Genomic DNA, 55,177 nt, shown 5'->3' with positions numbered 1-55,177 from the left:
GCCAGACAGAGATCGACTCCGGCTGCGACACCAGCAGAGGTGGCCCGACCGCCGTCACGAACAAGAATCCCGTCTGGCCGGACGTGCGCCCTCGGAAACCGAGCGGCCAGACGATCGACGTGGTGCCAATGGGCGGTGCGCTCCTCTCCATTCAGCAATCCAGCAGGGCCCAGTGGGAAAGCGCCATCGCAGACGGAGCCGAAACGCCGGGAGCACTGCGCCTTCGCGCTCAGCCACTGAAGAAAGCCGGACGTCGGGCGCATCTCTGGATGCTTCGGGCCACCTGCCACGAGGAGCAGGTCAGGCTGGTCCTCATACTGCAAGTACCCGGTCCTCACATTGAGTTCCAATCCATTGGCGCACCGGACGCTCCCGGAGCGCACCCCGACAAGAGTGACCTGATACCGCTGTTCCGGCGGAAGGAATTTGTTGGCCCCAGCGAAGACGTCCATGGGTCCCGCGACGTCCAGCGCGTGCACTCCATCAAATACGACGATGGCGATCTTCATGATCTGACTGTCCAATCGGCCGATCAGAGCAGAAGCAGACGCGTGTTTCCATTGAACCAAGGTATCGCCGCCACCTTGGTGTCAATTCGTTCAACCGAAGGCCGATGAGACGGTCCAATGCCCGCGTTCCACGAATGGGCGTCGCCGCGACCCAATCGCCCGCACAGATCGCGGCGGACGCAGCCGCGCTGCGCAAGCCCGCGCCTCGGGCGACACCATCGTGCAATGGAAAAGCGCGTTGCGTTTTGGTGTGATGGCTCCGTGACCCATACCTCAATCCCGATGGAGGTGATCGTGAGCAATGACTTGACACTGACCCAGCCAGAAATCGGGGCCAGCGCGCATTCTCGGCAATCCGCCCTGGGGCGGACCGACAAGAGGACCGAAGAGGACTTCAACGTGATGACGCGCGCATTCCGGCAGACGGGAGGCATCAGCCGCGCTGACGACATCGCGCGGCGATTGAGCAGGCATTCCGATCAGCCGATCTCCATCGTGGCGCGTTGGATCGTGAACAGGGAGGCGTTGGCCTTTGGATGGAAGGGTCAGACGATGCTGCCGCTTTTCCAGTTCGATCCATGCGGCATGACCCTGCGACCGGGAGTCACGGTGATTTTGAGGGAACTGTCGGATGTGTTCGACAACTGGGGCTGTGCGCTGTGGTTCGCGCAACCCAACGTTTGGCTCGGCGACCGACCGCCTGTCGATCTCATGGAGACTGGCCTGCGGGAAGTTCTTGATGCGGCGCGGGTCGATCGATACATTGCACGCGGCTGAGGATCTCGTCGATGCCCGACCGGCCGCGCCGGCCACTGTCAAGGTGTCGGGCAACACCATCGTCCAATAGACCGGACGCCGGCCGTCTGGTGTGATGCCCTCCTCTCCCAACAATTCGGCTGCAGTTCATGAGGCTCCGGAAACGGAAGTCTCCGGCCCCGTCTCGACTCGAGGAGTTCTCCATGTCAGTCCCATTCAACTTGCCCCGCCGGTCATTCCTTGGAACCGCCGCGATCGGCGTCGCTGCCTCTCAGTTCGTCGCGAGCATGCCCGCCTTCGCGCAGTCCTCCGCTCCGCGCGGCCCGGCCGCGATGGCGAATCCACGCCGGGCATCGCCGCACAAGCGCCTCGAGCCGCTCAAGAGCATCGACGCCGGCGTGCTCGACGTGAGTTACTTCGAAGCGGGCCCCGCCAATGGTCCCCCCGTGATTTTTCTCCACGGCTGGCCCTACGACATTCACACCTATGTCGACGTTGCGCCCATGCTGGCCGCGGCCGGCCACCGGGTGATCGTGCCGCATCTGCGTGGATACGGCACCACCCGATTCCTTTCCAGCGACACGGTCCGCAACGGCCAGCAGGCGGCTATCGCCGTCGACATGATCGACTTGATGGATGCGCTGAAGATCGAGAAGGCCACGGTCGCCGGGTGCGACTGGGGCGCGCGCACGGCGTGCATCATGGCGGCGCTGTGGCCGGCGCGTGTGAACGCGCTGGTGTCCGTCAGCGGCTATCTGATCGGCAGCCAGGAGGCCGGCAAGAAGCCGCTGCCGCCGCAGGCCGAGCTGCAATGGTGGTACCAGTACTACTTCGCGACGGAACGCGGCCGAGCGGGCTACGACCAGAACCGACACGATTTCGCCAAGCTGATCTGGCGGATCGCCTCACCGAAGTGGGCTTTCGATGACGCCACGTTCGATCGCAGCGCGCAGGCCCTCGACAACGCCGATCACGTGAGCATCGTGATTCACAACTACCGCTGGCGGCTCGGGCTGGCGGAGGGCGAGGCGAAGTATTCCGATCTCGAGACGCGGCTGGCGAAGGGCCCCGCCATTGCCGTACCGACCATCACGCTCGAGGGCGATGCCAATGGTGCTCCCCATCCCGAACCCAGCGCCTACGCCGGGAAGTTCTCTGGACCCTATGCGCATCGACTCGTCAAGGGCGGCATCGGGCACAACCTGCCCCAGGAGGCACCCGAGGCCTTCGCGGCAGCCGTGGCGGATGTGGTTCGCCTTTGAATCCGGAAGCCGTGCAGCCCGCGCTTCACGACGAACCCGATGGCCTGGGGTTGGCACCGTCGGGCGTCCGACACCAAGGTATCGGCGACACCATCGTCCAATAGATCGGGATTCACGCTTCTGATCTGATGACTCTCCGCGTTGCCAAGGAGAGTCATCTTGCCCACCCCATCGTCGTCGCACCCCGCCCGCTCCGAGTCTGCCAGCGCCGAGCATCGGTTGAAGGCGCTGGGCCTCCAGCTGCCTTCACCGCCCAAGCCGTTGGGTACCTATGTGGAATCGGTACAGTCCGGCGGCTTGCTCTTTCTGACCGGGATGCTGCCCACGGAGGGCGGCGAGGCCCGATTCCTCGGACGCATCGGCGCGGAGCTGGACGTCGAGGCGGGGCGCCAGGCGGCTGGTCTGGCGGCGCTCAACGGACTCGCCGTGGTTCGACAGCATCTGGGGTCGCTCGACAAGGTGGCGCGGATCGTCCGGCTCGGCGTCTTCATCGCCACGTCGGGTGATGTCCGCGACCATCCGAAAGTCGCGGACGGCGCTTCGCAGGTGCTGCAGGATGTCTTCGGCAAGGACAGGAACCCCTGCCGTCTGGTGCTGGGCGTCGCAAGCCTCCCCCTCGGGACGCCGGTCGAGCTCGAACTCATCTTCGAGGTGGCCGAGTAGGCGGGCGGGCGCACTCCTGATCGGGCGTACGCGCGGGCGCCGACACCTTCGTCCAATGGACTCCCCCCGGCAGCTCTGGTCTGATGCGGCCCCCACCTTGGAGAAAAGAGATGATCACCCTCAACGTCAACGGAAAGAACCGCGCGCTCGATGTTCCCGACGACATGCCGCTGCTGTGGACATTGCGAGACGTGCTGGGCATGACCGGCACCAAGTTCGGGTGCGGCATGGGACTGTGCGGCGCATGCACGATCCACATCGACGGACAGCCGACCCGCAGCTGCCTCACGCCGGTTTCGGCCGCGGTGGCGAAGCGAATCACCACGATCGAAGCGATCGGCGCCACGCCCGCGGGCAAGAAGATCCAGGCGGCGTGGGTTGCATCAAACGTGCCGCAATGCGGCTACTGCCAATCGGGCCAGATCATGTCCGCCTGCGCGCTGCTCGCGGCCCATCCCAAGCCCAGCGACGCGGACATCGACGCCGCGATGGCCGGGAATATCTGCCGCTGCGGCACCTACCCGCGCATTCGCGCGGCCATCCACGAGGCAGCCGGCGCGGCCAGGACCGCGCTGTCCCAACCCGACACCCTGACGGAGGCGTGAGATGAAGCCCGGTATGACCGACACCCCTCGCATCGCAGTGGCCTCGCGCCGCGAATTTCTCGCCGTCACCGCGACAGGCGCGCTGGGCGCGCTCGGCGCAGGAATGCTCCTCGGCTTCAGCCTGCCCGCACGCGGCGACATACGCGACAGCCTCACCACCGACGCGGCATTCGCACCGAATGCCTTTCTTCGCATCGATCGCGCCGGCAAGGTCACGTTCGTGATGCCCGTCATCGAGATGGGGCAAGGCACCTACACCTCGGTCCCGATGCTGATCGCCGAGGAACTCGAGGTCGACGTCGACAAGGTCGCGATCGAGCATTCGCCGCCCGACGACAAGATCTATGTAAATCCGCTGATCGGCGTTCAGATGACAGGGGGGTCGACCGCCATCCGCGGCACCTACGTGCCGCTGCGCCGGGCAGGCGCGACGGCCCGCGTCATGCTCGTGACGGCAGCGGCCACGCGCTGGAACGTCGATCCGTCGACCTGCCATGCAGAGAACGGCGCGGTCGTGCATGGCCCCAGCGGTCGCCGCCTCGGCTACGGCGCGCTCGTCGATGCTGCCGCGAAGCTGCCGGTGCCGGAGAACGTGGTGCTCAAGGAGCCGAGCGACTTCAGGCTGATCGGGACGCCGCATCGGCGTCTGGACAGCGCCATCAAGGTCAACGGCATCGCGAAGTTCGGCATCGACAGCCGGCCTCCCGGCATGAAGTTCGCCGTCGTGGGCGCTTCGCCGACCTTCGGCGGCAAGCTCGTCTCGGTGGATGAAGCGAAGGCGAAGGCCGTACCGGGAGTGAGCCAGGTCGTTCGCCTCGACGATGCGGTTGCGATCGTGGCCCGTCATACGTGGGCCGCCAAGCAAGGCCTGGCGGCCGCCGATCCGCAATGGGACGCAGGCCCGAACGCGAGGCTTTCCACGGCCGACATCGTGGCCCGGCTCGCCTCGGCATCGGAAAAGCCGGGAGTGGTCGCGCGTCACGATGGCGATGCCGCCGCGGCAATGGCGGGAGCTGCCCGGCGGATCGACGCCGTCTACGAGCAGCCTTTTCTCGCGCACGCGACCATGGAGCCGATGAACTGCACCGTGCAGGTGACCAAGGACGGCTGTGACATCTGGGTCGGTACGCAGGTTCCAGGCCTCACGCAGGCCGCCGTGATGACGGTGACGGGGCTCAGGCGCGAACAGGTCCGTGTCCACAACCATCTGCTCGGCGGTGGCTTCGGCCGCCGCCTGGAGTTCGACGGCACGGTGCGGGCCGTGCAGATCGCCCAGCATGTGGAGGGGCCCGTGCAGGTGATCTGGACCCGCGAGGAGGACATCCAGCACGACATGTACCGCCCGTACTACTACGACCGCCTGAGCGCGGGCGTGGATGCGGAGGGCAAGACACTCGCGTGGTCGCATCGCATCGCCGGCTCGTCCATCATTGCCCGCTACTCCCCCGCATGGATCAAGGACGGCATCGATCCCGACGCGGTCGATGGCTCGGCCAACCAGCCCTATGGGATCAGCGACATCCACGTCGACTGGGTCCCGCTGGAGCCCCCCGGAATTCCGACGGCGTTCTGGCGTGGCGTGGGCGTGACGCGCGGGACCTTCGCCGTCGAGAGCTTCGTGGATGAGCTGGCAGCCAACGCGAAACAGGATCCGCTGGCCTATCGCGTGGCCATGCTCGACAAGAATCCGCGCGCGAAGACCGTCCTGCAGCTCGCCGCGGATCAGGCCGGGTGGGGCAAGCCGCTGCCGGCGGGGCAAGCCCGCGGGATCGCGCTCTGCACGGGCTTCGGCAGCTACGTCGCGCAGGTCGTTCAGGTCAGCACCGAGAAGGACGGTACCGTCAAGCCGATGCGTGCGTGGTGCGTCGTCGATTGCGGCATCGTGGTGAATCCCGACACGGTTCGCGCCCAGATGGAAAGCGGCATCGTGTTCGGCCTGTCTGCTGCGCTGTATGGCGAAATCACGATCAAGAACGGCCGCGTGGAGCAGACCAACTTCGGCGACTACCGGGTGCTCCGGATCAACGAGATACCGGAGATCGACGTGCGCATCGTCAAGAGCCTGGAGGCGCCGGGCGGCATCGGGGAGCCCGGCACCTCGTGTGTCATGCCGGCCTTGACCAATGCGATCTTCGCCGCCAGCGGCAAGCGAATCCGCAAGCTGCCAGTCGGGGAGCAGCTGCGAGTGGCGTAGCGGCACTCCGGAATGCCTTTCGAACCAACACCAAAGTGTCATAGACGCCCGGCGCGGCGTGGCCCATCCTCCTGACACGGGGACTGTAACGAAAGGGCCGCAATGGAGAACGAGCTCGATCGCGTCAAACGGTGCGGCATGAACACCGACGTCGAGGACCGACGGCGCGCCGGCGAGGCGCTGGACCAGCTCCGCGCCGAGCTGGCGCACAGGACCCGGATCAGCTGCCTTCGCATGCTGACCGCCTCGATCGCACACGAAATCAACCAGCCGCTGACGGGCGTCGTCACCAACGCCAATACCTGCCTGCGGATGCTGGCCGCCGATCCGCCCCTTGTCGAAGGCGCGCGCGAAGCAGCTCGGCGCATCATTCGCGACGGTCATCGCGCTTCCGACGTCGTCACGCGATCGAACGCCCTCCTTCACACGGCGAGCCCGACGGCCACCCCGGTGGACCTCAACGAATCGACACGAGAAGTGATCGGCCTCTCGTTGAGCGAACTCCATCGCTGCCGCGTGATACCGCGGCTCGACCTGGCGGAGGATCTGCCACGCGTCACGGGAGATCGCGTGCAGCTTCAGCAAGTCATCCTCAACCTGGTGCTGAACGCGTCGGATGCGATGAGCAGCGTCCATGACCGTCCGAGGCACTTGGTCATCAAGACCGGGCTGGATGAAGAAGACCGGGTGCGCCTGACCGTGCGAGACGCAGGGGTCGGATTCGACACGCAGGCCATGGAGCGATTCTTCGATCCGTTCTACACGACGAAGATCGACGCCATGGGAGTCGGGCTGTCCGTCAGCCGCGCCATCATCGAGCACCATCACGGCCGCCTGTGGGCGGCCGCCAACGACGGTCCCGGCGCCACCTTTTCGTTCTCCATTCCCCAGCTGCCGGTCGACGCGTACAGCGCGAGCGCGACGCGCGCATGAGGATGAGGACTCCATGACGGCAGGCGCCACGCTCCTTTCGGTCGTCGACGACGACCCGTCCGTGCGCGAGTCTCTGCCCGAGCTGCTGCGGGCATGCGGCTACATGGTCGAGGCGTTCTCGTCGGCGCAGCAGTTCCTTGAGTCCGGACGCATCGACCGGACCCGCTGCCTCATCCTCGACATCGCCATCCCCGGCATGTCCGGGCCCGAGCTTCAGCGGGAACTGAAGCATCGGGGACACCAGACCCCTATCATCTTCATCACCGCACAATCGGACGACACCCTTCGCCCGCGCCTGCTCGCACAAGGGGCGGTCGAATGCCTGTTCAAGCCTTTCAGCGAAAGCGACCTGCTCGGCGCGCTCGTTGCTGCACTTCCCGACGAGCCGAGCGCACCTGTCCCATGAGCCGAGGTGATCCATGGCACACGCCGCACCCACCGTTTTCGTCGTCGACGACGACATCTCGGTCCGCGAATCGCTGGATCTCCTGATCCGCAGCGCGGGCTGGCAACCGGAAACTTTCGCCTCCGCACAGGAGTTCCTGGCACGCCCACGCACCTTCGCTCCAAGCTGCCTGGTCCTCGACGTGGGCCTTCCGGATCTCAATGGCCTCGACCTTCAGAAAATGGTGGCTGTCGAGCGCATGGACATGCCGATCATCTTCATCACCGGCTACGGGGACGTGCCCATGACGGTACGGGCCATGAAGGCTGGCGCCGTCGAGTTCCTGACGAAGCCATTCGATGACGAAGCGCTGCTGAGGGCCATCCAGCAGGCCGTCGAACGCAGCCACACGACCCTCGATGAGGAGCAAGGCCTGCGCGCGCTTCGGCAGCGCCACGCCTCGCTCAGCCGCCGGGAGCGGGAAGTCATGGCGCTGGTGGTGACCGGCCTGCTGAACAAGCAGGTGGGCGGCGAGCTGGGCATCAGCGAGATCACGGTCAAGGCGCACAGGGGTCAGGTGATGCGCAAGATGGAGGCCGACTCGTTGGCCGACCTGGTGAACATGGCCTCGCGCCTGCGCATCGCCACGGTCCGCCGATGACGGCGTCCGGCGGCCCCGAGCCCTCGCGGCAGCGTCCTTTCCCGACCCTCACCCACCATTCCATGGAGTCCAACAATGAGCAAAGTCCCGACAAGCAATGAACAGGCTGCCCCGGCCGCGAGCGTCGGCGTGGTCGAAATGAAACTCGAAGTCGTCGTCCTGCCGGTGTCCGATGTGGATCGCGCCAAGCGCTTCTATGGCGGCCTGGGATGGCGCCTCGATGCCGACTTCGCCAACGGCGACGACCTGCGCGTCGTGCAACTGACCCCGCCCGGCTCGCCGTGCTCGGTCATCTTCGGCAAGAACGTCACTGCCGCAAGTCCCGGCTCGATCCGGGACCTGATGCTGATCGTCCACGACATCGAGGCGGCCCGCGCTCAGCTCATCGGCCACGGAGTCGAGGTCAGCCCCGTGTTTCATGACGTGGGCGGTGTCTTCCACCACGCCGGAACGCAGGGACGCGTGCCGGGTCCGGACCCTCAGGGGCGCTCCTATTGCAGCTGGGCCTCGTTCAGCGATCCGGACGGCAATGGCTGGATGCTGCAGGAGATCACGACGCGGCTTCCCGGCCGGGTATGACACGGATCAATGACCGAAGGCAACCGCCAGGGACGTCGCAACGCATCGGCGAACGCCGATGTCGCCGCTCACGAAAAAGCCTCGACGGTGTGCAGCGTGAACTGGAACACGGCCCCGCTCGGCGCATTTGGCGCGAACCACAATTCGCCGTGATGCGCCCTGACGATGGCGCGGCAGATCGCGAGACCCATGCCCATTCCGTCGGGCTTGGTGGTGAACATCGGATCGAAGATGTGATCGGCCGGGCAGGAGCTGACCCCCGGCCCGGTGTCCTCGACCGCGATCAGCACCTCGTCGTCGCCGCAAGCGCAGGTCCGCACGCACAGAGCCCTGGGTTCCGGGCTTTCGGCCATCGCTTCGATCGCGTTGGCGATCAGGTTCAGAAGCACCTGCTGCAGCAGGATCCGGTTGCCGCGCACCTTCGGCAGCGGCCGATTCGCCTCCATCCGGACCCGTACCTGGACCCGGTGCAGTTCCAGTTCGCAGCGCTTCAGTGCGATGGCGCCCTCGATGCACTCGCCGATGCTGAACGCGACGGCGGTGCCGTGATCGCGTCTGAAGTTCGCCCGAATGTCCTCGACCACCGCGCCGGCGCGCCGCCCGTCGGCGACGATGCGCCTGAACGCCTCCCTGGCGCGGTCGAGGTCCGGCGGTGAATGATCGAGGAAGCGAGAGCCGGCGGCCGCGCTCACGATGATCGCGGTCAGCGGTTGCCGGACCTCGTGCGCAATCGATGCGGTGACCACGTCGATCATGTGGCCGCCTGGGGTGATCTGGCTGATGGCGTGCATGGCTCACCCCTGGATCGGACTGGGGCGGCGCGGATGCGCAGTCCGTGTCGGCGGCGCATTGTCAGCCGTCGCCGTCGCCGTCGGCATCGCCAGCCCGGCACCCTCCATGGACTTCTTGAACGTCATCTCACGCGAGTCCGAAATCGCCCTGGGATCGAAGTCCGGATCGAGCATGACGCCCCAGATCTTGCGCATCTGCATGCCGATGTTCCCGGCGTCATAGAGAGGGAAGACAGCCGCCTCGCGCAGGAACTTCTCGACGGGATGCCGCCTGTCGAGAGCGTTGACGCCCATCACCTGCATGGCGCGGAACACGCTACTGAACAGCGTTTCGCCGCAAAAGACCTTGGCCATGGCACCGACGGCGTGGCCCTCCGCGTCGTGCAGGTCCAGGTAATGCGCGGCCTTCCACGAGAAGGCGCGGCAGGCCTCGATCTTCATCGCGATCTCCGCCAGCGCATAGCCCACCGCCTGGTGGTGAATGATCGGCACGCTTCCGCCCGCGGTCGTCGATTTCGCCCACCTCAGGACGAACTCGTACGCCGAGCGCGCCACACCCACAGCGGCGATCGCGGCCACCGGCCCCGACCAGGTGAAGGCCTTGCTGACGACCAGGTCGCCGTCTCCGATGGCGAATGCGTTCTCCTGCGGAACCCTGCAGTTCTCGAAGCTGATCGCGTTGTTCTGGCACAGCCGGTGCCCGAGTTTGGAGATCGGCGGCCCATAGCTGACGCCGGGCGTTCCGCGCGGCACCACGATGGCGCTCAACCCGGTCGTGCCGCCCTTTTGGGGGTCCGTCCGGACGATGCACACATTGACGTTGGCACCCTTCAGGTCCCAGCCGCCGGCATTGGCAGGCCAGTACTTTGTCCCGTCGAGGACATATTCCCCTCGACCCTTGTCGAGTTTCGCCATCAGGCTGACGCCCGCCGGATGCGTGCCCGGGTGGTCGAAGTTGGCGGTGCCGCCGGGCGATCCGGCAGCCTCGCTCACGACCCATCCGGCCAGGTACTCGCCCCGCGGGTCGCTGGTTGCCTCGCGCAGCCACTTTTGCTTCTGCGCATTGCTGCCGAACCAGACCAGCGGCATCAGTGCGAGGCCGTTGACCAGCAGCACCGTGGCGAATCCGGGATCGACCGCCGTGATCTCCTCGGCCACGATCTGCAGGTCGACATTGCTCACCCCGCCGCCGCCATACTCCCTGGGCAGGAAGCCCATGGCGAATCCCAGTTTGTGGCACTCGACATAGGCGCCCTTGAGCATCTCGAAGCCACGCTGCGTATCGGGTTCCTCGTCCGCAGCCTTGACCACGGGCTGAAGGATCTCGACCGCGAATTCGCGGGCGTTTCGCTGCAGCTTCTGCTGCGCGCTGGTGAGCGTGAAATCAATGCTCATGTTCACCTCGTCAATGGAGGGGTCGGGGGAGTCAAGCCTTCGGCTTGAAGCGGAATCGGCAGGCGTCCTGGCCGCGCTGCATGCACGCCTGATGCTCGACCTCGGCACCCATCAGCCCGGACAGGAAGCCAATATCGAATCGACAAACTTCGGGATAGTCCCTGGAGAGGTCGTGATAGACGCAACTGGTGCACTGCACGCGTGGCAGCTTGTCGGACGTCTCCGCCGTGATCGTGGCGGCACGAAATCCCGTCTCGTTCATGACGCTCACGATCTCGTTGATGCGTTCGACCCTGTTCTTGCCGATGAGGCGTGGGATGAGGTCGGCGGACGTCTTCACGCCGAGGTCGTACATGCTCCTGCCCAGTTCTTCCTCGCCGAACTGCTCGCGCATCGACTGGAGAAGCAGTCTCGAGAACCAGGCGTACTTCTTCGGAAACAGGTTCACACCCGCTTCGGTCAGCACATACAGGTGGCCGGGGCGTCCACCCGTCTTGCGGGAAGTCGCCGCCCGACCGACGTAGCCCTCGCGCTCGAGCACCATCAGGTGCTGGTTCACGGCGGTCCTGCTCAGGCCGACTTCCGCGATGATCTCGTCGACGGTCGACCCGCCCTTGTGGTCCAGCAAGTGGGCCAGAACCTTCTGCCGACTATCTCCTGCCGCAATCGTCTTCACGAGTGAGCCCCAGGTTCGGGATGCTTCGGGCTGCTTCCCGGATGTTTCGTCTAAATCCATAGTCAGAATAGTCAAAAATATCCGGAAGTCAAACCGGCCCGGGCAATGCGGAGCCGTCCAGAGGCGCCAAAAGGGTGCGCCCGGCCCCGGACATGCGAAGGTGGCCGACCGCGAGGCCGGTGTTCGGCACGCAAGAACGGGGGGAGCGCGGCATGCGGGGAGTGGGACGCAACCGCGGCGCGGCGCGCGCCGAGAGCGTCGAAACGAAGCACTCACGGCGCGGAAGCCGGAGAGCCCGGCAATCGGAACGCGCCCACCACGGGCGCCGCTATGCGGCGCCGCGGACCACCATGGCCGGCTCGCGCGCCACTCGATCGTCGATGAGAGCTGCCTAGTGACCCGCGCTCTGGCCGCCGTCGACGTGCAGGATCTCGCCCGTGACGAAGGGGGCGGATTCCAGGTACAGCACGGCGTCGACGATGTCGCTGATCTCGCCCATGCGGCCCACCGGATGAAGCGCAGACAGCGCGGCGTGGGTCTCCGGGGAATGCATCGGCGTCTTGATGATGCCCGGAGACACCGCGTTGAACCGGATGCCCCGGGCGGCATATTCGATGGCCAGCGACCGGGTCGCCGCATTCAGCCCGCCCTTGGTCAGCGACGCGAGAACCGAAGGCACGTTGGCGCTGGGATTGTCGACCAGGCTTGTCGTGATGCTCACCACGAGCCCGGACCGGCTGCGCTCCATCACCTTGACGGCGGCCTGCGTGATGTGGAAGAAGCCTGCGACGTTGGTGGCGATCTGCGAGAGGAAGTCGGCCTCCGTGTACGCGGTGAAGGGTTTCGCGATGAAGATGCCCGCGTTGTTGACGAGCGTGTCGATGCGTCCGAAGCGTTCGAGGCATTGAGAGACGACGCGCATGGCCGTATCGGCCGCGCCGATGTCACCCGCCACCGCCAGGATGTCGGGATCGTCGGACGCCTGGATGGATCGCGAGGTTGCGACGACGCCGTAGCCGCGTTCGCGAAATGCCTGCACCAGTCCGGCGCCGATGCCCTGGGATGCGCCGGTGACGATGGCTGCTTTCTGGGTCGAGTTCATGGCAAATCCCTTCTCGCGGCGATGCACGCCGCTCGCTTGATGCTGGAAAAAGTCCGTCGCTCAGGTCCGCAACGCCTTGAATCCGGCGCGCAGCTCCGACACGAAGAGCTGCGGCTGCTCCCACGCCGCGAAGTGGCCACCCTTGTCGAGCCTGTTGTAGTGGACGAGCTTGGGATAGGCCTGCTCCGTCCAGCTGCGCGGCGCCGTATAGATCTCGTCCGGAAAGGCGCTCACGGCCACCGGAATGGCGACGTGCTTCGGCGCAAAGAAGGCCAGCTTGCTTTCCCAATAGAGGCGTGCCGAGGAAACGCCGGTCTTCGTCAACCAGTAGAGCGTGATGTTGTCGAGGATGTCGTCCCGCGTCAGCCCCTCGGGCTGGCCGTCGAACACACGTGCGATGAGCGCGTAGCTGCGCGCGTCGTGGTCGAGCATCCATGCGGCGAGGCCGACGGGCGAGTCCTCGATCGCGTACAGCGTCTGGGGCCGGCTGCTCATCTCCTGGGCGTAGGCCAGCCCATGCTTGTAGAAGAAATCGAGCTGATCGTATGCATAGCGCTCGTCGGCCGAGAGACCGGCCGGCGGCGGACCGCCGGCCTGGAGCGCCTTCGCGATGTCGTCGGGAATCGTGGCGGGCATGTTGGTATGAATACCGAGCAATCCCGCGGGTGCCTGCAGGGCCATCTGCTCCGTGACCGCATTGCCCCAGTCGCCACCCTGCGCCACGTATTGCCTGTATCCGAGGCGATTCATCAGCACGATCCAGGCGCGCGCGATGCGAATCGGGTCCCAGCCCGTGGTGCCTGGCTTCGCGGAGAACCCGTGGCCCGGCAACGACGGAATCACAATGTCGAAAGCGTCCGCTGCATCCGCGCCATGTGCCGTCGGATCCGTCAGCGGCCCGACGATCTTCAGCTGTTCGATGATCGAACCGGGCCACCCGTGCGTGACGATGAGCGGAAGTGCATTCTTGTGTTTCGAACGGACATGAATGAAATGAATGTCGAGCCCATCGATCTCGGTCATGAACTGCGGCCAGGCATTCAGTCCGGCCTCGCACTTGCGCCAGTCGTAGGCGCCTGCCCAGTAGCGTGCGAGCGCCTGCGTCGTCGCCAACTGCACGCCTTGCGATGCATCGGCGACCGTTTCGCGCTCCGGCCACTTCGTTGCCGTGATGCGCCTGCGCAAGTCCGTCAGATCCGCCTGCGGGTAGCTCACACGGAACGGACGAATGGCCGGCTGGGGACTCGCCTCCTGGGCGAAGCCGGGCGGGGAGGTCAAGGTGATCAAGGGGGCGGAAAGCGCGGCTGCCGAACCGACCACGAAGTCGCGCCGGCTGAAGAATGAGGACTTGGTCATGAACGAATCCTTGTTTGAAAATTGGTTCGATCGATGCGCGATGCGCACAGCGAATCAAATCAAACGAGGTGGTGCCGGTCCATTGCACGATGGTGTCGGCCGATACCTTGGTATGAGCCACCGCGGTCCATCGCGTGAGGAAGATCCTGTCGCCCGCGGATTGGCGGACGAGTGCAGACCGAGGGGCGACGCGACTGCTGCTTCGCGCCGCCACAAGATCGAGGCGCTACCTCGCCTGCGACACGCGCGGCTTGCCGCGAGCGCCGGCCCTGCTCTTCTGGATATCCCTCAGCCGCTCCAGTTGCGCGGGGCAGTCCGCCGACGCCGCCACCAGGACGAAGGGGCTGCGCCGCAGCGAGGTGATCGTCTTCTCGACCAGCACCGGATCGCGGCCTTTCGCGACGAGTCCGGCCGCGACGGCGGCGCGCGAACTCTTGAAGAAGGCTTTCTCGAAGGCCGGCGTTCCGCAGCGCGCGGCGATGACGCGGTAGTCCGCCTCCAGCTGCTCGCCCGAACTCGCCACATCCGCGGCCGGCGCCGCCAGGGAAATCCCTGACAGGCAAATGCCCGCGACAGCGACCGATGCGGCCAAACCCAGTTGTACGTGCGTGTTCATGTCCCCTGCCCTTCCCGAACAGTGCAGCGTCCGGGAGCACCATCGTAGCCGCGCGCGCTCGCGGCCGCACGAACTAATGCACGCGCGCCGGCCAAACGTTGTCAGTGCGCCGCGCCCAGCCCGATCGGCGCGGGCACGGCATTGACGATGCGCGTGAAAAGCGCGCTGTATTCCGCCTCAGGCTCCTGCCCAGCCAGCGCGTCGCGGTTGGTGAGGAATGCGGCGTCGAGTTCCGCCCAATCGTCTTCCGTCAGCATCCGCTCGGCCAGGGGCAGGATCTCCCGCTCCTCCAGGGCCATGTGCGCGAGATAGAAGTCGACATAGCTTTCGACGGCCTTCTCGAAGACCTCGCGGCGCGATTCGCCCATCATCTCGAAGGCAAGCAGCGCGTGCTCGACATTGCGGATGCGGCGCTCCCCGCGCGCATGGTCGTCGTCCAGGCGGTCGAGCAGTTCGCGCGACAGCGGCGTGCGCGCGCGCAGCTTCGGGAACAGCAGTTCCGTCTCCTTGCGGTGGTGCCGCTTCTCGGGAAACTCGTCGACGTAGAACAGCATGGCCCGCAAGGCGCCGAAGTCGGGCAGCGTGCCTTCCCTGCGATGCTGGGCGAGCAGCAGGAGGATGGAGCGAAGCATGGCCGAGAGGGCCGAGTGTTCGTCGCGAATGATCTTTATGGTGGCATGCGTCATGCGGGTCTCCAGGTTGAAGCCCGTAGCCTCGCACCGCCGGCCGCTTGCCGCTTTGTCGGAGATCAAGAGAGAGCGGTCTTCCTCAATGCCCGCGTTCCACCGGGACGAAACGCGTCGCCGCGCCCCGCCGGATGAGCAGGGCCAGCGTCTGCGCATCCGCGAAGGAGGCAAGGGCCGCGTCGAGGTCCGCGATGCGGGCGACGCCCACGTCGTTGACGGCCAGCAGCATGTCGCCAAAGCGGATGCCCGCGCGCTCCGCCGGCCCGGACACCGTCCGCACATACAGGCCCGGCGTGATCGATCCGATCCCCTGCCCGGGCGAGCGCTCCAGCAGGCCGAGCCCCAGGCGCGGCTCGGGCATGCTTGCCGGCGCGACGATGCGCGGAGGAAGGTCGGGCACGCTCTCGGCGACCACGACCGTCACCGTCAGCAGCACCTTGCGGCGCCAGATCCGCAGCGCGATCGAGCTGCCGGGCCGCGCGGCGGAAACGCGCTCCTGGATCTCGGGGGCGGGCATCGCGGCGGCGCCGTCGGCCGAGAGCACGACGTCGCCGCTGCGCAGCCCGGCGCGCGCGGCCGGCCCCGCCGGATCGACCCGGACGATCAAGGCCCCCGACGCGCGCTCGAGGCCGAAGGCCGGAGCGAGTTCCGGCGTCAGCGCTTGAATCCGCGCCCCGATCTGTCCCCGCGTCACGCGGCCGTTCGAGCGGAGTTCGGCAACGATGCGCATGACCAGGTCGATCGGCAGCGTGAAGGAAACGCCGAAATACCCGCCGTCGGCCGAATAGATCATCGAGTTCATCCCGACGACTTCGCCCCGCTCGTCGAGCAGCGGTCCGCCCGAATTGCCGGGATTGAGCGCCACGTCGGTCTGGATCAGCGGCACCCCGCCGCCATCCGGGAGAAAACGCGGATTGGCGCTGACCACGCCGGCGGTCACGCTGTTGTCGAAGCCGAAGGGCGCGCCCAGCGCGGCCACCCATTCACCGGGGCACAGCCGCGCGCTGCTGCCGATCGCGGCCACGGGCAGGTTCGATGCCGCGATCTTCAACAGCGCAACATCGGTGTGCCGGTCGAGCCCGACCAGTTCGGCCGGAAAGCGCCGCCCGTCTGGGACAACGACCGCGATCTCCTGCGCCCCGGCCACCGCATGCGCGCTGCTGAGGACGAGCCCGTCGCTGCTCAGGACGAAGCCCGAGGCGGACGAACGGCCCGCCTCGGCCCTGTACGGGTCTGGCGTCGGTGCTTCCTCGCCGTTTCGCGCGTCGCCGGCTGCCTCGATGCTCAACACCCCGACAACTGCCGGCGCCTGGCGCGCGACCGCCGTGACGAAATCGACGCCCCGCCTCCCGGATTCCGGCCGATTCAGGCACCCCGGCTCGCCCGACCATGAAGGCGCGGCCGCCGCAACGAGCGCACACCCCGCCAACGCCAGGACGGCGAGGCGGCCGGTCAAGGCGCGCCGGGCAGGCAGTCGAATCTTCATGCGCTTGCCTTCCTTGCAAGTCCTGAAAGCGCTGATGGTGGCCGAGCCTCCGTCGCGCTGGCTTGAGCCATGTCAAGCCGCCGCGACCCCTCCCTTTTCATACTGGATGCTTTTCAACCTGCACCTGAAGGAGCGTGTCATGTACGAGCGGATTCTTGTTCCCGTCGATGGAAGTTCGACCTCCAACCGCGGCCTGGACGAGGCCATTCGCCTGGCCAAGCTGACCCACGGCAAGCTCCGGCTGTTCCATGTGATCGACGAGCTCTCGTTCGCCCTCGGCATGGATGCCTACGCGGGCTATGCCGGCGACTGGCTGACGGTGCTGCGCGAGAGCGGTGCCCGGCTGCTGGCGGAAGCCAAGGCCACCGTCGAGGCGGCGGGCGTCGAAGTCGAGACGGTGCTGCACGACAGCTTCGACGGCTCGGTCCACGAACTGGTCACGGCCGAGGCCAGCCGGTGGCCCGCGGACCTCATCGTCCTCGGCACCCACGGCCGCCGTGGCGTCGGACGCCTGGTCCTCGGCAGCAGCGCGGAGCACATCCTGCGCTTCTCGCCCGTGCCGGTGCTGCTGATTCGCGCGCCGGAGGTCAAGGCCGAAGAAAAGGCGGAGAAGGAAGAGAAGGCAGACAAGCCGATTCACGTCCACCTGCCCTCGGGCGCGCTCGCGTTCGAATAAGAGACACGGCTGGTTGACACAGTGTTTCCGGCCGATGCGATGCATTGACTGTGCGGTCACGCGGGGCGCCTAGATTGAAGGGGCGCCATCACCGTTCCTCCGAATGTCCTTGAGGAAGCAGGGCGCACAAAGGAGACCGTCATGATCGCTTCCCCGGCATCCACTGGCTATGAACTTCTCTTCCGCCCGCTCGCTGCCGCCCATCGCGGCTACGTCTTTCCATGCGACGCGATCGGCCATGTCGACATGGACGCTCTTTCCGAACGGGCGCGCGACAACTACCTGTATGCGCGAGCGGTCATGGGGATGGAAGTCCAATGGCCGGATGTGCGGCCCCGCGGATCTCACTGAATCCGCCGAAGTCGCGGGCGCGCGAGGTGGATAGCCCGGCGCCCCCGTGGTGGGCCGGCACGCCGGCCGACACCCCGGCCGTCACCGGACTCACCGACGCGCAGGCGCGGGAGGCGTTGGCGAAGGACGGTCCGAACACTTTCGAGCAACGCCAGGCGCGATCGCTGTTCGTCCAGTTCACCCGTCGCTTTCTCAATCCGCTCGTCCTCATCCTGCTGGCGGCGAGCGCCTTCTCCGCCCTGAGCGGCGACATCGCCAATGTCGCGATCATCATGGCAATGGTGCTGCTCAGCGTGACACTGGATTTTGTCCAGGAGCACCGCGCCGGCCGTGCCGCCGACAAGTTGCGCGCCTCCGTCACCTTGCGTGCCAGCGTGATGCGCGGCGGGCGGGCGACGGACATCCCGATCGCCGAGGTGGTGCGCGGCGACATCGTGCTGCTGTCCGCCGGCAACCGTGTGCCGGCGGACGGCCGCGTGCTGGAGGCTCGGGATTTCTTCGTCAACCAGGGCCTGCTGACCGGCGAGTCGTATCCGGTCGAGAAGCGACCGGGCGAAGTGGCGGCCGATGCCACAGAACTGCGCCAGGCGACCAACGCCGTCTTCATGGGCAGCACCGTCATCAGCGGCAGCGCGCGCGTGCGGGTCGCCGCGACAGGGCCAGGCACGGCGCTCGGCGAAGTCGCCCACAGCGTCCTGGCCGAGCCGCCGCCCACTGCCTTCGAGATCGGCACGCACCGCTTCGGTCTGATGATCATGAGGGTGACGCTGCTGCTGGTCCTGTTCGTGATGCTTGTCAACGTCCTGCTGCACCGCCCCCTGCTGGACTCCTTCCTGTTCGCGGTCGCCCTCGCCGTCGGATTGACGCCCGAACTCCTGCCGATGGTGATCTCGGTGACGCTGTCGAGCGGCGCGATCCGCATGGCGCGGCGTCGCGTCATCGTCAAGCGGCTGTCCGCGATCCAGAACCTCGGTGCCATGGACGTCCTGTGCACGGACAAGACCGGCACGCTGACCGAGGCGAAGATCAGCCTCGAGCGCTGCGTCGACGCCGACGGCGCCGAGGCCAAGCGCGTGCTGATGCTCGCGCACCTCAACAGCGTCTTCGAGAGCGGCCTCAAGAGTCCCCTGGACGAGGCCATCCTCGCCGCCGCCCCGCTCGCTCCCGGCGCATGGACCAAGGTCGACGAAGTGCCCTTCGATTTCGAGCGCCGCCGCGTCTCGGTGCTGGTCGACAACGGCGCCGCGCGCTGGCTGGTGGTGAAAGGCGCGCCGGACGACGTGCTCGGCTTGTGCGGCACCTGCGAACAGAACGAAGGCCAGGCGCGCGCGCCGCTGGACGAAGCCGCGCGCGAACGCCTGCGCGACCGGTGCCATGCGCTGGAGCGCGAGGGCCTGCGTGTGCTGGGCGTGGCCTGGCGCGAGGTGCCCGCCGCCCACGCGCACGCCGACGTGCGCGACGAGAGCGATCTTGTCTTCGCCGGCTTCGCCGCCTTCATCGACCCGCCCAAGGCGGGCGCCGGCGCCGCCATGGCGGCGCTGGCCAGGAGCGGCGTGGCTGTCAAGATCGTCAGCGGCGACAGCGAGCTCGTCACCCAGCACCTGTGCGCGCTGCTTCGCATTCCGGTCAAGGGCACGCTCACCGGGCGGGAGATCGCCGCCATGGACGACGCGGCGCTGCGCGCCCGCGTCAACGGCACGACGCTCTTCTGCCGCGTCAACCCGGCGCAGAAGAACCGCATCATCCTGGCTCTCAAGGCGCGCGGCCATGTCGTCGGCTACCTGGGCGATGGCATCAACGATGCGCCGCCGCTGCACTCGGCCGATGTGGGCCTGACCGTGGACTCCGCCGTCGACGTGGCGCGCGAAGTGGCCGACATGATCATGCTGGACCATGACCTGGCCGTGTTGCACGAGGGTGTGCTGGAGGGCCGGCGCACCTTCGGCAACGTCATGAAGTACATCATGATGGGCACCAGCTCCAACTTCGGCAACATGCTGAGCCTGGCGGGCGCGTCGCTGTTCCTGCCCTTCCTTCCCATGCTGCCGGCGCAGATCCTGCTGAACAATGTGCTCTACGACCTGTCCGAGGCGGCGATCCCGCTCGACCGCGTCGATGCCGGCGATCTGCGCAAGCCGCGGGCGCTGGACATGGCCTTCATCCGCAAGTACATGCTGTGCTTCGGGCTCATCAGCTCGCTCTTCGACGGCCTCACCTTCTACGTCCTGCTGCGGGTGTTGAATGCCGACCCGACGCTGTTTCGCACCGGCTGGTTCATCGAGTCGCTGGTGAGCCAGGTACTGGTCATCTTCATCATCCGCACGCGGGGCAGCCTGTGGGCAAGCCGACCTGCGCCCGCACTGGCGGCGGCCTCGCTCGCGGTCGTCCTCGTCGCCCTGGCGCTCCCCTTCTCGCGCCTGGGTCCGGTGCTGGGATTCGATGCGCCGCCCGCCATCTTCTTCGCCTGGCTGGCGGGCATGCTGCTGGCGTATCTGGCGCTGGTGGAAGGCGTGAAGAGGGTCTTCTTCCGCCATGTCAGGGAGCACGCGAGGCGATAGATGCCGCCGCGTCGCGCGCCTTCAGCCGCGACGCCCGGCAAGCCAGCGCGCGCACAGCGCCGCGACATCCACCGGCTGCTCGGTGGCAACCTCCAGCGCGAGCGCGCGCTCGTCGTCGTCCAGCGGCTCGTGGGTGGCGATCTGGCGCTCCAGGACCGCCAGGTCCGCCTCCGAGGCATCGCCTCCATCCGCGGCGCGCGCGCGCACCCTGTGTCGCAACAGCGCTTCGCCGGCGCGGCAATCGAGGATCGCGAAGGGCACGCTCAGCCCGGCCGCGAGCGCGCGAAAGGCCCGGCGCTCGGCGCGGCGCAGGAAGGCGGCATCGACGATCACGGGGTAGCCCGCCTGGAGCGCCGTTCGCGCGCACGCCGCCAGCCGATCGAAGGTGCGGCGCGTCGCCTCTTGCGTGTAGATGTCCGTCGCCTGGTCGGCCGAGCGTTCCAGCACGCCCAGCCCGAAAAGCCGCTTGCGCTCCACATCCGATCGGACCCGAATCGCGCCCGCCGCGGCCAGCAGTTCCGTCGCGACCGTCGACTTGCCCGAGCCGGACAAGCCATGGGTGATCAAGAGCCGTGGCAGGACATCGACATTCGTCGTGAACTGTCGGGCACAGGCCAGATAGTCGGGTGCGGGAGTGGCCAAGGGGTCTGCGCCGGACTGCGCGCGCAGTCCGTGGACCAGCGCCCGCACCAGCGCCCGGTACACCTCGTAGAAGCGCAGCACGGGCACCCCGGCGTAGTCGCCGCTGTGCTGCAGGTAGGCGTCGAGGAAGCGAAAGGCCAGGTCGGCCTGCCCGTGCGCCCTCAGGTCCATCGAGAGAAAAGCCACTTCGCTCATCACGTCGATCCACCGCAGGGCCGGATCGAACTCGATGCAGTCGAAGGCCAGCAGTTCCCCATCGACCAGCGCCACGTTGCCCAGGTGCAGATCGCCGTGGCATTCGCGCACCGCACCCCCGCGCTGGCGCATGAGCCAGGCCATGCCCAGGCCGTCGGCCTGTTCGTTGACCCAGGTCTCCAGCGCCTGGAGTGCATCCGCACCGCGGAGGGACCGCAATCCGGCCAGGGCACGGGTCACGGGCAGCAGCACCTGCGGCGGCGCGCCGAAATCCGACAGGGCCGATGCCACCTCCGCGTCGCGGTGGAACAGGGCGAGCCGCCGCGCGAACGCTTCGAGCTGGCCGGGCTGCAGCCGCCGCTCGACCAGGAGATCCTCGAGCAGCGCATGGTCGGGAAAGCGGCGCATCTGGACGGCATAGTCGATGGCATCCTCGGCATCGGCCACCGCCGAGAGACGCGGCGCCAGCGGCGTCCCGCACACCGCGAGCACGCCGAGGTACAAGGCCGGCGCGAGCCGGCGGTTCAGGCGCAGCTCTTCCTCGCAGAAATGCCTGCGCGAGGCCAGCGTCGAGAAATCGACGAAGGACAGATGCACCGGCTTCTTCAGCTTGTACGCATGGCCCTCGGTCAGCAGCACCCACGAGATGTGGGTCTCGATCAGCGCAACCGGCCGGCCGGTCTCGCTCGCGAGACGCGCGCGCAGCGCCGTCACCAGCGTGCGATCCGCCACGATGCCGGAAGACGATTGCAACTCCACCATCCGGAGCCCCTTCCGTTCAGGCCGCCGCCTTCTTCGACTTCTTGCCCTTTTCCTTCACCTGCTGGCGGTCGGTCTTGTGCAGCAGGGCCTTCCTGGCTTGTCCCTCCTCCGTCTTGTCGCGCGCGTAGCTCAGCACGCGGTAGACCTGCCTGGCGAAAGTGCCGCCGCCCAGGTTGCAGATGGTCGTGTCGCTCTCGCCTTCGGAACTCGGCCCCTGCCCGCCAATGCCGTCGTGGTTCTCGATGGTCGTCTCGATGTGGCAATCGAGCGGCAGCTTGATTCCCATCGACTCCAGGAACTCGCGTGGACGTGCGAGGTACGCCTTGAACTCGAAGGGCGTGCACTCCCAGAAATGGAGATAGATGGGTTCGGCCCGGATGATCTCGGACCGGGCGGATAAATCGACGATCTTGGTCGGCATGCGGGGACTCCAGGGTGACATGGCGCAACGGGCGCAGGTGGAGCGTAAGCGCAGCTTGCGCCCCGGCGTTGATCCCGATCAACGCCGGCCCCTCAGGCGTCGGCCAGCACGCCATCGACAACCCGGATCAGCCGGTCGCAGCGCTCGGCCAGCACCTGGTTGTGGGTCACGAAAAGGACGGCCATGCGGTGATCGCGCCCGGTCGCGCGCAGCAGTTCGAACACGGCGTCGGCCGACTTGCTGTCGAGATTGCCGGTCGGCTCGTCGGCCAGCAGCAGCGGCGGATTCATCGCCAGCGAGCGCGCCACCGCCACCCGCTGCTTCTGTCCGCCGCTCAGGCTGGTGACGACCTTGTCGCGCCACTTCGCCAGCCCCACGCGTTCCAGCAGGCTCGCGGCCTGTCTTTCCATGGCCGCGTTGCGAAAGCCCGCGTCGCCGAGCATCGGCATCATGACGTTCTCGAGCGCCGTGAACCCGCTCAGCAGATTGTGGTCCTGGAAGACGAAGCCGATGTTGTGCCCCCGCAGCCGCGTGAGCGCGTGATCGTCGAGCGCCGTCGTCTCCTCGCCGCAGATGCGCAGCGATCCGCTCGTCGGCCGGTCCAGCAGACCGACGATGTTGAGCAAGGTGCTCTTGCCGGAGCCCGATGGGCCCATGACCGCGCAGAACTCGCCGCGCGCCAGGCTGAGGTCGATGCCATGCAGCACCTCGACCTCGATCGGCTGCCCCACATTGAAGGCCTTGTGCACCGCCCGCATGCTGACGACCGGCTCATCCACGGATCGCCACCACCGGATCGAGACGCGCCGCGCGCATCGCCGGCGCGAGGGCCGCGCCCAGGCCCGTCAGGGTCGCCAGCAGCAAGGCCGCCCCGAACAGACCGGGCTCGATGGGCAGCGGAAAGAACGGCGTTCCGTCGGGATTGCGCGCGTAGCGCTGCCACAGCAGGAGCGCCACCAGCCCGATGGCCGAACCGACCACCGAGCCGAGCAGCCCCAGCAGCCCGCCCTCCAGCAGGAAGACCCGCAGGATCTGTCCGCGCGAAATGCCCATCGCCCGCAGGATGCCGATCTCGCGCGACTTCTGCACCACCGACACCACCAGCACGCTGGCGATGCCGAAGGCGACCGACAGACCGACGAAGAACCGGATCGTGGTGTTCGAAGTCTTCTGCGCCTGCACGGCGGTGAAGAACTGCGCGTTCGTCGCGATCCAGCTGTCGGCCTCCACGCCGGTGGCGGCGGTGATGCGCCGCGCGATCGTCTCCGCCGCATACACGTCGTCCACCGTGACGTCGATGTTGGAGACGCCGCCGACCAGGCCCAGCAAGCTCTGCGCCGTGCGCAGGGCCACATAGGTCGTGCGCTGGTTCGCTCCCTTGCTGCCCAGGTCGAGCAGACCGGCCACGCGCAGCGTGTTGCTGCTGCCATTGGCCGAGGTGACGCGCAGCTTGTCGCCCACCGAGACCCCCAGGTCGGACGCCAGTTCGATGCCGATCAGGATGTCGGTGTTGGTCAGGCGCGCGCTGCCGCGAACGATCTTCTCCGGCAGGGCGACGACGCGGAAGTAGAGATCCGGATCGACCCCGACCAGCGAGATGGCGCGGCTCGCATCGCCGCGCAGCGCCAGCGCGGAACCCGTTGCCGACGGCGAGACGACCGCCACGCCGGGCATCGCCTGGATCTGCGCCGCCACGGCCTGCCATTGGTCGATGGACTTGATTCTCTGCAGCGATGGCTGGACGATGGCATCCTCCCGCGCGCCCGGCCCGGCCCCGGGCAGGTCGGCCAGGACCCGCGCGGCCTCCTTGGGCGGCAGCAACTGGATGTGCGGCTGCGCCGTGAGCACCCGGCGGATGAAGTTGGCCTGCAATCCCGTCAGCAGCGCCGACATGAAGACGATCACCGCCACCCCGATCGCGATGCCGGCGACGATGAACAGGCTCTGCATGCGTCCTTCGCGCAGGAAGCGCAGCGCCACGATCCATTCGAAAGGCACCCAGCGGCTCATGGGGATCGATGCTCGCTCGCCGCCACCGCCCGCAGCCGCGTGCCGTCGACGACATCGGGCGTCTGCGCCGGCACCACGCGGTCGCCGGCCTGGAGCCCGTCGAGCACCTCGCTGACACCGCCGGAGTGCAGGCCGAGCCGCACGGGCTCGCGCTTCGCATGCCGGCCCTCGACCTTCAGAACCCAGGGCTGGGGACGATCGGCGTCGTGGATCGCATCCGTGGGCACGAGCAAGGCCTGGGTGCTGGATGCGACCTGGATATCCACCGACACCGTCATGTCCTGCCGCAGATAGGCCGGCGGCTTGGGCACGTCCAGCTTGACCTCGATCGACCCGCGCTGCACGTCCACCCCCGGATTGATGTAGACCAGCCGGGCGGCGAAACGCTGATCGGGATAGGCATCCGCCGATGCCTGCGCCTTCTGGCCGACCGCGAGCAATTGCAGGTTCTTCTCGTCGATCTGGGCCACCAGCTGCGTGTCGCCCGATGGCGAAAGCACCATCAGCGCCTTGCCGGGCTGGACCACATCGCCGGGCTCGACCTCGCGGTCGATCAGCGTGCCGGCCACCGGCGCGGCGATGGTGGCGTACGCCAGCCGCGAACGCGCGACCCCGGCAGCGGCGCGCGCCTGTTCCAGCGCGGTGGTCGCGACGGCGTGATCGCTGCCGTTCGGACGCGTGGTCTCCAGCTGGCTTTGCGCCGAACGCAATTGCGCCTCGCCCATGTCGACGGCTTTTCTCAGGTCGTCGAGTGCCGCCTGGCCGACGAAGCCCTGGTTGAAGAGATCGGTACTGCGGCGCAGTTGCGCGCGCGCATTGTCGACATTGACCTGGGCCTGGCGCACCGCCTGCTCGGCCACCGGCGCCTGGACTTCCCGAAGCTGCCTCAGACGCGCCTGCGCCTGCAGCACGGCCGCGTCGGCCTGCGCGGCGGCGGCCTTCCACTCCGCGTCGTCCAGTTCGATGAGGACCTGGCCCGCGTCGACCGTCTGCCCTTCCATCACGGGCACGCGCCTGACCATCCCCACGATCTGGGAGCCGATGCTCACCCGGTGCGGCGCCTCCACATGGCCGCTGGCCACCACCGACTGGACGAAATCGCTTCGGGACACGACGGCAACCGGCACCTGCGGGCCCAGCAGCACCCTCGGCCCGAGCCAGACGGCCGCGCCCGCGAGCAAGGCCACGGCCACTGCCGCCGTGGCATAGCGCTTCACCGAGCCCCTCGGAACCCTCGGCCGCGCCGGTTGAGCCTCGCCGGTCGATGGCGCCGCCGGCGCGACCCCTCCGGGAGGCTCGAAATTCAACGGCCGCGGCTCAAGTTTCAACGGGGACATGCGAGGACGCCTCACGCGTGCCCGGGGGGCTTGCCGCCTGCTCGGCCCCCGAGGCCCTCACCAGCAACACGGGGACCGGCGCGATGCGCAGGAGCAGTTCCGCGTCGCTGCCCAGCAGCATCCGTCCGACGCCGTGGCGGCCATGCGATCCCATCACGATCAGATCGGCGCCCCAGGCCTTGGCCTGCTCCGCGACGATCTCCGACACGCGTCCGGCGAGCGAAGTGAACAGCACACTCTCGGCCTGGATGCCGGCGCGCGCCGCGCGCTCCCTGCCCTGCTGGAGGATCTGTTCGCCCGCCTGCTCCATCAGGGGGAGCAGATCCGAGCTGTAGACGGCGAAGGGCTCGAAGCCGGTCACGTACTTCAGTTCGTCCACCACGTGGACGAGGCACAGCGAAGCACCCGTGAGCTCGGCCAGGCGAAGCGCTTCGTCCAGGCCTCGCAGCGAAGTCAGGCTGCCATCGATGGGGACCAGGATGCGTTGATACATGGGTGACCTCTGGCGTCCGGGAAGACGGGCTCCCAGTGTCGGTGCCGATGCCCCCATGCGCCTTGACACGCATCAACCCCGGCCGGGGCCCCGCTTGAATTCACCCGCCTCGAGGCGCCGCGCAGCGACCTTGCGCTGGCGCAAGGTCGCTGGAACCCACCGGCGCGATGCTTGTCCTATCTGTAACCCGGAGAAGAAACCATGAGATCGAAGATCCTGCTGGGCCTTGCGGCCATCGTCATCGGCTCCGCCTCTTTCGCCGCCGACGACACCCAACCCGGCCAGCTGAGCCGGCCGCCGATCATTTCCCAGAAGACCAGGGACGCCGCGAGCAAGGCGGCCCGTGAAGCGGAGAGCGCGGCGCGCAAGGCCGCGGAACATGCCAAGGCCGCGCTCGACACGAGCGAAGCCACGGCCGGCAAGGTGTCCAGGGCCGCGGCCGAGGCCATCCGCCGCGCGGCCAAGAAGGCCGCGGACGCGGCACGGCGCGTGCAGGAAAAGGCGACGGCTTCCAGCGCCAAGGCCCTCGACGAAACCCGCGATGTCACACGGGCCGCCGAGGAAGAGAGCAAGAAGGCAGCCTCCGCCACGAAGAGCGCGTTCGAAAGGTCCGAAGAAGCGGTCAAGCGCGCCTTGGAATCGAGCGGAGAAGCCGCCGAGAAGGCGGCGCAGGCCACGCGCGATGCGCTGAAGACGGCGGCGGAAGCCACGCGCACCGCCGCCAACGCGACGAAGGACGCCGCCAGCCGGACGCTCGAAGCCGCCAAGCGCGCCGCGACGGCCTCGGAACCGGCACGAAAATGAGCCTGGGCCGCCGCGCTGCCGATCTGCTCGCGGCCCTTGTCCTTGGCCTGTCGCTATGCGGTGCCGGCCACGCCGCGATGAGTCCCGCCGAACTCGCGGCCGCCTATCGCGTCCAGGTCGACCGGCGCCTGGAGATTCCGCCCGACGAGGCGCGGCACTATGGCGCGCTCGCGCTCGCAGCGCTCAAGGATGCGGGAGTCACGCTGGACGCCGCCCAGTATCTCGCGCTGGTCGACCGCAGTCCCAAGGTCCAGGCCATCTTCATCTACTGGATGGCCACCGATGCGCCGCCCCTGCTCATCGGCGCATCGCCGGTCTCCACCGGGCGCGGCGGCGGCTTCGAGTACTTCGAGACGCCGCTGGGCGTGTTCCCGCTTTCGACCGAAAACCCCGACTTCCGCGCCGAAGGCACCTTCAACGAGAACGGCATCCGCGGCTACGGACTCAAGGGCATGCGCGTCTTCGATCTTGGGTGGCAGCAGGCGCAGCGGCTCTGGGGCCGTGGCGGATTCAGCACGATGCGGCTGCAGATGCATGCGACGGACCCGGATTTTCTCGAGCCGCGGCTGGGCACCGTGCAATCGAAGGGCTGCATCCGCATCCCCGCGAGCCTGAACCGCCTGCTCGACGGCTTCAGCGTGCTGGATGCGGACTACCTCCAGGCCGAGGAAGCCGGCCTGTCGATGTGGGTTCTGCCGCCGGAACGAACGCCGGTGGCGGGCGCGGGCCGCTACCTCGTCATCATCGACACCCTGCGTTCCGAGCGTCCCGACTGGTCTCCCGCGCCCCAGCCGGCGGCGCGGCCCGGCCAGGCCGCCCCCGGTCCTTGATCCAGCGCAAGGGCCTGCCGCCGCCCGCTGCGTACATTGTCCCGATCAGGAATGCAGCGGAGATGGCAATGGGCAAGATCCTTGTGGTGGTGTATTCATATACCGGCAGTTCCCGTCGGCTGGCGCAACTCATGTGCATCCAGCAAGGCCGGAGCATGGCCGAGATCACGGAGCCTCGGCCGCGCACGGGCGGCGCATGGGGCAACTGGCGCTGCCTGCTCGACGCCTTCTTCAGGCGCCGCCCGGCCATTCGCTACGACGGTCCGCGACCGATGGACTTCGACGCCGTGGTGCTCGTGTCGCCGATCTGGATGATGCGCCTGGCCGGCCCGATGCGCAGCTTCGTGGCGAAGCTGCACGACCAGCTGCCCGATGTGGCGGTCGTCTCGGTCATGGGCGGCCGGGGCGCGCCGAACGCCGTCGCCGAGATCGGCCAGATCCTGGGCCGCTCTCCCATCCTGAGCACCGCGTTCACCATGAACGAGGTCAACGACGGCAGCTGCGCGGCGCGACTGCAGGCCTTCGGCACCGCCGTGCAGAACGCGAAAGACGCGCAGATCGTGGCGCGGCCGGCGATCCTGTCGCCACAGGCGGCATGAGGCCGGTTGCGGCCGATCCCGCATTGAATTCCGCATCAGAAGCTCCATGTACGGAGACACGACCCGGTTCTGCCATTTCCTCTTCGACGAAGCCGTGGCCGACGCGGCGCGGCAGGGCCCGCGCGGCGCCGGCCCCATGAACATGCTCAGACAGTCTCCTCGCGCCATGCCCTTCTTGCGAATCGCCCGGCTTCTTTGCGCCATCGGCATCGCAAGCCTCGGGGCGGCATGCGCCACGGACCCCCTGCCGGCCAGCGCGCCCCTGCTCGATACGGTCGCGGCGCACGACGTGGCCTTCTCCTCGCTCGTCGCAAACCGGCGCGCCTCCGTGGTCGACATCAGCACCCTGCGCATCGGGCGCGACGAAAGCCCGCAGGAAGGCGAGCTGGAATTCGCGCCCGAGAACGACTTCGCCGACCGGCTCGCCTGGCCCCTGCCGGCGAGCGTCCAGATCAGCCAGATCCGTGATCTCGCCTCCGGCGTGATCCTCGGCGCCGACGGGCTGATCCTCACCAGCGCCCATGTGGTCTCCAATATCGACGAGGCACAGGTTCGCCTGGACGACGGCCGCCGCTTCACGGCCCGCGTGATCGGCATCGACCGGCGAAGCGACGTGGCCCTGCTCAAGATCCAGGCGAGCGGCCTTCCCACCGCCGTCATCGGAGACTCGGCACGGCTGTCTCCGGGCGACTGGGTGGCCGCCATCGGAACACCCTTCGGCTTTCACGGCACCGTCACCACGGGCGTGGTCAGCGCCACGAACCGCTTCATCGGCGGCGCCGGCGAAATCCCCTTCATCCAGACCGACGTCGCGATCAATCCGGGCAGCTCCGGCAGCCCCCTGTTCAACAGCCGGGGCGAGGTGGTCGGAATCAACTCGATGATCTACAGCGGCAATGGCGGCTACATGGGCCTTTCCTTCGCCGTGCCGATCGACCTGGTGATGAAGGTCGTCGCCCAGCTGCGCACGGACGGCGCGGTCCGCCGCTCGCACCTGGGCGCGGACTTCCAGGAGGTAACCCCCGCCCTGGCGGACGCCTTCGGCCTGCCCGAAGCGGCCGGCGCGCTGGTGGTGCGTGTCGACGCCGACAGCCCGGCGCAGGCGGCCGGCCTGGCGCGCGGCGATGTGGTCATGGCGTTCGACGGCAAGAAGATCGCCCATTTCTCGCAGCTGCTGCAGCTCGTCTCGGAGCGTCCGGCCCATGTCCGCAGCCGGATGGATGTGTGGCGCCGCGACACCCGGAGCATCCTGTGGGTCAGCCTCGGCGAGCAGGCGCCCGCGAGGCCGGCCGCGGCGCGCGAGGCGGCGGACGGGGCCAGCGACACCCTGGGCCTCGAACTGGTCGAGCTCTCCCCGACCCTGCGCCTGAAGCTTCGCATCGGCGGCGGCCTGCTGGTGCGCGACGCCACCGGCGCGGCGCGCAGCGAAGGCATCATTCCGGGCGACCTCGTGGTCGCCGTCAACGACGATGCGGGCCTCGAACACGTCAGCGACTTCACGCGGGCACTCGCGCGCGCGACGCCCGGCAGCACGGTCGCCCTGCTCGTGATGCGCGACCGGCGCGTGGCCTACGTGCCGATCCGCCTGCCCGCGCGCCACGGCAAGCCTCTCGACTGACTGAATGCGGGTGGGTCAGGCGGCGCCGCGCCCCAGCGCGCGCAGGCGCCCGATCCATCGGGCGCGAGCCTCGGGCCCGATCGTCTCGATGGCGCCGATCACGGTGTCGCGCACCGGGGATGCGCCGAGAAAGCCCAGGATATTGCGCTTGAGCACCTTGAGGCCGTGCGCGCGGAAGTACCAGCGATAGACGAGCGCCGGCATGCCCATGGTCATCACGATCCGCGCGCTGCGGCCATGCAGGGGCTTGCCGAACTTGCCGGAGGACCCACTGACCGGGATGAAGCCCGGCCGCAACACCTGCTCCAGGAAGCCCTTCAGCAGCGCGGGCATCTCGCCCAGCCAGAGCGGAAAGAAGAGCACCAGGTGATCGGCATTGCGCAGCGCCTCTTGCGCGCCCACGAGCGCCGGCGGCGGCGCGCCGCTGTCCCACGCGGCCTTGCTGCGCAGGAGCGGGAAGTCCAGCAATCCCACGTCGACCGACTCGACGCTGTGACCGGCGCTCCCGGCTCCTTCGGCATAGGCCCGCGCCAGGGCGTGGCAGAAATGCGCGCTCGCGCCATCGGGATGGCCCTGGATGATCAGGATGCGCTTGCCCATGTCGCCGGCCCGCGCCTAATGCGCCATCAGCACCGGAACCGTCATGGTCGCGAGCATTTCCCGCGTCGCGCCGCCCAGCACCTGCTCCCGCAGGCGATGGTGCCCGTAGCCGCCCATCACGAGCAGATCGGCGCCCATGCCGGCCGCGCAGGTCAGAAGCGTGTCGACCACGCTCTCGGTGCTGCGGCACTGCTCCGGCATCGCGTGCACGCCGTGGCGCCGCAGCCAGTCGACCATCTCGGGCGCCTGCAGGAAGGCATCGTCGCGCCCGTCATCGGGCTTGCGCACGGACAGAAGCGTGACGCGCGAGCCCTTGTCCAGCAAGGGCAGGGCCTCGCGCAAGGCCAGGCCCGACTCGCGCGTCGCGTCCCATGCGACCAGCACGCTGCGCCCGACATCCTCGAACCGGCCCATGCGCGGAACGATGAGCACGGGCCGGCCCGTATGCAGCACGACCTGCTGCGGAAAGTCGCGCGTCGCGCTGGCGGCCGAGTTGTCATGCCCGATCTTCTCGCCGTCCGCCTGGCCCACCACCACCAGATCGCTGGCGCGGCCATGGTGGATGACTGCCTCGGCGGCTCCGCCGTCGGCCAGGCGCACCGACCATGACAGGGAAGCCGCGCCCCGGATCGCATCCTTGAACACATGCGTGATGGCCTCGGCCCGCACGCGCAGGTAGTCGGCCGCGGTGGCGATCAGGTCCGTGCTTCCGGTGGGAATCGTGTTCGTGGGGATGCTGCCGTTGACCAGGCCTGTCGGCACGAGACCCACCAGGTGGCTGCCATGGGCCATGGCCAGACGGGCCGAGAGATCGATGCGGACCACGCAGCGTGGCGTGTGGTCCAGGTGGACCAGGATGGTTCCGAGATTCACGGCGTTCCCCGCTCTGAATGAATGTGCGACAGGCGCATCTTCGAGCGGCGGGCGTCGCGCCACCTTGACGCCGATCAATGCCGCACGAATGCCTCCGGTCAGACTCCAAGCCCAAGTGCCCGGCGCCTTCGACGATCGAGTCGGCGGGCAAGCACGCAAGAACTACCCCACCGGGATCGACATGGACGAAAAAGCCGAAGCACTGGACCGAACGCTGCACGCGAGCCTGGCCGAACTCACGCGCGGGATCTCCCCCGCCGCGCTGATGCTGGCCTGGGCCGACTGGGCCATCCACCTGGCCGCGCAGCCGACCCGCAGCGCCCAGGTGCTGGGGGTCCGCCCCTGGTTGCGCGCGCTCGAGATGAGCAGCCCCGCCCTTCAGCATCTGCCCGGGCACAAGCCGCCCACCCCCGACCCTCGCGAGCGCGACCGCCGGCTCGCGGACCCCGCGTGGGACGCATGGCCGTTCAGCTTCTACCGCGACGTCTTCCGCGCCGGCGAGGAGTGGATCGCCGACCTGACCGAGGGCGTCCCCGGCGTCGACCGCCATCACCAGCAGGTGGTGGAGTTCGCGGCCCGGCAGCTGCACGCCATGTGCTCGCCGGCGAACTTCGCCGCCACCGATCCGCTGGTGCTTCAGAAGGCCGCGGCGACCGCCGGCACGAATTTCCTGCAGGGCGCGCAGAACTGGGCGCAGGACCTGCAGCGCACCCTCCAGCACCAGCCGCCCGAAGGCGTGGAGAACTTCCTGCCGGGACGCGATGTCGCGATCACGCCCGGCAAGGTCGTGCTGCGCACCCACCTGATGGAGCTGATCCAGTACACGCCCACGACCGCCACGGTTCATCCCGAGCCGGTCCTGATCATGAGCGCCTGGATCATGAAGTACTACATCCTCGACCTGTCGCCGCACAACTCGCTGATCCGCTACCTGGTCGACCACGGCCACACCGTGTTCGCGATCTCGTGGCGCAACCCGGATGCCAAGGATGCGGACTTCGGCATCAACGACTACCTGGCGCAGGGCCTCATGGCCAGCCTCGATGCGATCCAGGCCATCGTGCCCGGCCAGCGCGTGCATGCGCTGGGCTATTGCCTGGGGGGCACCCTGCTCGCCATCGGCGCCGCGGCCATGGCACGCGACCGCGACGAACGCCTCGCCACGGTGACCCTGCTGGCCGCGCAGACCGACTTCACCGAGCCGGGCGAGCTGAGCCTCTTCATCGACGAGAGCCAGCTCTCCTTCCTGGACGACGTGATGGCGCGCCAGGGCTATCTGGATTCGAGCCAGATGGCCGGCGCATTCAACCTGATGCGCGCCACCGATCTCATCTGGACCCCCCTGGTGCGCAACTACCTCATGGGGGAACGCATGCCGATGACGGACCTCATGGCGTGGAACGCCGACGGCACGCGCATGCCCTACCGCATGCACGCGGGCTACCTGCGCAGCCTGTTCCTCGAGAACGCGCTGGCCGAGGGGCGCTACCTGGTGGACGGACGCCCGGTATCGCTGGGCGATATCGGCGTGCCGATCTTCGCCGTCGGCACCCGGACGGACCATGTCGCGCCCTGGCGCTCCGTCTACAAGATCAACCTGCTCTGCGACACGGAAATCACCTTCGTCCTCACCGACGGCGGCCACAACGCGGGCATCGTCAGCGAACCCGGCCACCCGCATCGCCACTACCAGATCCTGCGCCGCGCCGCCAATGCGGCCTACGTGCCGCCGGAGGCCTACCTGGCGCGGGCCGAGCCTGTCCAGGGGTCCTGGTGGCCCGCGTTGCAGCAGTGGCTGGCACGGCATTCCGGCCCGCGCCGCAAGCCGCCCCGCGCGCGCGACGCGTCGCCGGCCCGCACGCCGCTGTGCGACGCGCCGGGGACCTACGTCATGACGCGCTGAAGACAGGTGCGTCGTCGCCTCTTGATCCAGCGCAACGCTCGCCGCCCCTGCCCTGCCTACAGTGGTTCGATGCGTTCAATCCTCCATGAAAGGCAGCACATGAAATCCGATGCTCAACTGAGAAGCGATGTCGTGGCCGAACTGAGCTTCGATCCCGCGGTGACCGCCACCGACGTCGGCGTGATCGTCAAGGATGGCGTGGTCACGTTGACCGGCCACCCCGCCAGCTACGCGGAGAAATTCGCCATCGAGCGCGCCGCCCAGCGCGTCAAGGGCGTGAAGGCGCTCGCGATCGAGATGAACGTGAAGCTCGCGGCCGGCTACGAGCGCACCGATGCCGACATCGCGATGGCGGTGGAGCGCGCGATCGAGTGGAACGTCCTCGTGCCCGACGACAAGATCCACCCGATGGTGGAAAAGGGCTGGGTCACCCTCAGCGGCGAGGTCGAGTGGGAGTTCCAGCGCCGCGCCGCGGAAGGCGCCGTGCGCAACCTGCTGGGCGTCACCGGCGTCACGAATCTCGTCATCATCAAGCCCAGGGTCACGCCGGCCGACGTCGAGAAGAAGATCCAGGAAGCCCTCGAGCGCCAGGCCGATCGCGAGGCCCGCCACGTCGAGGTTTCCGTCGCCGGCACCCAGGTCACGCTGCGCGGCAAGGTCAGCTCCTGGGCCGAGCGCAAGGCCGTCCAGGGCGCCGCATGGTCGGCGCCGGGCGTGGCCAGCGTCATCAACAACCTGCTGGTCGAAGCCTGATGACGCGCGTCGCATTGGTCACCGGCGGCACCGCCGGCATCGGGGCGGCCACGGCCGAAGCCCTGCTCGCCGCGGGCTACCGCGTCGCCTCCAACTATGGAAGCAACACCCAGGCCGCCGAAGCCTTCGGCGCGCGCACGGGCATTCCCACCTTCGCCTGGAATGTCGCCGACCCGGTGGCCTGCCGCGAAGGCGTGGCCCGGGTGGAAGCCGCGCTCGGCCCGGTCGAGGTGCTGATCAACAACGCCGGCATCACGCGCGACGCGATGCTGCACAAGATGAGCTTCGAGCAGTGGCGCGAGGTGCTCGACGTCAACCTGGGCGGCTGCTTCAACATGTGCCGCGCCGTGATCGAGGGCATGCGGGAGCGGCGCTTCGGCCGCATCGTCAACATGGGCTCGGTCAACGGCCTTTCCGGCCAGATGGGCCAGACCAACTATGCCGCCACCAAGGCGGGTCTCATCGGCTTCACGAAGTCGCTCGCCCTGGAAGGCGCGTCGCGCAACATCACCGCCAACGTGATCGCGCCCGGCTACACCGACACGGCCATGGTCGGCGCGGTGCCCGCCGATGTCATGGCGCAAATACTCAAGACCATTCCGATGGGCCGCCTCGCGACCCCGGCGGAGATCGCGCGCAGCGTGGTGTTCCTGGCCGCCGACGACGCCGGCTTCATCACCGGCATCACGCTGTCCGTCAACGGCGGCAAGTACCTGCCCTGACGGCCGGTCGCCGCTTCCCTTTTCCGCCCCCCTGGAGTCCACACCATGCAGATGATGAAAGCCGCCGTCGTCCACGCCTTCGGGCAACCCTTGCAGATCGAGGAAGTCCCCGTGCCCGAGGTGCCGCCGGGCCAGGTGCTGGTGAAGGTGGCCGCCTCCGGCGTCTGCCATACCGATCTGCACGCCGCCAGCGGCGACTGGCCCGTCAAGCCCACCCTGCCCTTCATTCCCGGCCATGAGGGCGTGGGCCACGTCGCGGCGGTGGGCGCCGGCGTCAAGGACATCAGGGAAGGCGACCGCGTGGGCGTGCCCTGGCTGCACACCGCGTGCGGCCACTGCGAGCACTGCATCACCGGCTGGGAAACCCTGTGCGACCAGCAGCAGATGACCGGCTACACCGTCAACGGCGCCTACGCCGAATACGTGCTGGCCGATCCGGGCTACGTGGGCCACCTGCCGGCGAATATCGGCTTCACCGAGATCGCGCCCGTGCTGTGCGCGGGGGTCACGGTCTACAAGGGCCTCAAGGTGCTGGAATGCAAGCCGGGCGACTGGGTGGCGATCTCCGGCGTCGGCGGCCTGGGCCACCTGGCGGTGCAGTACGCCAAGGCGATGGGCTTCCACGTCGCCGCCGTCGACATCGACGACGAAAAACTGAAGCTGGCCCGGAGCGTCGGCGCCGACATGGTGATCAATGCGGCGACGCAGGACCCCGTGCAGGAGATGCAGAAAGCCATCCGCGGCGCGCACGGCGTGCTGGTGACGGCCGTCTCGCGCAGCGCCTTCGCGCAGGCGCTGGGCATGCTGCACAAGCGCGGCACCATGTCGATGGTGGGCCTGCCGCCCGGCGATTTCGCGCTGCCGATCTTCGACGTCGTGCTCAATGCCAAGACCGTCCGAGGCTCGATCGTCGGCACCCGCAAGGACCTGCAGGAGGCCCTGGCCTTCGCCGGCGAGGGCAAGGTCCACACGGTGTGCAGCGAAGACCGGCTCGACAACATCAACGCGGTGTTCGACCGGATGCGCGAAGGCCGCATCGAAGGCCGCGTGGTGATGCGGATGACCGCCGAGGACTGAGCCCCATGCGCGCCATGGTGCTGCACGCCGCCGGCCAGGCGCTGCGGATGGAGGAGCGCCCGCTGCCCGAGCCCGCCGCCGGCGAGCTGAGGCTGCGCGTCCTCGCCTGCGCGGTCTGCCGCACCGACCTGCATGTGGTCGACGGCGACCTGCCCCTGCCCGTGCTGCCGATCGTGCCGGGCCACGAGATCGTGGGCCTCGTGGAGGCGCTGGGCGCGGGCGTCGGCACGCATCGCGTGGGGGACTGCGTCGGCGTGCCATGGCTCGGCCACACCTGCGGCCACTGCGCCTTCTGCGACAGCGGCAGGGAGAACCTGTGCGATGCGCCGCGCTTCACCGGCTATCACCGCGACGGCGGCTTCGCCAGCCACGTCGTCGCCGAGGCCGCGTTCTGCCTGCCGCTCGGCCAACTGGCGCGGGACCCGGCCCACGCCGCGCCCCTGATGTGCGCCGGCCTGATCGGCTGGCGCTGCCTGAAGGCGGCGGGCGCCGATGCCCGGCGCCTGGGCCTCTACGGTTTCGGCGCCGCGGCGCACCTCATCGCCCAGGTCGCCACTGTCCAGGGGCGGCGGGTGCACGCCTTCACGCGGCCGGGCGATGGCGCCGGCCAGACCTTCGCGCGAAGCCTCGGCGCCGTGTGGGCCGGGGGCTCCGACGAAGCGCCGCCCGAGCCCCTGGACGCCGCGATCATCTTCGCGCCGGCCGGTGAGCTCGTGCCCGCGGCGCTGCGCGCGGTGCGCAAGGGCGGAAGGGTCGTGTGCGGCGGCATCCACATGAGCGACATTCCCAGCTTTCCCTATCGGCTGCTCTGGGAAGAGCGGCAGATCGTCTCGGTCGCCAACCTGACGCGCGCCGATGGCCGCGAATTCCTCGAACTGGCACGCGCGCATCCCCCTCGCATCCACATCAGGACCTACCCGCTGGCCCAGGCGAACGAGGCCCTGGCGGACCTGCGTGCCGGCCGCGTGGAAGGCGCCGCCGTCCTGCTGCCCTGAACGCGGCGTGGCGCGCGGCCCGCATTGACGCAGGTCAAGGCCGGGCAGGCATCCGGGAGCGACGATCGATACCGTCCTTCCCATTCCAATTCCTCTTCACCGAGCCTCCCCATGAAACATCTGACCGCCGCCGACCGCGAGGCACTTGCGGAACAACTTCGCGTCATGAAACGCGCGGTCCTGGACGAAATCCGGGGCACCGCGGTCCAGTTGGACGCCACCATCGAATCGACCGGCGCCGAGGTTCGAAACCATGCCGACGAGGCCGCGGACGAACGCTTGGACGACGTGCGCTTTGCCGAGATCGAGATCGACCGCACCAGGCTCCACGACATCGAGCAGGCCGAGCAGCGCATGGCCAAGGGCAGCTATGGCGTGTGCGCCGATTGCAACGAGGAGATTCCGCGCGAGCGCCTGATGGCGCAACCGATCGCCATCCGCTGCGCCGCCTGCCAGAGCGCCGCCGAAGCCCGGCATCGCCACTGAGCGGGATCGGCTCTTCGAAGCTCGCGTGCAATGCCGCGCGAGATGCGGATTCGATGCGCCAGGCGCCAATGGACGGCGCGAGATCGAGGCCGCGCGGTCCGATGCAGGCGTGCGCCGTGGTGCCATTAGACTCGCGGGCAGATGACCGCCACACTTTCCGCCGTCACGCGCGAGCGGCTGCGGCACTTCATGCGCATCATCCGCATGGCCGCGGTCATCGGTGCGGGCGTCGGTGCAATCTACGGCGCCGCGATTGCCGGACCGGGCGCTCGCTCGCTGCTCGTTGCCCTGCTGATCTCCGTACCGATCGGTGTCATCGACGCGCTGCTCACGGCTTCATGGATCGCCGGCATCGAGATCTTCCTGCTGCCTCGCGCTTCGATGCGATGGCTCGACGCGCTGCCGTTCGCTGCGGTGTTGATCCTGAAGACGCTTGCCTACGGCGCGATCGGTGGGGCGGTCCTCACCGGGCAGCCGGGAGAGCGCCTGTTGGGCGTCGTCACCGTCTATAACGCGCGCACCGGGCTGATTGCGGTCTGCCTCTCGCTCGTGGCCGTCGCCGTCGTGGTGATGATGTTTCAGGCCGCGGGCCTCGTCGGCTACCGGACCTTCATGGCTCTTCTGCTCGGAAAGTATCGCCGGCCCTACGCCGAGCGGCGCTTCTTCCTCTTCGTCGACGTGGTGGGCTCGACCGCGATCGCCGAGCGGCTCGGAGCGCTGGAGGCACATCGCTTCCTTGCCGCGGTGTTTTCGGCGGTCGCCGAACCGATCGAGCTGTGCCGCGGCGAAATCTACCAATACGTCGGCGACGAGATCGTCATCACCTGGGTCGAGGCCGATGGCGTTGCCGATGCGCGGGCGTTGCGCTGCTTCTTCGCGATGCGCGCGGCGCTCGCCGCGGACGCGAGCCGCTTCGTCCAACGCTTCGGCGTGCAACCCACACTGCGTGCGGCGCTGCATCTGGGCGAGGTCATCGCCGGCGAGGTCGGCCAGGTGCGCCGCGCGATCGTCTTCCATGGCGACGTCATGAACACGACCGGGCGCCTCGAACAGGCGACCCGCGAAGTCGGATGCTTCTTCATCGCATCGGCCGAAGCGCTCGCCTCCCTGGTTCCGCCGCCCGAGATCCGTATCCATGACCTTGGCGCGCTGGCGCTGCGCGGACGAATCGAGCCCTTCCATGCGTTCTGCGTCGACATACAGGCACATCAGACGCGGCGCACGCACTTGTCGTAGAGATGCAGCGCGCGGCCCTCGGGGTCGTACCTGGCCTTGAGCGCTTCGTAGCGCGTCATCCCATAGGCGCGGTCGAACTCCTCGCGGGTGAAGAAGCAGTCGGAATAGAGCGACTTGATCCCGCCCGGGCGCATCACCTCCTTCTCGACCAGGCGATTGAAGTGCCCGGGCTCGAGCGGCCGCGTGTCCCGCACCACGTCCCAGAAGCCGAAGTTGACGTAGAGTGTGCCGGGCTTGAGCGGGTACAGGCTGAAGGCGCCGTCGCCGAACGGCGCGCGCACCGGGCAGATCCACACCGGCAGGATGCCGGTCGTGGCCGAGAGGAAGGCCAGGAATTCCGCGGCGCGGGCGATCGGTATGTCGACATCCTGGATCACCGACTCCCGGTACACGCCGCGCCAGCCGGCCACGAGCCGGTTCAGACCCCAGCGGGAATTCCAGCGCATCAGGCGGGTGTAGGTGCGCGAGTTCAGCCGTTCGCGGCCGAGCAGGCGGCGCACCAGCGGGTACTGCGCGCCGAAGTTGCGCGAGCACCAGAACCAGTCGGTGTCCCAGCGCCAGATGTAGTCGCGCGCGCGCAGGTCGTCCTCGGACTTCTCCAGCAGCGAACGGTAGTAGATGTGCTCGAAGCCGTAGTCGCTCGGCGACGGCGCATCCGGCACGAAGCGGGCGACATTGAGCACCAGCGAGCCCGGGCCGAACACCACGCCGTCGAGGAAATCGGCGTCGCCCTCGGCATATTCGGCCAGGGCCGCGAAGAAGGCCTCCGGACGCGAATAGCGCAGGTGCTTCACATGCACGCAGGGCTTGACGGGCAGCGTCTTGAGCACCAGCCGCAAGGCATAGCCCAGCGAGCCATAGGAGTTGGGAAAGCCGAAGAACAGCGCGCGATGCTCGTTGCGCGGCGTGCAGGTGACGATGTCTCCGCCCGGCAGCAGCACGTCGAGCTCGCGCATCGTGTGGTGCACCAGCCCTTGGTGGAACGACGTCGCCTCGATGCCGACCCCCGCCACCGCCCCGCCCACCGTGATCGTCTTCAGCTGGGGCACGACGGCCGGCATCACGCCGTGCGGCAGGGTCGCGTCCACCAGCGCCTCGTAGCTTGTCAGGCCCTCGACTTCCACGGTGCCGGCCGCCGTATCGACGGCGATGACGTGATCGAATTCGCTCAGGTCGAGGCGCCGCTTGCTGCCCTCCTGCCGGTCCCTGAAGAGATTGGATGTGCGCTTGGCCAGCCCCAGCGGCGCGCCGGCCTCGTTCGCCCCGCCCTGTCGCAGCGCCGCCAGCAGGCGGCTCCTGCGCTCGGCGTGGCCGCCGGCTTCAGCCGACATACAGTCCGGCCCGCGTCATCGGGTAGTTGTCGCGCGTGACGTTGCCCTTGCTGAAGACGATCTGGAACAGATGCGTGTAGCCCGCCGGCGAGCGGAACATCTCGGCGCATCCGATGAGGTACGTGCGCCAGATGCGCCGGAAGCGCTCGTTGAATCGCAGCGGGTCGAGCGCGTGGATGGCGTCCCAGCGTTGCTCGAACCGCTCCGCCCAGGCGTCGAGCGTGGGGGCGTAGTGCCGCCGAAGGTTCTCGACGTCGACGACCTCCAGCCCTGCGCGCTCCATCTCCACGATCGTGTCGGCCAGGCTGGGTATCCACCCGCCCGGAAAGACGTGCTTGCGGATGAACAGCTCGGTCTCATAGCGGCCGACATGGCCGATGAAGTGGAGCATGCCCAGCCCGCCCGGCTTCAGGAAATCGGCGTGCGCCTGGATGACCTCGGCCAGCTGGTCGCGGCCCGCATGCTCCAGCACGCCGATCGAGACCACCTTGTCGTACTGCGCGTCGACATCGCGGAAATCCGCCTCGCGCACCTGGAGGCTGGCCTCCAGCCCGCGCCGCGCGATCTCGCCGCGCAGCCAGTCGACCTGCTCGGTGGTGGTGTTGACGCCGGTGCCGGTGGCGCCGCGGGTCTGCGCCGCGCGGAACATCAAGCCGCCGAAGCCGCAGCCGATGTCGACGAAACGCTCGCCCGGGGAAAGCCTGATCTTGCGGCAGACGTGGTCGATCTTGTTGCGCTGCGCCTCTTCGAGCGTGCGCGTGTTGTCGTCCCAGTAGCCGCAGGTGTACATCATCAGCGGGTCGTCCAGCCACAGGCGGTAGAAATCGGCGCCCAGCCCGTAGTGGGCCCGCGCGTTGGCCTTCGCGCGCGCCGGATCGCGGTTGGAATGGCGCAACTCGTGCAGGCCGTTCTCGATGTCGTTGAGCGCGCCGCCCTGCTGGTCGAAGCCGGAGGCCATGCCGGCGGCCAGCGCGGCCCCGAAGTCGCCCTCGACATCCATTTGCTCGTCGAAATAGGCTTCCATCAGCCCGATGTGCCCGCGCGTCGCGGTGGAGAGCAGCGCGGCATCGGTGCGGAACGCGACCGTGAAAGCCGGATCGCCCTCGCCCACGCTGAAGCTGCTCGCGTCAGGCAGGCGGACCGCGAACGAGGTCCCGGCCCGCTCGCCGATTCCGTCGAGCATGCCGCGCAAGGGATTGGAAATATTCATGTGTGCACCCTTGTTCGTTGTTCTCGCACGCCATGCGCGGCGCAAAGGCCCATCCTAGGCAGGGACGGGCGGCGTCGCTTGATGTACGTCAAGCCGCGCAGCCGGCGGCGCGGCGCTCAGGCCATCGAGCTGATGGTCCGGCGAAAGCGCATCAGAGAGGCGGCGAACATCAGGACGCCGAAGGCGACGATGATCAGGAACTGCGGCCAGACCACCTCGATGCCCGCGCCGCGAAACAGGATCGCCTGCCCCGCCGACACGAAGTGCGTGGTCGGCGCGGCCAGCATCAGGTTCTGCACGAAGGGCGGCATGCTCTCGCGCGGCGTGCTGCCGCCCGAGAGCAGCTGCAGCGGCAGCAGCACCAGGATGACCAGCATGCCGAACTGCGGCATCGAGCGCGCCAGCGTGGCGAGGAAGATCCCCATCGACGTGGTCGCGAACAGATGCAGCGCCGCGGCCAGCATGAAGAGCATCACCGATCCCTGGATCGGCACCCGCAGCGCGCCCTGCACCACCAGCAGCAGCGCGATGCCCACCGCCACCAGCACCACCAGCCCCATCGACCAGATCTTCGCCAGCATGATCTCCGCCGGCGTGACGGGCATCACCAGCAGATGCTCGATGGTGCCGTGCTCGCGCTCGCGGATCAGTGCCGCGCCGGTGAGGATGATCGACAGCATCGTCACGTTGTTGATCAGCTCCGCCAGCGAGCCGAACCACGGGCTCGTCAGGTTGGGGTTGAAGCGCATGCGCAGCGCCAGGTCCACCTGCGGCGTCGGGTCGCCGCGATAGTGCTGCAGGAACTCGTTGACCTCGGAGGCCACGATCTGCTGGATGTAGGCGTTGCCGGTGAAGGCCTGGCTCATGCGGGTGGCATCCACGTTGAGCTGCGCCACCGGCGAACGCCCCGCCAGCACGTCGCGCTGGAAACCCGGCGGGATATCCAGCACGAAGGTCTGCTCGCCGCTGTCCAGGACGGCATCCATGCGGGCGAGCGAGATCATCGCCGGCGTCTTGAAGTGCGGCGGGTAGAAGGCCGAGACGATGCGCGCCGACAGCGGCGAGCCGTCTTCGTCGACGATGGCGATGGGCGCGCGGTGCAGGCTCTCCGGCATGGCCGTCGCGGCCAGGTAGATCGAGGCCGTGAACGAATACAGGATCAGCACCACCATGATCGGATCGCGTGCCAGGCTCCACAGCTCCTTCACGCCCAGGCGCAGCACGTGCGACGGTGATGGAAGCCTGCTCATGACCGCTGCTGCTTCTTCAGGAGAACGATCGTCAGCCCGAGAATCACCGGAACGGCCGCCAGCATGGCCCCGAAGGAGGCCCACAGGCTCGTGATGTCCAGCGCCTTGCCGAACACGCCGCGGCTGATGGTCAGGAAATGCGCGGCCGGATAGACCCGTCCGACGAAGGCGCCCACGCCTTCGAGCGAGGACACCGGGTCCATCAGCCCCGAGAACTGCACGCAGGGGATGATGGTGCCGATCAGCGTCACGAAGATGGACGCGATCTGGCTGCGGGTGAAGGTCGAGCACAGCAGGCCCAGCCCGGTGGAGCAGATGTTGTAGATCAGCGCCGCCAGCGCCAGCGTGGCGAAGCTGCCCTTCATCGGCACGCCGAACACGGTCACGGCCAACACCGACATCGTCAGGAAGTTGAACATCGCCAGCACCACGTAGGGCAACTGCTTGCCCAGCAGGAACTCGGTGCGCGTGACCGGCGTGACGTAGAGATTGATGATCGAGCCCAGCTCCTTCTCGCGCACCACCGACAGCGCCGCCAGCATGGACGGAATCATCATCAGCAGCAGCGGGATCACCGCCGGCACCATGGCCGGCAGGCTCTTCACGTCCGGGTTGTAGCGGTAGCGGGTCTCCAGCGTGCTGGAGGGCCTGGGCACCACGCCCAGGCGATGGGTGGCGACATCCACCAGCCAGGCCTGGTGCATGGCCTGCACGTAGCCGCGCACGGTCTCGGCGCGCGCGGGCATGGCGCCGTCGACCCAGGCCGCGATCTGCACAGCCGCGCCGCGCTGCACGTCGCGCGCGAACCCGTGCGGAATCTCGATGGCCAGCGAGAGCTCGCCGCTGCGCATGCGCCGGTCCAGCTGCTCGTAGTCGGTGATGGGCGGCTTCTCGATGAAATAGCGCGAGCCCGACAGGTTGAGCGCGTAGTTCTGGCTCAGCGTGGTCTGGTCGCGGTCGAGCACCGCATAGCTGAGGTTCTCGACATCCAGGCTGATGCCGTAGCCGATGATGAACATCAGGATCACCGTGCCCAGCAGGGCCAGCGTGGCGCGAACGGGGTCGCGCCGCAGTTCCAGCGCCTCCCGCTGCGAGTAGCTGAGCGCACGCATGAGGCTGAAGCCGCTGGCGCGCCCGCGGCGCGGCGCGGCGGGCGCATCCGCCGCACCTGGCGCAACGGGCGCAACGGGCGCAACGGGCGCTGCGACGCCCGCGCCCTCCTCGCCTTGCTCGCCCGGACCGGGCGCCGGCGAGGCCTCCCGGAGATAGGCGATGAAGGCCTGCTCCAGCGTATCCACGCCGCGCCGGCGCACCAGCGCGGCCGGGCTGTCGCTCACCAGCACGCGGCCGGCATGCATCAGCGAGATCCGGTCGCAGCGCTCGGCCTCGTTCATGAAGTGGGTGGAGATGAAGATGGTCACGCCGTCGGCGCGCGCCAGGTCGATCATCAGTTGCCAGAACATGTCGCGCGCCACCGGGTCCACGCCGGATGTCGGCTCGTCCAGGATCAGCAGCTCGGGCTTGTGCACCATGGCCACGGCCAGCGACAGGCGCTGCCGGATGCCCAGCGGCACGGTCTCCGGGAGCCTGTCGAGGACGTGGCCCAGGCCGAAGCGCTTCACCATCTCGTCCACGCGGCCCCCAACCTCGGCCTCGGGCACGCCGAAGAGCCGCGCGTGCAGCACGAGGTTCTGGCGCACCGTCAGTTCCCCGTAGAGCGAGAAGGCCTGCGACATGTAGCCCACCCGCCGGCGCGTGTCCAGGTCCTCGGGCGCGACCTCGCGGCCGAACAGCCAGGCCTGGCCCTCGCTGGCCGGCAGCAGGCCCGTGAGCATCTTCATCGTGGTCGACTTGCCGCAGCCGTTGGAGCCCAGGAAGCCGAAGATCTCGCCGCGGCGGATGCGGAAGTCGACATGGTCCACGGCCACGAAGTCGCCGAAGCGCATGGTCAGCCCGCGGGCCTCGATGGCGACGCCGTCCTCGCCCGCGTCGACCAGGGGCGGTATGACGACGGCGCGATGCTCCCTGCGCTTTTCCTGCGGCAGCAGCGCGATGAATGCCGCTTCGAGCGAGTCCGTGCCGGTGCGCGCGCGCAGCGCGGCCGGTGCGCCGGTGGCCAGCAGCTTGCCGGCATCCATCGCCATCAGCCAGTCGAAGCGCTCGGCTTCCTCCATGTAGGCCGTTGCGACCACCACGCTCAGCGGCGTGCCGGCCGCCGCGCGTTCGCCGCGGATGCGGTCGATGAGCTGCCAGAACTGGCCGCGCGACAGGGGATCGACCCCCGTGGTGGGCTCGTCCAGGATCAGCAGATCCGGGTCGTGGATCAGGGCGCAGCACAGGCCCAGCTTCTGCTTCATGCCGCCCGAGAGCTTGCCGACCGGGCGCGACAGGAAGGGCCGCAGTCCCATGGTGCCGGTGAGCCCGTCGATGCGCCGCCGCCGCTCGGCAGCGCCGTGGCCGAACAGGCGGCCGAAGAATTGCAGGTTCTCCTCCACCGAGAGCGTGGGGTAGAGGTTGCGGCCCAGCCCTTGCGGCATGTAGGCGATGCGCGGGCACACCGTCTGCCGGTGGCGCAGGCTCGCCATGTCGCCGCCCAGCACCTCGATGCGCCCCTCCTGGATGGCCTGCGCGCCGGCCAGCAACGCGAGCAGGCTCGACTTGCCCACGCCGTCGGGCCCGATCAGGCCCACCATGCAGCGGGCCGGAATCTCCAGGTCGATGCCGTCCAGTGCGAGCGTGCGCCCATGGTGGAGCGCGACGCCGGCGAGGCGGGCGACGCAATCCGGGCCGGCGGCGGCCTGCGCCATCAGGGAACCCGCACGGCCAGCGCGTCCGGCCACGCGGCCTTCGCATCGCGCTTGATCCAGGCGATGCCCGGCAGCCCGGTCTTGACCTGCTTGAGATGCTTGCGCAGCAGTTCGCGGTCGATCCGCGCCTTGACGCGGAACATCAGCTTCTGGCGCTCGCTCGCCGTCTCCACCGTCTTGGGCGTGAACTGGGCAGTGCTGGCGACGAAGGACACCTCGGCCGGGATCACGTAGCTGGGCGCGGCGTCCAGCACGATGTGCACCTCGCTGCCCAGCGCCAGCGCGCCGGCGACGGCCTCGGGCACGAAGAAGGTCATGTACACGTCGGAGAGGTCCACCAGGTTCAGCAGCTTGCCGCCCGGCGCCAGCACCTCGCCCTGCTGGACGATGCGGTACTGCACGCGGCCGTCGCGCGGCGCGACGAGCGCGCTGTCGTCGATGTCGGCCTTGATGCGCGCGACGGTGGCCTCGGCGGCCGTGACGGCCGAGCGCGCGCCCGCGACCTGGGTCCGGGCCGCGACGACAGCCGCCCGCGCCGCCTCCACCTGCGCGCGCGCAGCGACCAGCGCGGCCCGCACGCTTCGCTCATGCGCGCGGTCATCGTCGAGTTCCTGCAGCGAGGACGCGCCCTCGCGCGCCAGCGTTTCGGAACGCCGCAGCCGCCGCTGCGCCGCGTCGAGCTCGCTCTCGCGCTGCGCCACCAGCGCCAGGGCCGCCTGCCGGTCGCTCTCGCGCACCGCCACCTGGGCCTCGGCGCTCGCCACCGCGGCGATGGTCTGCTGGTGATGGGCGCGCGCCTCGTCGCGCTGCGCTTCGAGCGTCTCCACCTGCATGTGCGCGAGCATCTGCCCGGCGCTGACGAAGTCGCCCTCGTCCACCAGGATGTCGCGCACGCGGCCGCCGAGCTTGGTGGCGACGTCGACCTCGGTGGCCTCGATGCGCCCGTTGGCACTCACGAAACCCTCGCCCGGGCCGTTCGGCCGCAGCGCCTGCCATGCATAGAGGCTCGCGCCGCCGAGGGCGAGCGCGAGTGCGACGAGGATGAGCGTCTTGCGGGGCGGGATCTTCATGTCGGTTTTCATGGGGAGGGCCCTCCGCCGAGGGCCGCATAGAGCGCCACGCTGGTGCTCAGCAGGGCGCGGCGCGTCTGCACCAGCTGCTGTTCGGCGGCCAGCAGGTCGCGCTGGGCATCCAGCACGTCCAGGAAGCCGGAGGCGCCGCTGTCGTAGCGCAGCTGCGAGAGCCGGGCGCGTTCCGTCTGCGCCGCCAGGGCCTGCCGGGCAATGGTCAGCTGCCGGGCCAGCCAGCGGCGCGCCGACAGGGCGTCCGCGACGTCGCGGAAGGCGACCTGCACGGCCTTCTCGTAGCCGGCCACCGCCAGATCGCGCCGGGCCTCGGCCACGCTGAGGTTGTTGCGGCGGCGCTCGCCGTCGAAGATGGGCAGCGAAATGGCCGGCGAGAAGGTCCAGGCGCCGCTGCCTGTCGCGAACAGGCCATCGAGCTGCGCGCTCGCCGTGCCGAAAGCCGCCGTGAGCGTCACGCGCGGGAAGAAGGCGGCGCGCGCGGCGCCGATGTTCGCGTTCGCGGCCTTCAGTTGATGCTCGGCGGCGATGATGTCCGGCCGGCCGGCGAGCAGGTCCGAAGGCAGCCCCGCGCGCACTTCCGCGAACAGGGGCTGTTCGTCCAGGCGCCCGGGTGCGGGCGTCGCATCCACGGGCGCCCCGACCAGCAGCGTCAGCGCATGCAGCTGGGCCTCGCGCGCCTGTTCGAGCTGAGCGCCCAGCGCCTGGGCCTGCGACAGCAGCGTCTCGACCTGCGTGACGCTCAGGCGCGAGGCCGCGCCCACCTCCAGCCGGCGGCTGAAGATGCGCAGGCTCTCCGCCCGGGTCTCTGTCGTGTGGCGCGCCAGCGCGATGCGCTCGTCGAGTTCGCGCAATGCGAGGTAGCCGTTGGCGACCTCCGCGATCAGCCCGACGAGGACGGCGCGGCGCGCGGCGTCGGTGGCCAGGAAGCTCTCCAGCCCCGCCCGGTCGAGGTCGCGCACGCGGCCCCAGAGGTCCAGCTCCCAGTTGCTGATGCCGAGCGCGGCCTGGTACTGGCTGGCGACCAGCGGCTGCCCGGTCAGGTTGAGATCGGCGGGCACTCGGGACCGGTCCAGGCCCGCCTGCGCGGAGAGCATCGGCAGGCGGTCCGCGCGCTGGATGCCCCAGGCGGCGCGGGCTTCCTCCACCCGCGCCACGGCGCTGCGGATGTCGCGGTTGTTCGCCAGGGCAAGCGCGATCAACTCGCGCAGGCGGGGGTCGATGAAGTAGATCTGCCAACCCGGGGCCGCCGCTTCGGGTGCCTGTGTGGCGGCAACATCGTCGAAACGCGAGGCCACCGGCAGCGGCGGCAGATCGTCAGGCGGCGCCATCGAAGCACAGCCGCACGACAGCGCAAGCGCCAGGCTGATGACGGCAGGCCGACTCACTTTCGGCGCAGTCCTGCGCGCCCCTCATCCACGGCGGGCCCCATCACGCCGACCGGACCCGTGGGCGGCGGGAAGCCATAGAAGCTCTCGTTCAGATAGCGCGTCACCTCGAGGACGTCGTCGTCGTTCCATCGCAGGGAGGCGGCCTCGTCCCAGCGCCGCACCTGCGCCTTGAGGCTGTCCCAGTCGGTGGCGAGCTTCTTGTCGCGCCAATGGATCTGCGCGGTGTGGCAGGCGATGCAATGCGTGGCATACAGCAACTCGCCGCGTGCCTGCGCCCTCGGCGAGGAGAGCGGCGCGAGCGCGCCGAGCAGCAGCAATGCCGCCAGCATGACGGCGTGCCGCTGGCGCAACGGCCGCATCAGCGCGCCGGTTCTTGGATTCTGGGAAATGGGCGACATGATCAACTCCTTCGACCGGGCACTCAGCATGACCCGGCGGCGGGCCCGCGGTGTTGACCTAGCGCAAGCGCCGGGAAGAGCGGCTGGCCGGGCGCCACATGCGCGGCGCCGCGGCATGAAATCTTGATCCACCTCAACACCAGGGCCCCCTCGCGCGCGCAGGATGTATTTCATTGCGTCTTGCGAGGAGAAATCATGGAAGCCAATGTCGGAACCGCCGATCGGACCTTGCGGATTGCCGTGGGGGTCTTGCTGATCGGGCTTGCCATCGCCGGGACGATCGGCCCTTGGGGCTATATCGGCGTGGTGCCCCTGATCACCGGGCTGGCCTCGAGATGTCCGGCCTATTCACTCTTCGGATTCAGCACCTGCTCGCGAGAAGCGCCGTGAAGCCGCGAGGCAGCAGCGCATTGCTCGCGCGCTGAGTTCGTGCCCGCGAATGGCCGCAGACGGCTGGAGACAAACAGAGACAAGGAGACGCGCGATGGTGGCGCAACTGCTGCAGAAGCTTGCGGACGCGAAGCTTCCGCTCGTCATTGTCGACCGGGCCGAGATCGAGAAACTGCGATTGATCGAAGCCGCGGGTCATATCCGGGCGTTCATCCCCTGCGTTCACGTCGATTGCGACGACTGCGCGCGGCAGGACCCCGCCACGGTGTTCGAGATCACGCCGCGTGGACAGCGCATGCTGGCCTTGCGCCGCGAAGCCGTTCCCGATGCCGGCCTTCCGGCCGCGGAGGCGCCCGCGCGACGGCCGAAACGACGCATGATGACCTTTCTTGCGCGCCGGATTGCACGCAAGGGCCCCGCCTAGGAAGCGGCGCTCGCGCCGGGCGCGGGAGCCTGCTTGGGCAGCATCGCGACGATCCGCGCGCCCTTGTCCGGGCTGGAACTCACAGTGAGCGTTCCGCCGCAGAGTTCGACGCGCTCACGCATTCCCGACAAGCCATGCCGCGACGATGACAACTGGCTGGCATCGAAGCCGACACCATTGTCGGAGACGGACACCATCGTGTCCTGTCCGCAGTCGACCAGCAGCACTTGCGCCTGGGTGGCGCAGGCGTACTTGGCGATGTTCGTCAAGCACTCCTGGACGAGGCGATACGCGACGAGCCGGCCAGGATCGCCGATCAGCACATCCTCCAGCCTGGTCGAGACGGCCACGTCGGAGGTGAAGGCGAAATCGCTTGCCAGGTCTTCCAGCGACGCCGCCAGGCCGGAATCTTCGAGCAGCGGGGGCGCCAGGCCCTCGACGATCGAGGTCTTCAGCATCATGCCCCGGTTGAGGGTGCTGAAGAGGTGTTCGAGGCGTTGCGCGATCTCGGGCCGCTCGCCGCCCAGGCGTGACCTGAGACACGCGACGTCGAGCTTGGCCGCCGTCAGGATCGCGCCCAGCTCATCATGAAGCTCGCGCGCCAGGTGCGCACGCTCCTGCTCCCGGACCCGCTGCAACTCGGTTTCCCGCTCTGCCCATGGCTGCGTCCTGTTCTGGACAGTGACGAGATCGATCTTCATTCGGCTTTCCTCAGAAATCGTGGCCCGCAGCGGGCTCGGACTCATCATCGATCGTGCCGCACACGAACTTATTGACTCATGTCAACGATTCGAGCGAGCCGAAACAAAGGCTCACACGAGCCCCGCCTCAATGCGACATCAGCACCGGCAGCGTCATCGACTCCAGGATCGAGCGCGTGACGCCGCCGAGCACCCATTCGCGCGCGCGGCTGTGGCCATAGCAGCCCATCACGAGGAGGTCCGAACCCAGGTCGGATGTCAGCGACAGGAGATTGGCGCCCGCGTCGCCGGTTTCGGGCCCGCCCGGATGGGCCGTGGCCTGTACGCCCTCGATCTTCAGGTACGCCTGCAGATCGTGAAGCGCTTTCCCGGCGTCCTCGCCGTAGCTCACGAGGTCCACCCGCCGGGCGGTGCGCAGCCATGGCAAGGCGGCCGAGACGGCGCGCGCGGATTCGCGTGTCTCCTTCCAGGCCACCAGCACGGTCTGGCCGATCGGGCTGACGGGGCCGGCGTAGGGAAGAATCAGCGCCGGCTTGCCGCTCTCGACCAGCAGGCTCGGAAGGAAATCGACCGGCAATTCGCTCGCCTGCGGGTCGTCCGCATCGCGCTGCCCCAGGACCATCAGGTCGGCGTACAGCGCCCGGCGCGCGAAGCCCCAGGGCGCGTCGCTCGCCGGCTCGGTCCAGTGCATCCGGGTCGAGCCTTCGCTGCCCTTCATGAAGGTGGCATACGCCTTGTCGCGGCATTCCTTGTCGAGGTCCTGCATGATGGCCACGGCTTCGGCCGCGCCCTCCAGCGCGAAGGGATAGCGCATCAGGGCGGACATCGTGCACGGCGCGCCGGTCACCTCCGCATCGAAGGCTTCGGCCAGTTGGCGAGCGACCTTGACGCGCTCCGCCGCGCGCGGCGAACTGTCCAGGTGCAACAGGATCGATCTGGGGTTTTGCATGGATGCTCCTTCAGGGAATGAGGTGAATGCCCGCACCTTAGCCCCGCGCGGACGCGGCCGGTTTGTCCGAGGTCAAGCCAGCTGGATCGCGGCGGCACGCGCCCGGTCGCGCGCCCGATCCTTGACAAGGCGCAATACCGCGGCCTCGCGCGCTTCTTAAAGTGCCTTCATCACTTGGGGAGCCCGAAATGACGAACTTGCGCAAGCTCTGGCGCCGCGGCGCTCTGATTCTCCTCGCCCTCCCGGCATGCATGGCCTTCGCGGCGCCCGTCGTGCTGGCGCCGGGCGCCAGCACCAACGGCGGCATCGGCAACGAGGAACAGCAGGCGATGCAGGTTACACGGGACCTCTACAACCTGCGGCTGACCTTCGCCGAGGCGCGCAGCGGCGCCTATCTCACGGGCGTCTCCGTCACGATCGAGGGGACAGGCCGCGCGGCCTCCTTCGGCCCTTATCGGGACACCGGGCCGCTGTTCTATGTGCACCTCGACCCCGGCGCCTACCGGGTCAGCGCCACCTACGCGGGCAGCACGCAGACCCGGACCGTGCACATCGAGCGCGGCGCCGTCGAGGCGGTCTTCTACTGGTCGCAGGAATAGGGAGCGCTTCATGTCCATCTTCCGTGCCGTCCTCTGGCTCGACCATCGCGAGGCCCACCTGGTGCGCCTCGACCCGCCCGAACGCATGCGGGTCCACAACCTCTATGCCCATCCGCCGGACGCGCGCCAGCCCGGCGGCGCCGCGCGCACCGAGGAGGCCTTCTTCGGCAGCGTCTGCGATGCGCTGACCGGCATCAAGGAAGTCCTGGTCACCGCGCCGAACCTCGCGCAGGCCGCCTTCCGCCGCTACGTCGAGAAGCATCGCCCCGCCCTGATGTCGCAGATCGTCGGCTGGGACACCGTCGCCCATCCGACCGAGGCGCAGCTGGTGGCCCTGGCCCATCAGTTCTACGCCAGGCTCGACCGCATCACCAGCCGCGCCGCACAGGAATGAAGCCCTGAGGAAATCAACCATCATGACCGTCAAGAAACTGCTTTTTCGCGAAGAGGCACGCGACAAGATCCGCCGCGGCGTCGACACGCTCGCCGACGCGGTGAAAGTCACGCTGGGCCCGCGCGGGCGCACCGTGATCATCGACAGCGAGTTCGGCACGCCCCAGATCGTGAACTCCGGCGTGGTGGTCGCTCGCTCGATCGAGCTGGAGGACCGCTTCGAGAACATGGGCGCCCAGCTGCTGCGCGAGGTTGCGGCCCGCACCAGCGAGATGGCCGGAGACGGCACCACCACCGCCACCGTGCTGGCGCACTCGATGATCCAGGAGGGCCTGAAGTACCTGGCCGCCGGCATGAACCCGATGGACCTGCGCCGTGGCATCGACCTGGCCGTGGAGACCGTGGTCGCCGAACTCAAGGCCATGGCGCAGCCCTGCGCCACCTCGCAGGAAATCGCGCACGTGGCGGCGATCTCGGCCAACAACGACCGCTCCATCGGCGACCTGATCGCCAGCGCGATGGACAAGGTCGGCCGCGAGGGCGCGGTGTCGATCGAGGACGGCTCCGGACTGGTGAGCGAGCTGGAGATCGTCGAGGGGCTGCAGTTCGATCGCGGCTATCTCTCGCCCTACTTCATCAACAACGCCGAGAAGCAGGCGGCCGTGCTGGAGAACGTGCAGATCGTGCTGTGCGACCAGCGGCTGTCGGCCATCAACGACCTGGTGCCGCTGCTGGAGGCCGCCGCCAAGTCGGGCTCGCCGCTGCTGGTGATTGCCGAGGACGTGGACGCCGATGCGCTGGCCACGCTGGTCATCAACAGCGTGCGCGGCGTGGTCAAGACCTGCGCCGTCAAGGCCCCGGGCTTCGGCGACCGCCGCAAGGCCATGCTGCAGGACATGGGCGTGCTGACCGGCGGCCAGGTCATTTCCAGCGAACTCGGCCTGAGCCTGGCCAGCGCGAAGGTCGAGCACCTGGGGCGCGCGCGCCGCGTGGTGATCGACAAGGAGAGCACCACGATCATCGGCGGCGCGGGCGATACGCAGGCCATCCGCGACCGCATCGCCGCGATCCGCAAGGAACGCGACAGCCAGACCAGCGACTACGAGCGCAAGCAGCTCGACGAGCGCATCGCCAAGCTCTCGGGCGGCGTGGCGCTGATCAAGGTCGGCGCCGCGACCGAGACGGAGCTCAAGGAGCGCAAGCTGCGCGTGGAGGACGCCCTGCACGCGACGCGTGCCGCGGTCGAGGAAGGCATCGTGCCCGGCGGCGGCGTGGCGCTGCTGCGCGCGCGCCGGGCCCTGGCCAAGATCAGCGAGCCGAACCTGGACCAGGCCTCGGGCATCAAGATCATCGAGCGCGCGCTCGAGGAGCCGCTGCGCCGCATCGTGAGCAACGCCGCCGAAGAGCCGTCCATCGTGCTGGCCAGGGTGGACGAGTCGACGAAGCGCAGCTTCGGCTACAACGCCGCGACGCGCGCCTACGGCGACATGCTGGAGATGGGCGTGATCGACCCGGCCAAGGTGACGCGGCTGGCGCTGCAGAACGCGGCTTCGATCGCCAGCCTGATCCTGACCACGGACTGCATGATCGCCAATGCGCCGAAGAAGGCCTCGGCCGAGTCCCGGCCCGGCCTGGACCCCGAACTCTACTGAAGCTCAGGCGCCCCAGCGGGCGCTGGCGAAAGCCCCGACGAAGCGGGCCAGTTCGTCCGCCGGCAAGCCGTCGATGCCGGCCGCGCGCGCACGTCCACCGCCGCCGAAGCGCCTGCAGAGTTCATGCGCGCCCGAGGGCGAGGCCAGCGGCGCGCGCAGGCTGACGGCGAAGCCCTTGCCGGCCCGCTTGAGCACCGCATGCGCGCATTCCGGCTCGGCGCTGGCCAGCTGATTGGCGATGCAGCCCAGCACGCGCCGGCTCCACGGCGCGTCGGGCAGCACGCGCACGTTGCCCCGCGTGTCCTGCCAGAGCGGGGCGACCGCCATGGCCTGCTCCAGATCGGCGCGGCGCTGCGCGTCGATCTCGTCCACGATCGATTCGTGCGCCATCATGTCGCGCGGGTCCGGGTAGCGCGCCATGATGGCGTAGAGCTCGCGCGGGGCGATGCGCACGTCGCGCTCGTCGTCGCCATAGGCGTTGTAGTTGATCGCCTCCCCGAGGCGCCGCAGCAGCGCGCAGTCGCCGGCATCGACGTCGGACGCCAGCGCGAGGCGGTCGGCGACGGCGGCGAGATTGTCGCCATAGGCACCCACCAGCGCCCAGGCGCGATGGGCCCCGCCGAGCCGGCGGTCCACCAGCAGGCTGGTGCAGATGTCGCTGGCGCAGTCGATATGCGCCTCGAGCAGCGGGTGCGAGGGCATCTCGCACACCTCGTGGTGATCGAAATAGCGCACCCGCGCGCCGACATCGAGCAACTGCCCCAGGGCCTGGCGATTGCGCCGTATCGACAGGTCGAACACATTGACCTCGTCGCCGGCCTTGGCATGCACGTGAGCGACCAGCGCGATGTCGCGCTTCAGGCCGGTGACAAGTTCGGCGGCCGCGGGCTCATGCAGCCGCCACTGCACGACGGCGCAGAGGCCGTCGGCATCGCCGTTGCAGACATCGAATCGCTGGACCATGGCGCTGCCCCGCGGCGCTCAGGGCTGCGCCCGCCAGCCGCCGTCGCGATCCCGGCAGGCCGTGCCCGTGAACTTGTCGGGCCGGCCGGCCACCCAGGCGTCCACCACGTATTCGCGGCAGGTCGCGCCGCCGCGCTCGAAGGTGCGGGTGGGCGTCATCACATAGCTGTCACCGGTTTCCATGTTGCGCCACTTCGTCTCCTGGCCGGACGGCATCGTCTCCAGCACGGTGAGCGTGCGCCGGCGGTCGCCCTGGTCCATTGCGAGGCCCGCCAGGCCGCCGACCAGCTTGGGCGCGACGGGCTCGGCGGGTTTGCGCCAAGGCATGGCGTCGCAGCCGGCCAGCGTCAGCGCGAGGCACGCGCATGTCAGGGCAAGGAGTCTTCGCATGATGGAGGGGTCGCGCGCCATCTCTCGCGGTCTAGCCGTCGATCGGAACGCCGCCGCCGAAGCGGCAAATCCAGCGATCCCACAGGTCCTGATTGATGGCGACCAGGGATTGCTGCCACGCGGACAGCAGCCGCAGCTGGTTGGTCTGCGCCTGCATCAGGCCCTGGGTGAACATGTTCTGCCAATCGAGAGCCGATCGGAGATAGCCATCGGCGAGCAATGGCAGCGGGGAGGAAACATCATTGGGCATATCAATTCTCCAGGGGGTCGTGGCACTCGAAGCTTCCACCATCGTAGGCTCGGCGGCAAGGCGATGCTTGATGCACATCAAGGTGCGTCGCCTCGCGGCTGCCGCCCCGGACCTTGATCGAGCGCAAGGCGCGTGCTCGGCGGGGTCCTAGACTGAAGGCGTCGTGCTGGCCAGCGCCTGCATTCCCGGCGAAACGCGGTGCGATACCTCGTTCAAACCACCCTGGAGCAACTCATGAGCGCATTGACCCCTTTCGACCGCATCGAAAACCTCTTCCCCGAAATGCTGCGCCGCTGGTCTCGTCCGCTGTCGCTGGCCGACGATGTCAAGCTGCCCGCGGACATCCGCGTGGACGTCAGCGAGAACGACAAGGAGTACCTCGTCAGCGCCGAGATCCCCGG

The 55,177-nt window shown here is 68.4% G+C and carries 57 protein-coding genes (1 of these 57 cut by a window edge); 28 read left to right on the top strand and 29 right to left on the bottom strand.

Going from position 1 to position 55,177, the window contains the following annotated elements:
* A protein-coding gene (locus AC1DNF_RS23000; RefSeq protein WP_478150949.1) for a GlxA family transcriptional regulator crosses the window boundary here: on the bottom strand, positions 1–509 show its beginning. Its footprint begins 547 nt before the window's first position; only the first 509 of its 1,056 coding nucleotides appear in the window; it begins with the start codon at positions 507–509; its stop codon lies beyond the left edge, outside the window.
* A gap of 282 nt (positions 510–791) precedes the next feature.
* On the opposite strand from AC1DNF_RS23000, the gene AC1DNF_RS22995 reads away from it, so the two are divergent.
* The 9 genes from AC1DNF_RS22995 (at position 792) to AC1DNF_RS22955 (ending at position 8,547) form a co-directional block, all read left to right on the top strand.
* Positions 792–1,286: an antitoxin Xre/MbcA/ParS toxin-binding domain-containing protein gene (locus AC1DNF_RS22995; protein ID WP_478150948.1), complete on the top strand. Its 495-nt coding sequence runs from the start codon at positions 792–794 to the stop codon at positions 1,284–1,286.
* A 182-nt stretch (positions 1,287–1,468) separates the two neighbouring features.
* Positions 1,469–2,527, top strand: coding sequence for an alpha/beta fold hydrolase (locus tag AC1DNF_RS22990; protein WP_478150947.1), 1,059 nt, complete (start codon positions 1,469–1,471; stop codon positions 2,525–2,527).
* A 159-nt stretch (positions 2,528–2,686) separates the two neighbouring features.
* Positions 2,687–3,190, top strand: a complete 504-nt coding sequence (locus AC1DNF_RS22985) for a RidA family protein (protein WP_478150946.1) — start codon at positions 2,687–2,689, stop codon at positions 3,188–3,190.
* A gap of 110 nt (positions 3,191–3,300) precedes the next feature.
* A complete protein-coding gene (locus tag AC1DNF_RS22980) occupies positions 3,301–3,795 on the top strand; it encodes a (2Fe-2S)-binding protein (RefSeq protein ID WP_478150945.1) in 495 nt (164 codons plus the stop codon).
* A gap of 1 nt (position 3,796) precedes the next feature.
* Positions 3,797–5,989: a xanthine dehydrogenase family protein molybdopterin-binding subunit gene (locus AC1DNF_RS22975; RefSeq protein WP_478150944.1), complete on the top strand. Its 2,193-nt coding sequence runs from the start codon at positions 3,797–3,799 to the stop codon at positions 5,987–5,989.
* Positions 5,990–6,127: 138 nt separating this feature from the next.
* Positions 6,128–6,922: a sensor histidine kinase gene (locus AC1DNF_RS22970; protein ID WP_478150943.1), complete on the top strand. Its 795-nt coding sequence runs from the start codon at positions 6,128–6,130 to the stop codon at positions 6,920–6,922.
* A 13-nt stretch (positions 6,923–6,935) separates the two neighbouring features.
* Entirely contained in the window at positions 6,936–7,328 is a 393-nt protein-coding gene (locus AC1DNF_RS22965) for a response regulator (RefSeq protein ID WP_478150942.1), read from the top strand.
* A 13-nt stretch (positions 7,329–7,341) separates the two neighbouring features.
* Positions 7,342–7,968 (top strand): response regulator transcription factor, encoded by a 627-nt coding sequence (locus tag AC1DNF_RS22960; RefSeq protein ID WP_478150941.1) that lies wholly within the window; start codon positions 7,342–7,344, stop codon positions 7,966–7,968.
* Positions 7,969–8,043: 75 nt separating this feature from the next.
* On the top strand, positions 8,044–8,547 hold the full coding sequence (locus AC1DNF_RS22955) for a VOC family protein (protein WP_478150940.1): 504 nt from the start codon (positions 8,044–8,046) through the stop codon (positions 8,545–8,547).
* 68 nt (positions 8,548–8,615) lie between these two features.
* Here the strand turns inward: AC1DNF_RS22955 and AC1DNF_RS22950 are convergent, their stop codons facing one another.
* The 8 genes from AC1DNF_RS22950 to AC1DNF_RS22915 form a co-directional block, all read right to left on the bottom strand.
* Entirely contained in the window at positions 8,616–9,302 is a 687-nt protein-coding gene (locus AC1DNF_RS22950) for a sensor histidine kinase (RefSeq protein WP_478150939.1), read from the bottom strand.
* A gap of 39 nt (positions 9,303–9,341) precedes the next feature.
* Complete coding sequence (locus tag AC1DNF_RS22945) at positions 9,342–10,733, bottom strand: acyl-CoA dehydrogenase family protein (RefSeq protein ID WP_478150938.1); 1,392 nt, start codon at positions 10,731–10,733, stop codon at positions 9,342–9,344.
* Positions 10,734–10,764: 31 nt separating this feature from the next.
* On the bottom strand, positions 10,765–11,469 hold the full coding sequence (locus tag AC1DNF_RS22940) for a helix-turn-helix transcriptional regulator (protein ID WP_478150937.1): 705 nt from the start codon (positions 11,467–11,469) through the stop codon (positions 10,765–10,767).
* Between the two features lie 331 nt (positions 11,470–11,800).
* Complete coding sequence (locus AC1DNF_RS22935) at positions 11,801–12,511, bottom strand: SDR family NAD(P)-dependent oxidoreductase (RefSeq protein ID WP_478150936.1); 711 nt, start codon at positions 12,509–12,511, stop codon at positions 11,801–11,803.
* A gap of 60 nt (positions 12,512–12,571) precedes the next feature.
* Positions 12,572–13,867: an epoxide hydrolase family protein gene (locus AC1DNF_RS22930; protein WP_478150935.1), complete on the bottom strand. Its 1,296-nt coding sequence runs from the start codon at positions 13,865–13,867 to the stop codon at positions 12,572–12,574.
* 226 nt (positions 13,868–14,093) lie between these two features.
* Positions 14,094–14,483, bottom strand: a complete 390-nt coding sequence (locus AC1DNF_RS22925) for a hypothetical protein (protein ID WP_478150934.1) — start codon at positions 14,481–14,483, stop codon at positions 14,094–14,096.
* 101 nt (positions 14,484–14,584) lie between these two features.
* Positions 14,585–15,169, bottom strand: a complete 585-nt coding sequence (locus AC1DNF_RS22920) for a hemerythrin domain-containing protein (RefSeq protein WP_478150933.1) — start codon at positions 15,167–15,169, stop codon at positions 14,585–14,587.
* Positions 15,170–15,251: 82 nt separating this feature from the next.
* Complete coding sequence (locus tag AC1DNF_RS22915; protein ID WP_478150932.1) at positions 15,252–16,655, bottom strand: trypsin-like peptidase domain-containing protein; 1,404 nt, start codon at positions 16,653–16,655, stop codon at positions 15,252–15,254.
* 139 nt (positions 16,656–16,794) lie between these two features.
* Between AC1DNF_RS22915 and AC1DNF_RS22910 the strand changes: the two genes are divergently transcribed.
* The 3 genes from AC1DNF_RS22910 (at position 16,795) to mgtA (ending at position 20,240) form a co-directional block, all read left to right on the top strand.
* Entirely contained in the window at positions 16,795–17,331 is a 537-nt protein-coding gene (locus tag AC1DNF_RS22910) for a universal stress protein (RefSeq protein ID WP_478150931.1), read from the top strand.
* A 141-nt stretch (positions 17,332–17,472) separates the two neighbouring features.
* Positions 17,473–17,682 carry a hypothetical protein gene (locus AC1DNF_RS22905; protein ID WP_478150930.1) on the top strand — a complete coding sequence of 70 codons (210 nt, stop codon included), beginning with the start codon at positions 17,473–17,475 and terminating at the stop codon, positions 17,680–17,682.
* A 26-nt stretch (positions 17,683–17,708) separates the two neighbouring features.
* The gene (gene mgtA / locus AC1DNF_RS22900) at positions 17,709–20,240 is read left to right on the top strand and encodes a magnesium-translocating P-type ATPase (RefSeq protein ID WP_478150929.1); all 2,532 of its coding nucleotides are present in this window, start codon (positions 17,709–17,711) and stop codon (positions 20,238–20,240) included.
* A gap of 21 nt (positions 20,241–20,261) precedes the next feature.
* Here mgtA and AC1DNF_RS22895 read toward each other — a convergent pair whose 3' ends face one another.
* The 6 genes from AC1DNF_RS22895 to AC1DNF_RS22870 all read right to left on the bottom strand — a co-directional run bounded on the left by AC1DNF_RS22895 (position 20,262) and on the right by AC1DNF_RS22870 (position 26,100).
* Positions 20,262–21,839 (bottom strand): bifunctional aminoglycoside phosphotransferase/ATP-binding protein, encoded by a 1,578-nt coding sequence (locus tag AC1DNF_RS22895; protein ID WP_478150928.1) that lies wholly within the window; start codon positions 21,837–21,839, stop codon positions 20,262–20,264.
* A gap of 16 nt (positions 21,840–21,855) precedes the next feature.
* Entirely contained in the window at positions 21,856–22,260 is a 405-nt protein-coding gene (locus AC1DNF_RS22890) for a hypothetical protein (protein WP_478150927.1), read from the bottom strand.
* Positions 22,261–22,352: 92 nt separating this feature from the next.
* The gene (locus AC1DNF_RS22885) at positions 22,353–23,039 is read right to left on the bottom strand and encodes an ABC transporter ATP-binding protein (RefSeq protein WP_478150926.1); all 687 of its coding nucleotides are present in this window, start codon (positions 23,037–23,039) and stop codon (positions 22,353–22,355) included.
* Entirely contained in the window at positions 23,032–24,270 is a 1,239-nt protein-coding gene (locus tag AC1DNF_RS22880; protein WP_478150925.1) for an ABC transporter permease, read from the bottom strand. The genes AC1DNF_RS22885 and AC1DNF_RS22880 overlap by 8 nt, the downstream gene beginning before the upstream one ends.
* Positions 24,267–25,487 (bottom strand): efflux RND transporter periplasmic adaptor subunit, encoded by a 1,221-nt coding sequence (locus AC1DNF_RS22875; protein WP_478150924.1) that lies wholly within the window; start codon positions 25,485–25,487, stop codon positions 24,267–24,269. The genes AC1DNF_RS22880 and AC1DNF_RS22875 overlap by 4 nt, the downstream gene beginning before the upstream one ends.
* 100 nt (positions 25,488–25,587) lie before the next feature.
* Entirely contained in the window at positions 25,588–26,100 is a 513-nt protein-coding gene (locus AC1DNF_RS22870) for a universal stress protein (protein WP_478150923.1), read from the bottom strand.
* 201 nt (positions 26,101–26,301) lie between these two features.
* On the opposite strand from AC1DNF_RS22870, the gene AC1DNF_RS22865 reads away from it, so the two are divergent.
* From AC1DNF_RS22865 to AC1DNF_RS22850, 4 genes are all read left to right on the top strand, one after another.
* On the top strand, positions 26,302–26,904 hold the full coding sequence (locus AC1DNF_RS22865) for a hypothetical protein (protein ID WP_478150922.1): 603 nt from the start codon (positions 26,302–26,304) through the stop codon (positions 26,902–26,904).
* Entirely contained in the window at positions 26,901–27,734 is an 834-nt protein-coding gene (locus AC1DNF_RS22860) for a L,D-transpeptidase family protein (RefSeq protein ID WP_478150921.1), read from the top strand. Before AC1DNF_RS22865 ends, AC1DNF_RS22860 begins: the two co-directional genes overlap by 4 nt.
* A 68-nt stretch (positions 27,735–27,802) precedes the next feature.
* Complete coding sequence (locus AC1DNF_RS22855; RefSeq protein ID WP_478150920.1) at positions 27,803–28,333, top strand: flavodoxin family protein; 531 nt, start codon at positions 27,803–27,805, stop codon at positions 28,331–28,333.
* Positions 28,334–28,379: 46 nt separating this feature from the next.
* Positions 28,380–29,951, top strand: a complete 1,572-nt coding sequence (locus tag AC1DNF_RS22850) for a trypsin-like peptidase domain-containing protein (protein ID WP_478150919.1) — start codon at positions 28,380–28,382, stop codon at positions 29,949–29,951.
* A 15-nt stretch (positions 29,952–29,966) separates the two neighbouring features.
* On the opposite strand, the gene AC1DNF_RS22845 is transcribed toward AC1DNF_RS22850, so the two are convergent.
* Both AC1DNF_RS22845 and AC1DNF_RS22840 read right to left on the bottom strand, forming a co-directional pair.
* The gene (locus AC1DNF_RS22845) at positions 29,967–30,551 is read right to left on the bottom strand and encodes an NAD(P)H-dependent oxidoreductase (RefSeq protein WP_478150918.1); all 585 of its coding nucleotides are present in this window, start codon (positions 30,549–30,551) and stop codon (positions 29,967–29,969) included.
* A 15-nt stretch (positions 30,552–30,566) separates the two neighbouring features.
* Positions 30,567–31,424 (bottom strand): universal stress protein, encoded by an 858-nt coding sequence (locus tag AC1DNF_RS22840; protein ID WP_478150917.1) that lies wholly within the window; start codon positions 31,422–31,424, stop codon positions 30,567–30,569.
* Positions 31,425–31,605: 181 nt separating this feature from the next.
* Between AC1DNF_RS22840 and AC1DNF_RS22835 the strand changes: the two genes are divergently transcribed.
* The 7 genes from AC1DNF_RS22835 to AC1DNF_RS22805 all read left to right on the top strand — a co-directional run bounded on the left by AC1DNF_RS22835 (position 31,606) and on the right by AC1DNF_RS22805 (position 38,596).
* Positions 31,606–33,327, top strand: a complete 1,722-nt coding sequence (locus AC1DNF_RS22835) for a PHA/PHB synthase family protein (protein ID WP_478150967.1) — start codon at positions 31,606–31,608, stop codon at positions 33,325–33,327.
* Between the two features lie 99 nt (positions 33,328–33,426).
* The gene (locus tag AC1DNF_RS22830) at positions 33,427–34,080 is read left to right on the top strand and encodes a BON domain-containing protein (RefSeq protein WP_478150916.1); all 654 of its coding nucleotides are present in this window, start codon (positions 33,427–33,429) and stop codon (positions 34,078–34,080) included.
* Entirely contained in the window at positions 34,080–34,802 is a 723-nt protein-coding gene (gene phbB / locus AC1DNF_RS22825; RefSeq protein ID WP_478150915.1) for an acetoacetyl-CoA reductase, read from the top strand. Before AC1DNF_RS22830 ends, phbB begins: the two co-directional genes overlap by 1 nt.
* Positions 34,803–34,847: 45 nt before the next feature.
* Entirely contained in the window at positions 34,848–35,879 is a 1,032-nt protein-coding gene (gene adhP, locus AC1DNF_RS22820) for an alcohol dehydrogenase AdhP (protein WP_478150914.1), read from the top strand.
* 5 nt (positions 35,880–35,884) lie between these two features.
* Complete coding sequence (locus AC1DNF_RS22815) at positions 35,885–36,874, top strand: zinc-dependent alcohol dehydrogenase family protein (RefSeq protein ID WP_478150913.1); 990 nt, start codon at positions 35,885–35,887, stop codon at positions 36,872–36,874.
* A 111-nt stretch (positions 36,875–36,985) separates the two neighbouring features.
* Positions 36,986–37,360, top strand: a complete 375-nt coding sequence (locus AC1DNF_RS22810) for a TraR/DksA family transcriptional regulator (protein WP_478150912.1) — start codon at positions 36,986–36,988, stop codon at positions 37,358–37,360.
* Between the two features lie 204 nt (positions 37,361–37,564).
* The gene (locus AC1DNF_RS22805) at positions 37,565–38,596 is read left to right on the top strand and encodes an adenylate/guanylate cyclase domain-containing protein (protein ID WP_478150911.1); all 1,032 of its coding nucleotides are present in this window, start codon (positions 37,565–37,567) and stop codon (positions 38,594–38,596) included.
* On the opposite strand, the gene AC1DNF_RS22800 is transcribed toward AC1DNF_RS22805, so the two are convergent.
* The 7 genes from AC1DNF_RS22800 to AC1DNF_RS22770 all read right to left on the bottom strand — a co-directional run bounded on the left by AC1DNF_RS22800 (position 38,569) and on the right by AC1DNF_RS22770 (position 48,065).
* A complete protein-coding gene (locus AC1DNF_RS22800; RefSeq protein ID WP_478150910.1) occupies positions 38,569–39,927 on the bottom strand; it encodes an FAD-binding oxidoreductase in 1,359 nt (452 codons plus the stop codon). The two genes, AC1DNF_RS22805 and AC1DNF_RS22800, sit on opposite strands and share 28 nt — an antisense overlap.
* A complete protein-coding gene (locus AC1DNF_RS22795) occupies positions 39,917–41,137 on the bottom strand; it encodes a class I SAM-dependent methyltransferase (RefSeq protein ID WP_478150909.1) in 1,221 nt (406 codons plus the stop codon). The genes AC1DNF_RS22800 and AC1DNF_RS22795 overlap by 11 nt, the downstream gene beginning before the upstream one ends.
* A 116-nt stretch (positions 41,138–41,253) precedes the next feature.
* Positions 41,254–42,387, bottom strand: a complete 1,134-nt coding sequence (locus AC1DNF_RS22790; RefSeq protein WP_478150908.1) for an ABC transporter permease — start codon at positions 42,385–42,387, stop codon at positions 41,254–41,256.
* Positions 42,384–45,194, bottom strand: a complete 2,811-nt coding sequence (rbbA, locus tag AC1DNF_RS22785; protein WP_478150906.1) for a ribosome-associated ATPase/putative transporter RbbA — start codon at positions 45,192–45,194, stop codon at positions 42,384–42,386. The genes AC1DNF_RS22790 and rbbA overlap by 4 nt, the downstream gene beginning before the upstream one ends.
* Positions 45,194–46,264: an HlyD family secretion protein gene (locus tag AC1DNF_RS22780; RefSeq protein ID WP_478150905.1), complete on the bottom strand. Its 1,071-nt coding sequence runs from the start codon at positions 46,262–46,264 to the stop codon at positions 45,194–45,196. The genes rbbA and AC1DNF_RS22780 overlap by 1 nt, the downstream gene beginning before the upstream one ends.
* 8 nt (positions 46,265–46,272) lie before the next feature.
* On the bottom strand, positions 46,273–47,664 hold the full coding sequence (locus AC1DNF_RS22775) for an efflux transporter outer membrane subunit (RefSeq protein ID WP_478150904.1): 1,392 nt from the start codon (positions 47,662–47,664) through the stop codon (positions 46,273–46,275).
* Complete coding sequence (locus tag AC1DNF_RS22770) at positions 47,661–48,065, bottom strand: cytochrome C (protein WP_478150903.1); 405 nt, start codon at positions 48,063–48,065, stop codon at positions 47,661–47,663. Before AC1DNF_RS22770 ends, AC1DNF_RS22775 begins: the two co-directional genes overlap by 4 nt.
* Before the next feature lie 195 nt (positions 48,066–48,260).
* Here AC1DNF_RS22770 and AC1DNF_RS22765 point away from each other — a divergent pair, with 195 nt between their 5' ends.
* Together AC1DNF_RS22765 and AC1DNF_RS22760 are read left to right on the top strand one after the other, a co-directional pair.
* The gene (locus tag AC1DNF_RS22765; RefSeq protein ID WP_478150902.1) at positions 48,261–48,455 is read left to right on the top strand and encodes a YgaP family membrane protein; all 195 of its coding nucleotides are present in this window, start codon (positions 48,261–48,263) and stop codon (positions 48,453–48,455) included.
* 94 nt (positions 48,456–48,549) lie between these two features.
* Positions 48,550–48,879 (top strand): hypothetical protein, encoded by a 330-nt coding sequence (locus AC1DNF_RS22760; RefSeq protein ID WP_478150901.1) that lies wholly within the window; start codon positions 48,550–48,552, stop codon positions 48,877–48,879.
* Here the strand turns inward: AC1DNF_RS22760 and AC1DNF_RS22755 are convergent.
* On the bottom strand, positions 48,876–49,580 hold the full coding sequence (locus AC1DNF_RS22755) for a sensor histidine kinase (protein WP_478150900.1): 705 nt from the start codon (positions 49,578–49,580) through the stop codon (positions 48,876–48,878). The two genes, AC1DNF_RS22760 and AC1DNF_RS22755, sit on opposite strands and share 4 nt — an antisense overlap.
* Before the next feature lie 127 nt (positions 49,581–49,707).
* Positions 49,708–50,529 (bottom strand): universal stress protein, encoded by an 822-nt coding sequence (locus tag AC1DNF_RS22750; protein ID WP_478150899.1) that lies wholly within the window; start codon positions 50,527–50,529, stop codon positions 49,708–49,710.
* Positions 50,530–50,717: 188 nt separating this feature from the next.
* Here AC1DNF_RS22750 and AC1DNF_RS22745 point away from each other — a divergent pair, with 188 nt between their 5' ends.
* Genes AC1DNF_RS22745 through groL form a run of 3 tightly spaced genes read left to right on the top strand, consistent with a single transcriptional unit; the run spans position 50,718 to position 53,173 of the window.
* Positions 50,718–51,128 carry a hypothetical protein gene (locus tag AC1DNF_RS22745; RefSeq protein WP_478150898.1) on the top strand — a complete coding sequence of 137 codons (411 nt, stop codon included), beginning with the start codon at positions 50,718–50,720 and terminating at the stop codon, positions 51,126–51,128.
* A gap of 10 nt (positions 51,129–51,138) precedes the next feature.
* A complete protein-coding gene (locus AC1DNF_RS22740; protein ID WP_478150897.1) occupies positions 51,139–51,522 on the top strand; it encodes a hypothetical protein in 384 nt (127 codons plus the stop codon).
* A 22-nt stretch (positions 51,523–51,544) separates the two neighbouring features.
* Positions 51,545–53,173 carry a chaperonin GroEL gene (gene groL / locus AC1DNF_RS22735; protein WP_478150896.1) on the top strand — a complete coding sequence of 543 codons (1,629 nt, stop codon included), beginning with the start codon at positions 51,545–51,547 and terminating at the stop codon, positions 53,171–53,173.
* 3 nt (positions 53,174–53,176) lie between these two features.
* Here the strand turns inward: groL and AC1DNF_RS22730 are convergent, their stop codons facing one another.
* From AC1DNF_RS22730 to AC1DNF_RS22720, 3 genes are read right to left on the bottom strand one after another with little or no spacing between them, the layout of a single operon-like run.
* Complete coding sequence (locus AC1DNF_RS22730; protein WP_478150895.1) at positions 53,177–54,136, bottom strand: hypothetical protein; 960 nt, start codon at positions 54,134–54,136, stop codon at positions 53,177–53,179.
* A gap of 18 nt (positions 54,137–54,154) precedes the next feature.
* The gene (locus tag AC1DNF_RS22725; RefSeq protein ID WP_478150894.1) at positions 54,155–54,526 is read right to left on the bottom strand and encodes an RT0821/Lpp0805 family surface protein; all 372 of its coding nucleotides are present in this window, start codon (positions 54,524–54,526) and stop codon (positions 54,155–54,157) included.
* A gap of 31 nt (positions 54,527–54,557) precedes the next feature.
* Positions 54,558–54,857, bottom strand: coding sequence for a hypothetical protein (locus AC1DNF_RS22720; RefSeq protein WP_478150893.1), 300 nt, complete (start codon positions 54,855–54,857; stop codon positions 54,558–54,560).
* Between the last annotated feature and the right edge of the window lie 320 nt (positions 54,858–55,177).

It is taken from the genome of Variovorax sp. 01T432 (assembly GCF_056398605.1).
Note: the sequence above shows the minus strand (reverse complement) of the source record. Positions and strands in the feature narration are given on the sequence as shown.

Coding starts and splice junctions, on each gene's coding strand:
- AC1DNF_RS22995 (WP_478150948.1), top strand. CDS start 792: ATGGAGGTGATCGTGAGCAATGACTTGACACTGACCCAGCCAGAAATC.
- AC1DNF_RS22990 (WP_478150947.1), top strand. CDS start 1,469: ATGTCAGTCCCATTCAACTTGCCCCGCCGGTCATTCCTTGGAACCGCC.
- AC1DNF_RS22980 (WP_478150945.1), top strand. CDS start 3,301: ATGATCACCCTCAACGTCAACGGAAAGAACCGCGCGCTCGATGTTCCC.
- AC1DNF_RS22975 (WP_478150944.1), top strand. CDS start 3,797: ATGAAGCCCGGTATGACCGACACCCCTCGCATCGCAGTGGCCTCGCGC.
- AC1DNF_RS22970 (WP_478150943.1), top strand. CDS start 6,128: ATGAACACCGACGTCGAGGACCGACGGCGCGCCGGCGAGGCGCTGGAC.
- AC1DNF_RS22965 (WP_478150942.1), top strand. CDS start 6,936: ATGACGGCAGGCGCCACGCTCCTTTCGGTCGTCGACGACGACCCGTCC.
- AC1DNF_RS22960 (WP_478150941.1), top strand. CDS start 7,342: ATGGCACACGCCGCACCCACCGTTTTCGTCGTCGACGACGACATCTCG.
- AC1DNF_RS22955 (WP_478150940.1), top strand. CDS start 8,044: ATGAGCAAAGTCCCGACAAGCAATGAACAGGCTGCCCCGGCCGCGAGC.
- AC1DNF_RS22950 (WP_478150939.1), bottom strand. CDS start 9,302: ATGATCGACGTGGTCACCGCATCGATTGCGCACGAGGTCCGGCAACCG.
- AC1DNF_RS22945 (WP_478150938.1), bottom strand. CDS start 10,733: ATGAGCATTGATTTCACGCTCACCAGCGCGCAGCAGAAGCTGCAGCGA.
- AC1DNF_RS22940 (WP_478150937.1), bottom strand. CDS start 11,469: ATGGATTTAGACGAAACATCCGGGAAGCAGCCCGAAGCATCCCGAACC.
- AC1DNF_RS22935 (WP_478150936.1), bottom strand. CDS start 12,511: ATGAACTCGACCCAGAAAGCAGCCATCGTCACCGGCGCATCCCAGGGC.
- AC1DNF_RS22930 (WP_478150935.1), bottom strand. CDS start 13,867: ATGACCAAGTCCTCATTCTTCAGCCGGCGCGACTTCGTGGTCGGTTCG.
- AC1DNF_RS22925 (WP_478150934.1), bottom strand. CDS start 14,483: ATGAACACGCACGTACAACTGGGTTTGGCCGCATCGGTCGCTGTCGCG.
- AC1DNF_RS22920 (WP_478150933.1), bottom strand. CDS start 15,169: ATGACGCATGCCACCATAAAGATCATTCGCGACGAACACTCGGCCCTC.
- AC1DNF_RS22915 (WP_478150932.1), bottom strand. CDS start 16,655: ATGAAGATTCGACTGCCTGCCCGGCGCGCCTTGACCGGCCGCCTCGCC.
- AC1DNF_RS22910 (WP_478150931.1), top strand. CDS start 16,795: ATGTACGAGCGGATTCTTGTTCCCGTCGATGGAAGTTCGACCTCCAAC.
- AC1DNF_RS22905 (WP_478150930.1), top strand. CDS start 17,473: ATGATCGCTTCCCCGGCATCCACTGGCTATGAACTTCTCTTCCGCCCG.
- AC1DNF_RS22895 (WP_478150928.1), bottom strand. CDS start 21,839: ATGGTGGAGTTGCAATCGTCTTCCGGCATCGTGGCGGATCGCACGCTG.
- AC1DNF_RS22890 (WP_478150927.1), bottom strand. CDS start 22,260: ATGCCGACCAAGATCGTCGATTTATCCGCCCGGTCCGAGATCATCCGG.
- AC1DNF_RS22880 (WP_478150925.1), bottom strand. CDS start 24,270: ATGAGCCGCTGGGTGCCTTTCGAATGGATCGTGGCGCTGCGCTTCCTG.
- AC1DNF_RS22870 (WP_478150923.1), bottom strand. CDS start 26,100: ATGTATCAACGCATCCTGGTCCCCATCGATGGCAGCCTGACTTCGCTG.
- AC1DNF_RS22865 (WP_478150922.1), top strand. CDS start 26,302: ATGAGATCGAAGATCCTGCTGGGCCTTGCGGCCATCGTCATCGGCTCC.
- AC1DNF_RS22860 (WP_478150921.1), top strand. CDS start 26,901: ATGAGCCTGGGCCGCCGCGCTGCCGATCTGCTCGCGGCCCTTGTCCTT.
- AC1DNF_RS22855 (WP_478150920.1), top strand. CDS start 27,803: ATGGGCAAGATCCTTGTGGTGGTGTATTCATATACCGGCAGTTCCCGT.
- AC1DNF_RS22850 (WP_478150919.1), top strand. CDS start 28,380: ATGTACGGAGACACGACCCGGTTCTGCCATTTCCTCTTCGACGAAGCC.
- AC1DNF_RS22845 (WP_478150918.1), bottom strand. CDS start 30,551: ATGGGCAAGCGCATCCTGATCATCCAGGGCCATCCCGATGGCGCGAGC.
- AC1DNF_RS22835 (WP_478150967.1), top strand. CDS start 31,606: ATGGACGAAAAAGCCGAAGCACTGGACCGAACGCTGCACGCGAGCCTG.
- AC1DNF_RS22830 (WP_478150916.1), top strand. CDS start 33,427: ATGAAATCCGATGCTCAACTGAGAAGCGATGTCGTGGCCGAACTGAGC.
- phbB (WP_478150915.1), top strand. CDS start 34,080: ATGACGCGCGTCGCATTGGTCACCGGCGGCACCGCCGGCATCGGGGCG.
- adhP (WP_478150914.1), top strand. CDS start 34,848: ATGCAGATGATGAAAGCCGCCGTCGTCCACGCCTTCGGGCAACCCTTG.
- AC1DNF_RS22815 (WP_478150913.1), top strand. CDS start 35,885: ATGCGCGCCATGGTGCTGCACGCCGCCGGCCAGGCGCTGCGGATGGAG.
- AC1DNF_RS22810 (WP_478150912.1), top strand. CDS start 36,986: ATGAAACATCTGACCGCCGCCGACCGCGAGGCACTTGCGGAACAACTT.
- AC1DNF_RS22805 (WP_478150911.1), top strand. CDS start 37,565: ATGGCCGCGGTCATCGGTGCGGGCGTCGGTGCAATCTACGGCGCCGCG.
- AC1DNF_RS22800 (WP_478150910.1), bottom strand. CDS start 39,927: ATGTCGGCTGAAGCCGGCGGCCACGCCGAGCGCAGGAGCCGCCTGCTG.
- AC1DNF_RS22795 (WP_478150909.1), bottom strand. CDS start 41,137: ATGAATATTTCCAATCCCTTGCGCGGCATGCTCGACGGAATCGGCGAG.
- AC1DNF_RS22790 (WP_478150908.1), bottom strand. CDS start 42,387: ATGAGCAGGCTTCCATCACCGTCGCACGTGCTGCGCCTGGGCGTGAAG.
- rbbA (WP_478150906.1), bottom strand. CDS start 45,194: ATGGCGCAGGCCGCCGCCGGCCCGGATTGCGTCGCCCGCCTCGCCGGC.
- AC1DNF_RS22780 (WP_478150905.1), bottom strand. CDS start 46,264: ATGAAGATCCCGCCCCGCAAGACGCTCATCCTCGTCGCACTCGCGCTC.
- AC1DNF_RS22770 (WP_478150903.1), bottom strand. CDS start 48,065: ATGTCGCCCATTTCCCAGAATCCAAGAACCGGCGCGCTGATGCGGCCG.
- AC1DNF_RS22765 (WP_478150902.1), top strand. CDS start 48,261: ATGGAAGCCAATGTCGGAACCGCCGATCGGACCTTGCGGATTGCCGTG.
- AC1DNF_RS22760 (WP_478150901.1), top strand. CDS start 48,550: ATGGTGGCGCAACTGCTGCAGAAGCTTGCGGACGCGAAGCTTCCGCTC.
- AC1DNF_RS22755 (WP_478150900.1), bottom strand. CDS start 49,580: ATGAAGATCGATCTCGTCACTGTCCAGAACAGGACGCAGCCATGGGCA.
- AC1DNF_RS22750 (WP_478150899.1), bottom strand. CDS start 50,529: ATGCAAAACCCCAGATCGATCCTGTTGCACCTGGACAGTTCGCCGCGC.
- AC1DNF_RS22745 (WP_478150898.1), top strand. CDS start 50,718: ATGACGAACTTGCGCAAGCTCTGGCGCCGCGGCGCTCTGATTCTCCTC.
- AC1DNF_RS22740 (WP_478150897.1), top strand. CDS start 51,139: ATGTCCATCTTCCGTGCCGTCCTCTGGCTCGACCATCGCGAGGCCCAC.
- groL (WP_478150896.1), top strand. CDS start 51,545: ATGACCGTCAAGAAACTGCTTTTTCGCGAAGAGGCACGCGACAAGATC.
- AC1DNF_RS22730 (WP_478150895.1), bottom strand. CDS start 54,136: ATGGTCCAGCGATTCGATGTCTGCAACGGCGATGCCGACGGCCTCTGC.
- AC1DNF_RS22725 (WP_478150894.1), bottom strand. CDS start 54,526: ATGCGAAGACTCCTTGCCCTGACATGCGCGTGCCTCGCGCTGACGCTG.